Source organism: Desulfarculaceae bacterium, assembly GCA_020444545.1.
Classification (GTDB): Bacteria; Desulfobacterota; Desulfarculia; order Desulfarculales; family Desulfarculaceae; genus Desulfoferula.
On sequence record JAHLKT010000004.1, the window covers coordinates 1 to 54,414 of the forward strand.

The 54,414-nt window shown below is 67.1% G+C and carries 61 protein-coding genes and 1 riboswitch (1 of these 62 only partly in view); of the genes, 33 read left to right on the plus strand and 28 right to left on the minus strand.

The window, feature by feature from the left end; genetic code table 11:
* The 3 genes from KQH53_11820 to KQH53_11830 form a co-directional block, all read right to left on the minus strand.
* Positions 1-335: FAD binding domain-containing protein (locus tag KQH53_11820; protein ID MCB2227356.1), on the minus strand; the 335-nt coding region annotated here is incomplete at its 3' end.
* A gap of 70 nt (positions 336-405) precedes the next feature.
* Positions 406-957 (minus strand): UbiX family flavin prenyltransferase, encoded by a 552-nt coding sequence (locus KQH53_11825; protein MCB2227357.1) that lies wholly within the window; start codon positions 955-957, stop codon positions 406-408.
* A gap of 23 nt (positions 958-980) precedes the next feature.
* A complete protein-coding gene (locus KQH53_11830) occupies positions 981-1,355 on the minus strand; it encodes a hypothetical protein (GenBank protein MCB2227358.1) in 375 nt (124 codons plus the stop codon).
* Positions 1,356-1,520: 165 nt separating this feature from the next.
* On the opposite strand from KQH53_11830, the gene thiS reads away from it, so the two are divergent.
* The 12 genes from thiS to KQH53_11890 all read left to right on the plus strand — a co-directional run bounded on the left by thiS (position 1,521) and on the right by KQH53_11890 (position 12,353).
* Complete coding sequence (gene thiS / locus KQH53_11835) at positions 1,521-1,733, plus strand: sulfur carrier protein ThiS (GenBank protein MCB2227359.1); 213 nt, start codon at positions 1,521-1,523, stop codon at positions 1,731-1,733.
* Position 1,734: 1 nt separating this feature from the next.
* On the plus strand, positions 1,735-2,481 hold the full coding sequence (locus tag KQH53_11840; GenBank protein ID MCB2227360.1) for a HesA/MoeB/ThiF family protein: 747 nt from the start codon (positions 1,735-1,737) through the stop codon (positions 2,479-2,481).
* Between the two features lie 85 nt (positions 2,482-2,566).
* Entirely contained in the window at positions 2,567-4,135 is a 1,569-nt protein-coding gene (locus KQH53_11845) for an FAD-binding protein (GenBank protein ID MCB2227361.1), read from the plus strand.
* Between the two features lie 52 nt (positions 4,136-4,187).
* Positions 4,188-4,373: riboswitch (cobalamin riboswitch) on the plus strand.
* A gap of 149 nt (positions 4,374-4,522) precedes the next feature.
* Complete coding sequence (locus tag KQH53_11850; protein ID MCB2227362.1) at positions 4,523-6,565, plus strand: adenosylcobinamide amidohydrolase; 2,043 nt, start codon at positions 4,523-4,525, stop codon at positions 6,563-6,565.
* A gap of 3 nt (positions 6,566-6,568) precedes the next feature.
* A complete protein-coding gene (locus KQH53_11855; GenBank protein MCB2227363.1) occupies positions 6,569-7,489 on the plus strand; it encodes a cobalamin-binding protein in 921 nt (306 codons plus the stop codon).
* The gene (locus KQH53_11860; protein ID MCB2227364.1) at positions 7,486-8,487 is read left to right on the plus strand and encodes an iron ABC transporter permease; all 1,002 of its coding nucleotides are present in this window, start codon (positions 7,486-7,488) and stop codon (positions 8,485-8,487) included. The genes KQH53_11855 and KQH53_11860 overlap by 4 nt, the downstream gene beginning before the upstream one ends.
* Positions 8,481-9,284 carry an ABC transporter ATP-binding protein gene (locus tag KQH53_11865; protein ID MCB2227365.1) on the plus strand — a complete coding sequence of 268 codons (804 nt, stop codon included), beginning with the start codon at positions 8,481-8,483 and terminating at the stop codon, positions 9,282-9,284. Before KQH53_11860 ends, KQH53_11865 begins: the two co-directional genes overlap by 7 nt.
* A gap of 221 nt (positions 9,285-9,505) precedes the next feature.
* The gene (locus KQH53_11870) at positions 9,506-10,027 is read left to right on the plus strand and encodes a DUF192 domain-containing protein (protein MCB2227366.1); all 522 of its coding nucleotides are present in this window, start codon (positions 9,506-9,508) and stop codon (positions 10,025-10,027) included.
* On the plus strand, positions 10,011-10,364 hold the full coding sequence (locus KQH53_11875; GenBank protein ID MCB2227367.1) for a hypothetical protein: 354 nt from the start codon (positions 10,011-10,013) through the stop codon (positions 10,362-10,364). Before KQH53_11870 ends, KQH53_11875 begins: the two co-directional genes overlap by 17 nt.
* Before the next feature lie 2 nt (positions 10,365-10,366).
* Positions 10,367-11,533, plus strand: a complete 1,167-nt coding sequence (locus tag KQH53_11880; GenBank protein ID MCB2227368.1) for a radical SAM protein — start codon at positions 10,367-10,369, stop codon at positions 11,531-11,533.
* On the plus strand, positions 11,530-11,874 hold the full coding sequence (locus KQH53_11885) for a hypothetical protein (protein ID MCB2227369.1): 345 nt from the start codon (positions 11,530-11,532) through the stop codon (positions 11,872-11,874). The genes KQH53_11880 and KQH53_11885 overlap by 4 nt, the downstream gene beginning before the upstream one ends.
* Before the next feature lie 2 nt (positions 11,875-11,876).
* Positions 11,877-12,353 carry a PaaI family thioesterase gene (locus KQH53_11890; protein MCB2227370.1) on the plus strand — a complete coding sequence of 159 codons (477 nt, stop codon included), beginning with the start codon at positions 11,877-11,879 and terminating at the stop codon, positions 12,351-12,353.
* Positions 12,354-12,723: 370 nt separating this feature from the next.
* Here the strand turns inward: KQH53_11890 and KQH53_11895 are convergent, their stop codons facing one another.
* The 3 genes from KQH53_11895 to KQH53_11905 are packed head-to-tail and all read right to left on the minus strand — an operon-like array spanning position 12,724 to position 14,281.
* Positions 12,724-13,680 (minus strand): SO_0444 family Cu/Zn efflux transporter, encoded by a 957-nt coding sequence (locus KQH53_11895; protein ID MCB2227371.1) that lies wholly within the window; start codon positions 13,678-13,680, stop codon positions 12,724-12,726.
* Between the two features lie 9 nt (positions 13,681-13,689).
* A complete protein-coding gene (locus tag KQH53_11900) occupies positions 13,690-13,887 on the minus strand; it encodes a hypothetical protein (GenBank protein ID MCB2227372.1) in 198 nt (65 codons plus the stop codon).
* Positions 13,888-13,906: 19 nt separating this feature from the next.
* Entirely contained in the window at positions 13,907-14,281 is a 375-nt protein-coding gene (locus KQH53_11905; GenBank protein ID MCB2227373.1) for a metalloregulator ArsR/SmtB family transcription factor, read from the minus strand.
* Between the two features lie 197 nt (positions 14,282-14,478).
* Between KQH53_11905 and KQH53_11910 the strand changes: the two genes are divergently transcribed.
* From KQH53_11910 to KQH53_11925, 4 genes are all read left to right on the plus strand, one after another.
* Positions 14,479-15,030: a diheme cytochrome c gene (locus KQH53_11910; GenBank protein ID MCB2227374.1), complete on the plus strand. Its 552-nt coding sequence runs from the start codon at positions 14,479-14,481 to the stop codon at positions 15,028-15,030.
* 71 nt (positions 15,031-15,101) lie between these two features.
* Complete coding sequence (thrC, locus tag KQH53_11915; GenBank protein MCB2227375.1) at positions 15,102-16,607, plus strand: threonine synthase; 1,506 nt, start codon at positions 15,102-15,104, stop codon at positions 16,605-16,607.
* A complete protein-coding gene (locus tag KQH53_11920) occupies positions 16,604-17,068 on the plus strand; it encodes a PaaI family thioesterase (GenBank protein ID MCB2227376.1) in 465 nt (154 codons plus the stop codon). The genes thrC and KQH53_11920 overlap by 4 nt, the downstream gene beginning before the upstream one ends.
* On the plus strand, positions 17,065-17,538 hold the full coding sequence (locus KQH53_11925) for a 23S rRNA (pseudouridine(1915)-N(3))-methyltransferase RlmH (GenBank protein MCB2227377.1): 474 nt from the start codon (positions 17,065-17,067) through the stop codon (positions 17,536-17,538). The genes KQH53_11920 and KQH53_11925 overlap by 4 nt, the downstream gene beginning before the upstream one ends.
* Before the next feature lie 63 nt (positions 17,539-17,601).
* Here the strand turns inward: KQH53_11925 and KQH53_11930 are convergent, their stop codons facing one another.
* Positions 17,602-18,669, minus strand: coding sequence for a C45 family peptidase (locus KQH53_11930; protein MCB2227378.1), 1,068 nt, complete (start codon positions 18,667-18,669; stop codon positions 17,602-17,604).
* Between the two features lie 178 nt (positions 18,670-18,847).
* On the opposite strand from KQH53_11930, the gene KQH53_11935 reads away from it, so the two are divergent.
* The 5 genes from KQH53_11935 (at position 18,848) to KQH53_11955 (ending at position 24,213) form a co-directional block, all read left to right on the plus strand.
* Positions 18,848-19,474, plus strand: coding sequence for a TetR/AcrR family transcriptional regulator (locus KQH53_11935; GenBank protein ID MCB2227379.1), 627 nt, complete (start codon positions 18,848-18,850; stop codon positions 19,472-19,474).
* A 137-nt stretch (positions 19,475-19,611) separates the two neighbouring features.
* The gene (locus KQH53_11940; GenBank protein MCB2227380.1) at positions 19,612-20,202 is read left to right on the plus strand and encodes a twin-arginine translocation signal domain-containing protein; all 591 of its coding nucleotides are present in this window, start codon (positions 19,612-19,614) and stop codon (positions 20,200-20,202) included.
* Between the two features lie 48 nt (positions 20,203-20,250).
* Positions 20,251-22,662 (plus strand): formate dehydrogenase-N subunit alpha, encoded by a 2,412-nt coding sequence (fdnG, locus tag KQH53_11945; GenBank protein MCB2227381.1) that lies wholly within the window; start codon positions 20,251-20,253, stop codon positions 22,660-22,662.
* 10 nt (positions 22,663-22,672) lie between these two features.
* Positions 22,673-23,314, plus strand: coding sequence for a hypothetical protein (locus tag KQH53_11950; GenBank protein ID MCB2227382.1), 642 nt, complete (start codon positions 22,673-22,675; stop codon positions 23,312-23,314).
* A gap of 8 nt (positions 23,315-23,322) precedes the next feature.
* Positions 23,323-24,213, plus strand: coding sequence for a formate dehydrogenase accessory protein FdhE (locus KQH53_11955; protein MCB2227383.1), 891 nt, complete (start codon positions 23,323-23,325; stop codon positions 24,211-24,213).
* Positions 24,214-24,312: 99 nt separating this feature from the next.
* Here KQH53_11955 and KQH53_11960 read toward each other — a convergent pair whose 3' ends face one another.
* The 3 genes from KQH53_11960 to KQH53_11970 all read right to left on the minus strand — a co-directional run bounded on the left by KQH53_11960 (position 24,313) and on the right by KQH53_11970 (position 26,120).
* Positions 24,313-24,891, minus strand: a complete 579-nt coding sequence (locus tag KQH53_11960; protein ID MCB2227384.1) for an ANTAR domain-containing protein — start codon at positions 24,889-24,891, stop codon at positions 24,313-24,315.
* A gap of 97 nt (positions 24,892-24,988) precedes the next feature.
* Entirely contained in the window at positions 24,989-25,213 is a 225-nt protein-coding gene (locus KQH53_11965; GenBank protein MCB2227385.1) for a NifU family protein, read from the minus strand.
* A 10-nt stretch (positions 25,214-25,223) separates the two neighbouring features.
* Entirely contained in the window at positions 25,224-26,120 is an 897-nt protein-coding gene (locus KQH53_11970; GenBank protein ID MCB2227386.1) for a phosphoribosylaminoimidazolesuccinocarboxamide synthase, read from the minus strand.
* 124 nt (positions 26,121-26,244) lie between these two features.
* On the opposite strand from KQH53_11970, the gene mdh reads away from it, so the two are divergent.
* On the plus strand, positions 26,245-27,180 hold the full coding sequence (mdh, locus tag KQH53_11975) for a malate dehydrogenase (protein MCB2227387.1): 936 nt from the start codon (positions 26,245-26,247) through the stop codon (positions 27,178-27,180).
* A 146-nt stretch (positions 27,181-27,326) separates the two neighbouring features.
* Here mdh and KQH53_11980 read toward each other — a convergent pair whose 3' ends face one another.
* The 9 genes from KQH53_11980 to KQH53_12020 all read right to left on the minus strand — a co-directional run bounded on the left by KQH53_11980 (position 27,327) and on the right by KQH53_12020 (position 35,068).
* On the minus strand, positions 27,327-28,544 hold the full coding sequence (locus KQH53_11980) for an acyltransferase family protein (GenBank protein MCB2227388.1): 1,218 nt from the start codon (positions 28,542-28,544) through the stop codon (positions 27,327-27,329).
* 137 nt (positions 28,545-28,681) lie between these two features.
* Positions 28,682-29,236 carry an HDIG domain-containing protein gene (locus KQH53_11985; protein MCB2227389.1) on the minus strand — a complete coding sequence of 185 codons (555 nt, stop codon included), beginning with the start codon at positions 29,234-29,236 and terminating at the stop codon, positions 28,682-28,684.
* An 8-nt stretch (positions 29,237-29,244) separates the two neighbouring features.
* Entirely contained in the window at positions 29,245-29,538 is a 294-nt protein-coding gene (locus KQH53_11990) for a transcription termination factor Rho (protein ID MCB2227390.1), read from the minus strand.
* Positions 29,539-29,718: 180 nt separating this feature from the next.
* The gene (locus tag KQH53_11995; GenBank protein MCB2227391.1) at positions 29,719-30,510 is read right to left on the minus strand and encodes a slipin family protein; all 792 of its coding nucleotides are present in this window, start codon (positions 30,508-30,510) and stop codon (positions 29,719-29,721) included.
* Positions 30,511-30,785: 275 nt separating this feature from the next.
* The gene (locus tag KQH53_12000; protein MCB2227392.1) at positions 30,786-32,093 is read right to left on the minus strand and encodes a nodulation protein NfeD; all 1,308 of its coding nucleotides are present in this window, start codon (positions 32,091-32,093) and stop codon (positions 30,786-30,788) included.
* Between the two features lie 18 nt (positions 32,094-32,111).
* On the minus strand, positions 32,112-32,708 hold the full coding sequence (locus KQH53_12005) for a uracil-DNA glycosylase (GenBank protein ID MCB2227393.1): 597 nt from the start codon (positions 32,706-32,708) through the stop codon (positions 32,112-32,114).
* A 97-nt stretch (positions 32,709-32,805) separates the two neighbouring features.
* Positions 32,806-34,014: a bifunctional phosphopantothenoylcysteine decarboxylase/phosphopantothenate--cysteine ligase CoaBC gene (gene coaBC, locus KQH53_12010; GenBank protein MCB2227394.1), complete on the minus strand. Its 1,209-nt coding sequence runs from the start codon at positions 34,012-34,014 to the stop codon at positions 32,806-32,808.
* Positions 34,014-34,511, minus strand: coding sequence for a hypothetical protein (locus KQH53_12015; GenBank protein ID MCB2227395.1), 498 nt, complete (start codon positions 34,509-34,511; stop codon positions 34,014-34,016). Before KQH53_12015 ends, coaBC begins: the two co-directional genes overlap by 1 nt.
* A 17-nt stretch (positions 34,512-34,528) precedes the next feature.
* Complete coding sequence (locus tag KQH53_12020) at positions 34,529-35,068, minus strand: nitroreductase (protein ID MCB2227396.1); 540 nt, start codon at positions 35,066-35,068, stop codon at positions 34,529-34,531.
* A gap of 158 nt (positions 35,069-35,226) precedes the next feature.
* Between KQH53_12020 and KQH53_12025 the strand changes: the two genes are divergently transcribed.
* From KQH53_12025 to KQH53_12060, 8 genes are read left to right on the plus strand one after another with little or no spacing between them, the layout of a single operon-like run.
* Positions 35,227-36,822 (plus strand): peptide-binding protein, encoded by a 1,596-nt coding sequence (locus tag KQH53_12025; GenBank protein MCB2227397.1) that lies wholly within the window; start codon positions 35,227-35,229, stop codon positions 36,820-36,822.
* Between the two features lie 4 nt (positions 36,823-36,826).
* The gene (locus tag KQH53_12030; protein ID MCB2227398.1) at positions 36,827-37,801 is read left to right on the plus strand and encodes an ABC transporter permease; all 975 of its coding nucleotides are present in this window, start codon (positions 36,827-36,829) and stop codon (positions 37,799-37,801) included.
* Complete coding sequence (locus KQH53_12035) at positions 37,798-38,655, plus strand: ABC transporter permease (protein ID MCB2227399.1); 858 nt, start codon at positions 37,798-37,800, stop codon at positions 38,653-38,655. Before KQH53_12030 ends, KQH53_12035 begins: the two co-directional genes overlap by 4 nt.
* Positions 38,656-38,687: 32 nt before the next feature.
* Positions 38,688-39,341, plus strand: coding sequence for a hypothetical protein (locus tag KQH53_12040; protein ID MCB2227400.1), 654 nt, complete (start codon positions 38,688-38,690; stop codon positions 39,339-39,341).
* 49 nt (positions 39,342-39,390) lie between these two features.
* Positions 39,391-39,594, plus strand: coding sequence for a 4-oxalocrotonate tautomerase family protein (locus KQH53_12045; protein ID MCB2227401.1), 204 nt, complete (start codon positions 39,391-39,393; stop codon positions 39,592-39,594).
* A 5-nt stretch (positions 39,595-39,599) separates the two neighbouring features.
* Complete coding sequence (locus KQH53_12050) at positions 39,600-40,457, plus strand: GNAT family N-acetyltransferase (protein ID MCB2227402.1); 858 nt, start codon at positions 39,600-39,602, stop codon at positions 40,455-40,457.
* A gap of 11 nt (positions 40,458-40,468) precedes the next feature.
* Positions 40,469-40,816, plus strand: a complete 348-nt coding sequence (locus KQH53_12055) for a cupin domain-containing protein (GenBank protein ID MCB2227403.1) — start codon at positions 40,469-40,471, stop codon at positions 40,814-40,816.
* Positions 40,817-40,873: 57 nt separating this feature from the next.
* The gene (locus tag KQH53_12060; GenBank protein ID MCB2227404.1) at positions 40,874-41,209 is read left to right on the plus strand and encodes a hypothetical protein; all 336 of its coding nucleotides are present in this window, start codon (positions 40,874-40,876) and stop codon (positions 41,207-41,209) included.
* Between the two features lie 291 nt (positions 41,210-41,500).
* Here KQH53_12060 and lexA read toward each other — a convergent pair whose 3' ends face one another.
* Positions 41,501-41,938 carry a transcriptional repressor LexA gene (gene lexA / locus KQH53_12065; protein ID MCB2227405.1) on the minus strand — a complete coding sequence of 146 codons (438 nt, stop codon included), beginning with the start codon at positions 41,936-41,938 and terminating at the stop codon, positions 41,501-41,503.
* 111 nt (positions 41,939-42,049) lie between these two features.
* Here lexA and KQH53_12070 point away from each other — a divergent pair, with 111 nt between their 5' ends.
* Genes KQH53_12070 through KQH53_12080 form a run of 3 tightly spaced genes read left to right on the plus strand, consistent with a single transcriptional unit; the run spans position 42,050 to position 46,767 of the window.
* Positions 42,050-42,883: an amidohydrolase family protein gene (locus KQH53_12070; protein ID MCB2227406.1), complete on the plus strand. Its 834-nt coding sequence runs from the start codon at positions 42,050-42,052 to the stop codon at positions 42,881-42,883.
* Positions 42,884-42,886: 3 nt separating this feature from the next.
* Entirely contained in the window at positions 42,887-44,125 is a 1,239-nt protein-coding gene (locus KQH53_12075; GenBank protein MCB2227407.1) for a DNA repair exonuclease, read from the plus strand.
* Positions 44,122-46,767 (plus strand): AAA family ATPase, encoded by a 2,646-nt coding sequence (locus tag KQH53_12080; protein ID MCB2227408.1) that lies wholly within the window; start codon positions 44,122-44,124, stop codon positions 46,765-46,767. Before KQH53_12075 ends, KQH53_12080 begins: the two co-directional genes overlap by 4 nt.
* 318 nt (positions 46,768-47,085) lie before the next feature.
* On the opposite strand, the gene KQH53_12085 is transcribed toward KQH53_12080, so the two are convergent.
* The 8 genes from KQH53_12085 to KQH53_12120 all read right to left on the minus strand — a co-directional run.
* Positions 47,086-48,018: an MBL fold metallo-hydrolase gene (locus KQH53_12085; GenBank protein MCB2227409.1), complete on the minus strand. Its 933-nt coding sequence runs from the start codon at positions 48,016-48,018 to the stop codon at positions 47,086-47,088.
* Between the two features lie 70 nt (positions 48,019-48,088).
* Positions 48,089-49,963, minus strand: coding sequence for an NADH-quinone oxidoreductase subunit NuoF (gene nuoF / locus KQH53_12090; protein ID MCB2227410.1), 1,875 nt, complete (start codon positions 49,961-49,963; stop codon positions 48,089-48,091).
* A 37-nt stretch (positions 49,964-50,000) separates the two neighbouring features.
* The gene (locus KQH53_12095) at positions 50,001-50,507 is read right to left on the minus strand and encodes an NAD(P)H-dependent oxidoreductase subunit E (protein MCB2227411.1); all 507 of its coding nucleotides are present in this window, start codon (positions 50,505-50,507) and stop codon (positions 50,001-50,003) included.
* Between the two features lie 108 nt (positions 50,508-50,615).
* Positions 50,616-51,353 carry an adenosylcobinamide-GDP ribazoletransferase gene (cobS, locus tag KQH53_12100; GenBank protein MCB2227412.1) on the minus strand — a complete coding sequence of 246 codons (738 nt, stop codon included), beginning with the start codon at positions 51,351-51,353 and terminating at the stop codon, positions 50,616-50,618.
* 2 nt (positions 51,354-51,355) lie between these two features.
* Positions 51,356-52,414, minus strand: coding sequence for a nicotinate-nucleotide--dimethylbenzimidazole phosphoribosyltransferase (cobT, locus tag KQH53_12105; protein MCB2227413.1), 1,059 nt, complete (start codon positions 52,412-52,414; stop codon positions 51,356-51,358).
* Between the two features lie 18 nt (positions 52,415-52,432).
* On the minus strand, positions 52,433-52,975 hold the full coding sequence (gene cobU / locus KQH53_12110) for a bifunctional adenosylcobinamide kinase/adenosylcobinamide-phosphate guanylyltransferase (protein MCB2227414.1): 543 nt from the start codon (positions 52,973-52,975) through the stop codon (positions 52,433-52,435).
* Positions 52,972-53,691 (minus strand): outer membrane lipoprotein carrier protein LolA, encoded by a 720-nt coding sequence (locus KQH53_12115; protein MCB2227415.1) that lies wholly within the window; start codon positions 53,689-53,691, stop codon positions 52,972-52,974. The genes cobU and KQH53_12115 overlap by 4 nt, the downstream gene beginning before the upstream one ends.
* A 240-nt stretch (positions 53,692-53,931) precedes the next feature.
* Positions 53,932-54,414 carry the end of a DNA translocase FtsK 4TM domain-containing protein gene (locus KQH53_12120; protein MCB2227416.1) on the minus strand. Its footprint extends 1,863 nt past the window's final position, so 483 of the gene's 2,346 nt are visible here — the last part of the coding sequence; the start codon falls outside the window, past its right edge; it ends in the stop codon at positions 53,932-53,934.

Below are 54,414 nucleotides of genomic sequence, written 5' to 3' on the forward strand. Positions count from 1 at the left end.
ACCGTGGCCCGGTTGCGCACCTGGGGCGAGCCCACCGCGCCCGCGCCCAGGGCCAACACCTTGGCCGCGCCGCTAAGCTCCGCGCTGGCGGCCAGGGCCGAGGCGGTGAGGCGGGGCCCCACCACCAGGGCGTCGCCCTCCGCCCTCAGCTCCATCAGCTCGGGCAGCGCCTCCAGGCCCACCAGGTGCTTGGGGGAGAGCTTCTTGTGTTTCATGTTGACCAAGAGGTCGGTGCCCCCGGCGATGACCGCGGCCTCGCCGCCGTACTGCGCCAGCACCTCCAGCGCCTCGGCCACGCTGGCCGGCTGGTGATAGCTGAACCTGGGTAGAAGCATGTGTTTGGCCTCCGCTGTGTCCCGGCGGGTTCGCTTTGGGCGCCCGCCTGTTTGCGCTGCCCGCTGGGGGCTACTGGCTGCCCCAGCGCCGGAAGAGGTCGTGTTCCACGCCCATCAAGTCCAGCGCCTTGCCGATGCTCTGATGTATTAGGTCCAGGATGCTTCGGGGCTGATGATAAAAGGCCGGGATGGGAGGCAGGATGGAAGCCCCCAGGCCGGCGGCCTTGCTCATCAGCTCCAGGTGGCCCTGGTGCAGCGGGGTCTCGCGCACCATGAGCACCAGGGGGCGGCGTTCCTTGAGGCAAACGTCGGCCGCGCGGATGAGCAGGTTGTGATCAAAGGAATTGGCTATACCCGAGAGCGTCTTGATGGTGCAGGGAGCCACCAACATGCCCCGGTGGCGGAAGGAGCCGCTGGCCGGGGGAGCGGCCATGTCGTCCACCTCGTAGACCTTGCTTGCCAGGGCCTTGACCTGCTCCACGGTGTAATCCGTCTCGATGGCCAGGTTGCGGGCCCCGGCCTCGCTCAGGATCAGATGGCAGGGCACCTCCAGGGCGGAGAGCGCCTTAAGCGCCTCCACGCCGTAGATGACCCCGCTGGCTCCGGATATGCCCAACAATATGGGTAACGACACCTCGCCCTCCCTCAGAGCAGCTCGGCCAACAGGAGCTCGGTGAGCTTTTCGCTGTTGGCCTGCACCAACTCGATGGCTTCCCGGTCCAGGCCGTCCCAATGGATGCCCGCCGTGAGCACCACCTTGGTCTTCAGCCCGGCCGAAAGCCGCTCGGCCATGTTCTGGGCCAGCCGGTCTTCCTTGTGGCCCACGTAGGTGAACACCGAGGCGGTGGAGCTGGCGCGCGCGGGATCGGCCAGGCTGGGCCGCGGAGTGGCCATGGCCACCGCCCCGATATGAGGGGCCTCGCCGCCCCACACGTAGACCAGAAGGTCCGGTCCGATCCTCACCGCTGCCGCCTCCAAGTTGTAGCGTTCGGCGTCGGTTTTTACTATGACCGTGGTCATGCCTGAATAAATACCTCCTTAGTATTATATTGTTACCCAGAGGGGGCCTGGCGCCGGGTTTTCGGCGGGCGCCGTGGGGGCGCTTGGCCGCCCCGCCCCGGGCAAGGCATAATCAATAGACGGCCTGGCAGGATTATAGCTCAGAAAGTCAGGAGAAGCAGGCACATGGGTGATGGGATGAAAATCGTGGTCAACGGAATGGCCGAAACGGTGCCCCCCGGCAGCACCGTGGCCTCGCTGGTGGAGCTGTTCGAGGAGGCGCACCCCGAGCTGATCACCGAGCTCAACGGCCGTTTCGTACACCCCAAGGACTACGCCTCCACCCAGGTGAGCCCCGGCGACAAGCTGGAGTTCATCAACGCGGCTTTCGGGGGCTAGGGTGGCCTCGCGCTACGAAGTGCAGGAGCGTTTCGCCTCCCTGGGGCCCGGCGGCCAGGCCCATCTGGCCGCAGCCACCGCAGTGGTGGTGGGAGCGGGCGCCCTGGGCGGCCACTCGGCCCAGCTTTTGGCCCGGGCCGGGGTGGGCCGCTTGCGTTTGATAGACCCTGACCGCCCCGCCTTGGACAACCTGCATCGCCAGGTGCTCTACGACGAGACCGACGTGGCCGCCGGGGAGCCCAAGGCCGTGGCCGCGGCCAAGCGTCTAGGCGCGGCCAACTCGGAGATAGTCATCGAGCCGGTGGTGGAGGCCCTGGACCAAGCCAACGCGGCGCGCCTGCTGGCCGGGGCCTCGCTGGTGCTGGACGGCCTGGACAACCCCCAGGCCCGCTACGCCCTGAACCGGGCCTGTGTGTCCCTGGGCATTCCCTGGGTGCACGCCGGGGTGGCGGGCTCTCGCGGCCAGCTTCTGGTGATCCGCCCGGGCCAAGGGCCCTGCCTGCAATGCTGGGCCCCAACCGAGCCCCGGGAGCCCCTGAGGCACAGCGTGGCCAGCGAAGGCATCCTGGGGCCCCTGCCCGCCGTCATGGGCGCGCTCCAGGCCAACGAGGCCATCAAGCTCCTGGCCGGGGCCGAGGGAGCCTTACTGCAAGGCATGCTCCTGGTGGAGCTATGGCCGCCGCGCTTCCGGGAGCTGGCCTGGGCCGGCACCGCCGCACCCTGCCCCGCCTGCGGAGGCAGCTACTAACGCCTTCCGCCCCTTGGCTTATCCGCCGCCAGGCTCTACAATCTTTCCCACGACCTCCATCAATTCAGCAGGCGAGGCGAAGAGCATGCAGCATAGCGACGTGGCGATCATCGGAGCCGGGCTGGCCGGCATTTTGGCCGCGGCCACGGCCGCCGAGGCCGGGGCCTCGGTGCTCCTCATCGACCGGGGCGGCGTGGGCCTGGGCACCAACTCGGCCATGAGCAACGGCTTTTTCTGCGGCCCGGGCGATGACTATTCGGTGGAGCAGTACGTCGCGGACACCATCGACACCGGCCGGGGCCTGAACCGCCGCTCCTACGTGGAGCGGGTGGGCCACGGCGCGCGCCCGGCCATGGAGCACCTGGCCAAGCTGGGGGTGGAGCTGGCCCCCATGCGCCGCATGTACAGCGCCCCCACCCCGCGCCAGGACGTGATCCGGGGCGTGGGGCTCATGGACGCGCTAGCCAAGTCCCTGCGCGGCCGCGCGGGCATAACCGCCCTGACCAACTTCCAGGTGCGCCGTTTGCTGAGGGACGGCAAGCGGGTTGCCGGCCTGGAGGGCCTGGACGCCAAGGGCCAGGTGCGGCGAATGGCGGCCAAGGCGGTGGTCCTGGCCTGCGGCGGGGCGGGCGCGGTCTACGCGGTAAACGACAACATGAAGGCCATCACCGGGCAGGGCTACAGCCTGGCCGCCTCGGCGGGCCTGCCGCTCATGGACCTGGAGTTCGTGCAGTTCTATCCCCTGGTGCTGGTGGAGCCCGGCCTGCCGCCGGTTATGCTCTACCCGCCCTACCCTCCCGGCTCGCGCCTGCTCAACCACGCCGGGCAGGACATCCTGTCGCGCCACGGCCTGGACGACGTCAACCTGGCCATCCAGAGCCTTCGGGACAAGCTCTCCATCATCATCGCCCAGGAGGCCTCGGCCGGGCCGGTGCGCATGGACTTCACCCAGGTGGCCGCCGAGCACTGGGACCGCTATCCCCTGGGCCTGCTCAGCCACATGTCCTTTGACTTCAAGAAGCAGGGCGTGGCGGTGATGCCAGGAGCCCATTTCTGCATGGGCGGGGTGGAGGTGGATTCCCAGGGCGCCACGGCGCTGTCCGGCCTGTTCGCCTGCGGGGAGATGGTCTGGGGCCTTCACGGGGCCAACCGCCGGGGAGGCAACGCGCTCACCGAGTGCCTGGTCTCGGGCCGTTTGGCCGGACGGGGCGCGGCTCAGTATGCCCAGGGCGCGGACGCCCCCCAGCCCGTTGGGGACGAGGCCGCCCCGCCCCGGCTTACGCCCTCGGGCGAGGGCAACCCGTTGCGCCGCTTGCGCGACCGCTTGCGCGAGATCACCTGGCAGCGGGCGGGCATCATGCGCACCGCCGAGGACCTGACCCGGGGCCAGGAGGAGCTGAGCGCCTGGGCCAACGAGCTGGCCCACGCCAAGCCGGCCACCCTGCGTCAGGAGTGGCTGCGCTGGGATCTGGAGTGCGGCGGCCGCTTCGTGGCCGGGGTGCTGGCCGGCAGCCTGGCCCGCCAGGAAAGCCGGGGGGCGCTCTTGCGCCAGGACCACCCCGAGCAGGACGATGAGTCCTGGAAGGTGAACAGCCGCCTGGAGCTGGGCCCGGAAGGCATCTGGTCGGTGAGCCACCGCCCGGTGGAAGGTTAGGTCCGCCGCAGCCCCGCGTTGACACCGGGGCCGGAGCGTGCCAGAATCCATCCAGAAATAGTTAGGAGTGGGCGGCCCATATAAGGGCCAAGAGGGAAGACGGTGTGAATCCGTCGCGGACCCGCCGCTGTAACCGGTACGAAAGCCGCGAAGCCACTGACCCAGCCCGGGTTGGGAAGGCGCGGCCGGTAGGCTCGATCCGGAAGCCAGAAGACCTGCCCACTCCCGGCGCCCCCCAAACGCTGCGAGGTACGGTGAGGCGCCGGCGACCGCCGACGCGGCCGTGCTTGGGGGTCAAGAAGAAAGGGTGCCATCCCCGAGCCCATAGGGCTTGGGGTTTCTTTTTTTTGGCCTGGTAAAAATCCTGGCAGAGAACGGCGCAAAGCAATGCCCTTTCGGCGCACCATAATTAGTCTCATCAGCGCGGCCCTGATTCTGGCCGCCAGCTTGCCCGCCCTGGCCACGGTCACAATCAGCGACCTTACCGGGCGCAAGGCCACCTTTGCCGCTCCGCCGACCCGCATCGTCTCCCTGGTGCCTGCGGTCACCGAGAGCCTCTACGCCCTGGGCGCGGGGGACACGGTCAAAGGCACCTCAATCTTTTTCGACACCCCGTACGGCTACCAGCCCGCCCCGGTGGTGGGCGGTTTCTTCGCGCCCAGCCTGGCCGCGATCCTCGAACAAAAGCCCCAGGTGGTGATCACCGGGCGCATCCACGGCAAGCTGGAACAAAAGCTGCGGGCCAAGGGCATCACCCCCCTGCGCTTGCAGGCCGACCGCCTGGAGGACCTGTACCGGAGCCTGACCATCCTGGGCACACTGCTGGGCAAGGAGCAACAGGCCGCCGCCCTGAACGCCAAGCTGCGCGGCCAGATGAAGGAGATGGCGGCCAAAACCGCCAAGCTGCCCGCATCGGCCAGCCGCCGGGTGACCCGAGTGATGGGGGTGAACCCCAAGAAGAACCTGATCTCCATCCCGGGCGACGACTCTTTTCAGAACGACCTGATCGCCGCGGCCGGGGGCACCCCGCCCCAGGTGGGCAAAAAGGGCGGCTCCGTGCCCCTGACCCTGGCCGAGTGGCAGAAGCTCGACCCCCAGGTGGTCTACTGGTGCGGCGACAAGAAAAAGGTTCGCGAGTTCTTGTCCCAGCCCGGATGGCGCGAGGTGGCCGCGGTCAAAAACCAGCGCCTCTATACCCTGCCCTGCCAGCTGACCTGCCGGGCCTGGGTGCACTCCGGCGAGTTCGTGGCCTGGCTCTCGGCCCTGGCCTACGGCGACTACTACGCCAAGCCCGAGTATCAGCTCTCCCCGCCCAAGGTGATAGGCCGCGAGCCGCTCAAAATCAAGCTGAGCTACGTTGCTCAGGCCGAGGTGGTCAGCGAGCGGCTCATGGACTTCGTGCAAAAGACCCTGGTCATCGAGCTCAAGCAGCTGGGCATGGTGCTGAGCACCCTGGAGGGCCAGCGCGAGGGCGTCTCCTGGGTGGGCAACCACTATCTGCCCCCACCCACTTGGAGGCTGGGCACCCATGGCGGCCTGGCCGACCTGCGGGCCCGGGTGCTGGGGGTGTTGGGCCTGGAGGCGGGCCGGACCAGCCTGCTCTATACCGGGGCCAACATGGACCACTTAGCCATCCAGCGGGCCAGCCAAGGCGAGCGGGTGGCCTATGCCCTGGTCACGGCCGGGGCCCGGGGCAATGCCCTGCGCCTGGCCGTGGAGAACCAGGGCCATCTGGACCCGGGCACCATCAACGTGATCATTATGACCAACCGGAGCCTGAGCCCCCGGGCCATGGCCCGCGCCCTGATCAGCGCCACCGAAGGCAAGACCGCCGCCCTGGAGGATCTGGACCTGCGCTCCAGCTTCAAGCCGCTGAAATACGCGGCCACGGGCACCGGCACGGACAACATCGTGGTGGTGCAGGGGCAGGGCCCGGTTGAGGACCTGACCGGCGGGCACAGCCCCATGGGCGGGCTCATCGCCCGCGCGGTGCACGCCGGGGTCCTGGAGGCCGTGGCCCGCCAGAACCGCCTGCGCCAGGGACGCAACGTATTTCAGCGCCTGCGGGAGCGCAAGGTGAGCCTCCACGCCCTGGCCGGCTACTCCGGCGGCAACTGCCCCCAGGGCGGTGTGTCCTTGGGGCGTTTGGAAGAAGCGTTGCTCAACCCGCGCTACGCCGCCCTGGTGGAAGCGGGCCTGAGCCTGAGCGACGCGGCGGCGCGGGGGCAGGTGCATGATTTGGCCGCGTTCCAGGTATGGTGCGACGCGGTGTCCCGGGAGCTCGCGGGCAAGCGGCCCCTGGCCCCGCCGGTCAAGCTGGGCGGCCCGGAACTGCCTCGGCCCCTGGCCATGGCCCTGGGGGCCATCCTGCGCGGCCTGGCCTCGGAACCCCGGCCCCTGATCCCCATCTCCGGCGGGAGCTGCGGTTAGGCCATGCGGGCGCGAAAATCCATAGCCCTGGTCTTGGCTTTGACGGCCGCGTTGGCCCTGCTGGCGGCGCGCCCCGTGCTGGCCAAGGGCAGCCTGGAGACCGACGAGATGGGCCGTCAGGTGGTGGTGCCTTCGCATCCCCAACGGCTCATCGGCTTGATCCCCTCGCTCACCGAGGTGTTTTTCGCCCTGGGCCTGGGCGACAAGGTGGTGGGCGCCACCACCTGGGCCGACTATCCCCCGGCCGCGCGCCGGCTGCCCAGGGTGGGAGCCTACGTGTCTCCCAACTTGGAGCAGATCGTGGCCCTGAAGCCGGACCTGGTGGTGGCCAACAAGGAGGGCAACCCGCCTTGGGTGGTGCACCGTTTGTCCGGCATGGGCGTGCCGGTGTACGTCACCGTGCCCGTGGCCCCGGAGGAGCTGCCCGCCTCCCTGGCCAAGCTGGGCGCGGTGCTGGGCGCGCCGGAGGCGGGCAACAAGCTGGCCGCCGAGCTGAAAGCCCAGTTCGCCGAGGTGGCCCGCCGCCTGAAGGGGGTCAAGCCCCGCCCCACCCTCTTGGTCATCGGCAGCCGTCCCCTGGTCAGCGCGGGCCGTGACACCATGAACCACCGCCTGCTGGAGCTGGCCGGGGGCATTAATGTGGCCTCGGCCTCGTCCCAGCGCTGGCCGCGCCTCAACCTGGAGTTCGTGGTGGACGCCAAGCCCGAGGTGATCATCGTGAGCACCATGGAGCGGGGGCAGAACCTGGGCCGCGAGCTGGAATATTGGCGGAAGCTCCCCGGCGTAGGCGACCGCCCCGGGGTGCGGGTTGGTTCCATCCAGAGCGACATCATCGACCGCCCCGGCCCCCGCCTGGGCCTGGGGCTCATGAAGCTGGCCGCCCTGATCCATCCCGAGCGCTTCGCCCCGGAGAAGGCCCAATGAGGGCCACGCCCAAAAACCTGCTCTGGGTGTGCCTGGGCCTGTGCGCCCTCATGGTGGCCGCCTTGTTCATCGGCCTTTGGCTGGGCACGGTGAGCATCACGCCGGGCCAGTTCCTGGCCTGGCTGGGCGGCAAGCTGGAGGGCGCCCCGGCCATCATCCTGGGCCAGCTGCGTCTGCCCCGCCTGCTCCTGGCCGGGCTGGTGGGAGCCTGCCTGGGCCTGGCGGGCGCGGTGTTCCAGGCCATGCTCCGCAACCCCCTGGCCGAGCCCTTCATCCTGGGGGTGTCCGGCGGAGCGGCTTGCGGCGCGGTGTTCGCGGTGCTGGTGGGCATCGCCGGGCTCTGGCTCCAGTCGCTTTTGGCCTTTGCCGGGGCCCTGGGCACCGTGGCCCTGGTGCTGGCCATCGCCCGCCGTAGGGGCAGCCTGGAGACCAGCACCCTGATCCTTTCCGGGGTGATGATAAACGCCTTTTTCACCGCCCTGATCATGTTCGTCATCTCCACCACCAGCAACCAGAAGCTGCACGCCATCCTCTTCTGGCTCTACGGCGACCTGGCCGCGGCCAGCCTTCCCAAGGTGTACCTGCTCCTGCCGGTGACTATCCTGGGCGGGGCGGTGGTCATGCTCTACGCCAAGCACCTGAACCTGCTCACCGCTGGAGGCATGGCCGCCGCCGCCCTGGGCGTGGCGGTGGAGCGGGTCAAGCTGACCATGTTCCTGGTGGTCAGCCTGCTGGTGGGGGTCACGGTGAGCCTGTCCGGGCTCATCGGCTTCGTGGGGCTCATGGTGCCGCACCTGGTGCGCATGACCTTGGGGCACGACCACCGCTTGCTCCTGCCCGCCTCCGCCCTGTTCGGGGCCTCCTTCCTCATGCTGGCCGACACGGCGGCGCGCACGGTGATCAGCCCCTCCTCCCTGCCGGTGGGCGTGGTCACGGCTTTCCTGGGCGCGCCCTTCTTCGTGTTGCTCATGGCCAGGCGCGGGAGCCGCTGGTGGTAGGCGAGCGCAATATACTGCTGGCGGGCCAAGGCCTGAGTTTTGCCTATGGCGGCTCGCCGGTGGTGGAGGACATCTCCCTGGGCCTGCCCGCCGGGGAGATGCTGGGCATCATCGGGCCCAACGGCAGCGGCAAGTCCACCCTCCTGGGCCTGCTCTGCGGCCTGCTCAAGCCCAATGCCGGGGCGGTGGAGCTGATGGACAAGCCCCTGGGCAGCTACTCGCGGGCCCAGGTGGCCCGCCGCCTGGGCCTGGTGCCCCAGAACGCCGAGCTGGCCGCCGGCTTCACGGTGCGCGAGACCGTCCTGGCCGGGCGCTTCGCGCTCATGGACGGGCGTATGTTCGAAAACGCCGAGGACCGCGCCGCCGCCGACGAGGCCCTGGAGCTAACCGGCCTGACCAGGCTGCAACACCGGCGGGCCGGGGAGCTATCCGGCGGCGAGCGCCAGCGCCTGGCCCTGGCCCGGGCCCTGGCCGCCGAGCCCCAGGTGGTGCTCCTGGACGAGCCCACCAGCGCCCTGGACCTAAAACACCAGCGCATGGTCATGGAGCTTCTGGAGCGGGCCTGCGCCTGGCGGGGCCTGGCCGTGGGCCTGGTGAGCCACGACCTCAACCTGGCCGGTCTCTATTGCCATCATCTGCTCCTGCTCAGCCAAGGCCGCGCCCAGGCCCAGGGCCCGCCCGGCGAGGTGCTTACCTCCGCGCTCCTTTCCCAAGCCTATGGCGTGGAGGTGGCCGTGGACCAGGAGCCCAGCCGAGGAAGGCCCCGCGTGACCCTGCGTGCTTCCTCTCCTGTATGAGAGCCCTTGACAAGCGGCGTTTGAGACCCAATAATTTTGGGTAACAATAACCGCCCCAAGAAGGGGCCACCAAGGAGGCAGATCATGAAGATCAAGAAAGTCGTGCGGACTCAACGCGGGCTCTGCAAGTGCAAGAGCTCCTGCTAGCTTAAACCTAGCCAAGTCAAGGGAGGCTCCGTAAGGGGCCTCCCTTTTGTTTGCCCAAGGGTGTAGCCTAGGCCATGCTCATCTCCCGCCGCATATCTTGCTTCGCTCTCGCCCTGGCTCTATTGTCGGGCCTGGCGCTGGGGGCCAGCTCGGGCGCTTGGGCCAAGCCCCTGCCCCTGGCCAAGGTGGAGCTGGGCAACCAGGTGGTGCTGGCCGAGGTTCCGGCCACGGCCCTCCAGCGCTACCACGGCCTGGGCGGACGCCGGGCCCTGGCTCCGGGCATGGGCATGCTCTTCTTTTTCTATAAGGGCGGACCGCGCACCATGTGCATGAGGGCCATGAACTTCGGCCTGGACTTCATCTGGCTGGCGGGCGGCAAGGTGAGCGAGATATCCCACAGGGTTCCCCCGGCCGGAGAGGGACTGAGCATCGACCCCGTGGGCCACGCGGACCTGGTGCTGGAGGTGCCCGCCGGCTGGGCCAAGGAAAACAAGGTGCGCCCCGGCGACGCAGTAACCATCACCCCCCTGGGCCGCGATTTCCCGGCGCAGCTTAAGAAGCGCCTGATTATGGAGAGCGATGCACCCCGGCGATGACAACCTGGAACCCCTGCGCCGCATAACCTGCGCCGCGCTCTGCCGCTACTACAAGCCGGGCAAACGCGAGGACCCGGGCTGCGGCGGCATGGAGTGGCTCTCGGCGCGCCCCGGCCTGGCCGCCCGCTTGGGCGAGCTGCCGCCCGCCGAGGGCGACGGCCTCTTCGGCCTGCCCGAAGACGAACCGCGCTTGATCGCGGTGTGCCAGACCTGTGAGTTCCGCGTCGATGGGTGCGACTTCCGCGACCCCGAGGTGGCGCGCTCCGAGTGCTCGCCCTGCGGCGGGCTGCGCGCCCTGGCCGGGCTGCTGGCCCTGGGCCTGGGGCTGGAGGAGTAGCCGTGTCCGACGGGCAGCAATACGTGCGCCTGGCGAACCACGTGTGCCTGCGCCTGCTGGAGGAGCCCTATCTCTACGACCGCCGGGCCGACGAATTATATGAGCTGAACGAGGACGCCTTGGAGGGGCTCAAGCGCTGCCGGGGACATCTCACCCTGGAGCAGGCCAGCCTGGAACCGGAGTTCGCGACCTATTGCCTGGAGGAAGGCCTGCTGGAACTGGCGCCCGACCCCTGGCCCATGCCCCTGGCCCTGGGGCCCGCGCCCTCGCCTTCCCTGCGCTATCTGGAGCTGCAACTCACCTGGCGCTGCAACCTGGCCTGCGCCCACTGTTACCTGGGCCCGGCCGCCAAGATCGACCTGCCCGTGGAGCAGGTGGCCGCCATCCTTAGGGAGTTCGAGGCCATGGGGGGCTTAAGGGTGATGCTCTCGGGCGGCGAGCCTCTGATGCACCCCTGGTGGGACGAGATCAACGCCCTGTTGGCCGCACTGCCGGTGCGCCGGGTGCTCTTAAGCAACGGCCAATTGCTGGGCGTCAAGATTTTGGAGCGCCTCAACTGCGACGAGGTGCAGATCAGCCTGGACGGCCTGGAACCGGGCCACGAGCGCCTGCGGGGCAAGGGCAGCTTTGCCAAGGCCGTGGCCGCCGCCCGGGCGGTGAAGGCCTCGGGCCGCGACCTGTCCATCGCCACCATGGTGCACGCCAACAACCTGGATCAGTTCGAGGAGCTGGGCCGGCTGGTGCGCAGCCTGGGGGCCATCGAGTGGGGCATCGACGCGCCCAGCCTCACCGGCCGCTTGGCGAGCAACCCCGAGCTGGCCGTCAGCCCGGAGCAGGCCGTGGAGGCCATGAGCCATGCCTATGGCGGGGCCTACCACGGCGGGGGCGGGGGCATGGCCTGCGGCCTGCACCTGGCCACCGTGGCCGCGGACGGCAAGGTGGCCCAGTGCGGCTTTTACTTGGACGACCCCCTGGGCTGGGCCGAGGAAGGGCTGTGGACCTGCTGGTCCCGGCGGAGTCCCGTGGCCCTGAGCTCGCTAAAGGGATGCCGCGACTGCGAAGCGGCGGATGACTGCGGCGGCGGATGCCGCTTCCGGGCCGGGGACCCGTTGGGACCGGACCCGGTGATGTGCGCCGCCTACGGCATAACACCCAAGGAGACGACATGATCAAGATATGGGACTTGGAGGGGCGGGTGCTCCGCGAAGGCGGCGAGACGGTGCTGGGGCTCAAGGACCTGCAGACCCACGCCTGCTACATGCTCTACGGCGTGCTGGAGCCCGGCGGCGAGCCCCGGGTGCTCAAGCCCGGCGAAGGCCACGAGGAGATCATCCTGGCCATCAGCGGCGCCATCAACATCAACGGCCCGGACGGCGAACTGACCCTGCGGCCCGGCCAGGCGGTGTACCTGAAAGGCGCGGAGACCTGGCAGGCCACCTGCGCGGGTGAGGCCGAGGCGCGCTACGTGGCCGCCGGCGGCCACACCCCGGGCGAGGAGCACCACCACTAGTCATGGGCGAGCCACGCGAAACACCCCTGGCCAACCCCTACTCGCGCAATGACTGCTTTTTCTGCGGCGTGGAAAACCCAGGCGGTTGCCAGCTGAAGTTCAGCCGGGTGGAGAGCGACCCGCCCGAGCTGGTGTGCCGCTGGAGTCCGCCCCAGCGCTTCAACGGCCTGGGGGAAATCCTGCACGGCGGCATCCAGAGCGGCATCTTCGACGAAATCATGGGCTGGACCGCCCACCAGATGACCGGGCAGCCCTCGGTGACCGGCGAGTTGCACATAGAGTTTATGGGCCCGCTTTACGTGAACCAGCCCCTGGAGGCGCGCTGCCGGATAGAGGGCATCGAGGGCCGCAAGGTGAAGCTCGCCGCCGAGATAACAGGACCGGACGGCAAGGTGGCCAGCCGGGCCAAGGGCTATTACGTGATGGTGAGCCCCGAGCGTTTTGCCCAAGTGACGCGCTCCGAGGAGCCCGCGGAATAGCGGCCAAGGAAATCCGGCTGCAGGTCAGCAAGAGGTTTGAAAGTAAAGAAAAGGCGGCATGGGTTGGGCCTCGCATGGGCCTGACCCGCGCCGCCTTATTTCTGCGAATGACTGGAAAGAGGTTGGGAAGTAAAAAGAGCCGGGGCCGGGCGAGACCGTTTCCGGCCGCGCGCGCCTTGCTAACGCCCGAACCTAACCAGGATCGGCTGCCGTCGCCTCATTTTACCTACCGGACGGCCCTCCGCCGTCATAGCGGCGGGAAAGGAAGGCACGGCCCGCGCTCAAAAATCTTCTACCTTTCCCAACCTCTTTATTATTGTTTCTCCCTGACCTTCTCGCCCCTCTAATCAGCGCCATTCTTAAACCACGCCTAGTGCTTGCCGCAGCCGCACCCCGAGGACCCGCAGCCGCCCGGGGCCAGGGAATCCAGGCTCTGCACCGCCGGAGGCGCGGGCTCGGGCTTGGGGGCCAGCTTGGCCCGGGCCAGCTTGTACAGCGGCCGGATGCTCATGGCCATGAGCACCATTGCCCCGGCCCAACGCAGCCACTCGGGCACCAGCTCCTTGGCTGAGCCCACCACGGCCACGGGGTTGACCTTCAGGAGAGCGTAGACCTGATCCACGGCCAGGCCGCAGAGCACCGCGCCCACCGCGATGCCCGCCAGGTAGAGCGCCGTGCCGCGCTTGCCCAACACGCCCACCAGCACGGTGAGGCTGGTCACGTTGGTGGCCGGTCCGGCCAACAGGAAAACCAGGGCCGCGCCCGGGCTGACCCCCTTGAGGATCAGGGCGGCGGCGATGGGGGTGGAGGCGCTGGCGCAGATGTAGAGCGGGATGCCCACGCACAGCATGATCAGCATGGAGCCGATGCCTCCGCCCAGATAGCGGGTCATTAGCTCGGCAGGCACCAGCGCACCGATGAGCGCGGCCAGGAGCACGCCTAAAAGAAACCAGCCCGCCAGATCGTCCCACAACTCGCCCAGGGCGTAGACCAGGCCGGAGCGCAGCTTTTGCCAGCGGGAGTGGTGCTGCTTGTGCTCCTCGGGCGGGCAGTCCACCCCGTCGCAACAGGCGTCCACCGGGCAGGAGAGGTCCGGGGCCGTGGGCAGGGCCGCGCTCTTTTCGCGGGGCAAGAGGTTCATGCCCAGCCCGGTGGCTATGGCCGTAACCAGGGCGGCCAGGGGCCGGGCGATGGTCATGATGGGGTCCAACAGGGCGTAGGTCACCGCCAGGGAGTCCACCCCGGTTTCGGGGGTGGAGACCAGGAAGGAGGCCGTGGCTCCGCGCCCCGCGCCCTGTCGCCGAAGGGATGCTGCCGCCGGCAGCACACCGCAACTTCAGAGCGGCAGGGGCAGCCCCAGCAGGGCGGCCTTGAACACCGGGGCCACCCGGCCCCGCCCCAGGTTGCGGGCCACGAAATTGGGGTCCATGAAGGCCTTCAAAAGCCCGGCCACCACCAGGCCCAGGAGCATGTACAGCGAGGCCTCGAAGATGATGTGCCAGGCCTCGGTAAGGACGCTTACGACGAAGTGCATGATGTGATCCTCGCGCCGCTTAGTGGTTCAGGTGGTCCAGGCTGCTGGCCAGCAGCTCAGCCACGTGGTGATCGTCCAGGGAATAGTAGAGGATCTGGCCGTCGCGCCGGTTCTTGACCAGGGCCAGGTCCTTGAGCCGCCTAAGGGCGTGGCTCACCGCCGAGTCGCTGATGCCGGTGAGGGCGGCCAGATCGCAGACGCACATCTCGCCGTCACGCAGGGCCAGGAGCATGCGCAGCCGGTTGGGGTCGCCCATGGCCTTGTACAGCGAGGCCAGGCGCTCCATCTGGGGCGGGGCGGGCTCGGCCGCGCGGGCGCGGCGCACCCGGTCCAAATGCACCACCTTTATCTCGCAGCCCTGTTGCTCGATCATCTTGCTCTTGCGCGCTACCATGCGTCATTCCTTTATCTGAACATTTGATCAAATATACCAAGACAGCCAGAGCGCGCAAGTCTGGATTGCGAAAAATTCGGCCCAAGGGGGATTTCGAATGGACAGAGGTGAGGCTTGTTTAGAGCTGCTAATAAATTCATGGACTTTGTCATATTAAATTAATATGATTTGATCGCCAACCCGCCGGGAGAATTATTATGAAAATGCGTCTAGCCATGCTGGCCTGCCTGGCCTTGTTGCTGGCCCCCTTGGCGGCAACGGGCGATGACGACGATCACGGCCGTAAAAAGGAGCGCCACCGTGAGCGCAACCGCTACAGCGAGCACCAGGTCCCCCCGGTGAGCAACCCCCTTTACCGCGAGCAGTGCGGGGCCTGCCATTTCGCCTTCCAGCCCGCCCTGCTCCCGGCCGCCTCTTGGCAAAAGATCGTGGCCGGGCTGGACGACCACTTCGGCGAGCAGCCCGACCTGAGTCCGGGGGAACGCGCGGAAATCCTGGCCTACCTGGAGGCCAACGCGGCCGACCGGCAAGGCAACAAGATCTCGCGCAAGATCATGAAGAGCCTGGGCGGCCAGGCTCCGCTGCGGGTCAGCCGGACTCCCTACATGCTGCACAAGCACGAGGACGACGACATCCCGGCCGGGGCCTTCCAGCGCAAGGCGGTGGGCTCGCGGGCCAACTGCCTGGCCTGCCACCCCACCGCCGAACAGGGCGTGTACGACGAGCACCTGGTGCGCATCCCCCGCTGACCTTCCCGGGTTTGACACCCCCGCCCCTCTGGCTTAAGCTTGCCGCATAAAAACGCCAGGGAGGCTTTAACATGCGGCCCGAAGAATTTTCGCCATCTGATCAGGAACATCTGCTGCCTTCGCCCGGGGGGGACATGGCCTACCGCTGCCTGGACTGCGGGGCCGAGCATCCAATAAATGAGCTGCTCTACACCTGCCCGGAGTGCGGCGAGGTGCTGCTCCTGGTGGACCGCGCTTTTGACCGGCTCAAGGAGATTTCGGGCCCCCAGTGGCGGCGCATCCTGGACCTCAGGCGTATGCTCAACCTGCCCGCCATTAAGGGCATCTTCCGCTACGCCGAGTTCATGGCCCCAGTGATCCCCCTGGACAGCGTGCTCTACCTGGGCGAGGGGCACACCCCCCTGGTGGAGGCCAGCGGCCTGCTCAAAGACGCGGTCAAGGCCGACTTCTGCTTCAAGAACGACGGCCAGAATCCCTCGGCCTCTTTCAAGGACCGGGGCATGGCCGTGGCGCTGAGCTACATCAACTACCTGGTCAAGCACCAAGACGCGGGGCAAATCCTGAGCGTGTGCGCCTCCACCGGCGACACCTCGGCCGCCGCCGCCCTGTACGCCGCCTACCTGGCCCCGGAGGTGAAAAGCGCGGTGCTCCTGCCCCGGGGCAAGGTGACCCCGCAGCAGCTGAGCCAGCCTTTGGGCGCGGGGGCACGGGTCTTCGAGATCCCCGGCGTGTTCGACGACTGCATGAAGGTGGTGGAGCACCTGGCCGACAACTTCCAGGTGGCGCTTCTGAACTCCAAGAACGCTTGGCGCATCCTGGGCCAGGAGTCCTACTCCTACGAGGTGGCTCAGGACCTGGACTGGGATTTGGAAGGCCGGGTGGTGATGGTGCCCATCGGCAACGCGGGCAACATCAGCGCCATCATGAGCGGCTTCATGAAGCTCAAGGAGCTGGGCCTGGTGAGCAGCCTGCCCAAGGTGGTGGGCGTGCAGAGCCACCACGCGGACCCGGTGTTCCGCTACTACTCCGAGAAGGACCCTGGCAAGCGGGTATGGCGGCCGGTGACCGTGCGGGCCTCGGTGGCCCAGGCGGCCATGATCGGCAACCCGGTGTCCATGCCCCGAGTGGTGGAGCTGGCCCGGCGCTACGAGGCCATGGCCGGCGGCGAGCGGGTATATGTGGTGCAGGTGAGCGAGCAAGAGATCATGGACCACATGATCCTGGCCAACCGCCACGGCCACGTGGTCTGCACCCAGGGCGGTGAGTCTTTGGCCGGGCTGCTCAAGGCCATCGACAGTGGCGTGGTGAGCCGGAACGAGCAGGCCATCTGCGACGCCACGGCGCATCATCTGAAGTTCGCCGGGTTCCAGCAGATGTACTTCGAGGACAGCTTCCCGCCGGACTACGGCGTCAAGCCCCGGCCCGAGCTGGTCAACCTGCCCCAGGAGGTGGCGGTGCTCAGCGAGGACAAGCTGCCCGCGCCGGGCAAGCCCCTGGAGCCCGAGGCCTTCGGCGAGTTCGTCGAGGCCACGGGGAACGAGATCGCCGAGCGCCTGGGCCTGGCGCGGCGCTCGTGAACTCTCTGCAAAAACGCCCCCTCACCGGCAGCGGGCACTGCTTTGCCTGTGGGCCCAAGAACGTCTACGGCCTGCGCATGAAGGTGCGCTTCGAGGACGGCCAGGCCCTGTGCAGCCTGGTCTTGGGCCACCAGTACCAGGGCTGGGAGGACATCGCCCACGGCGGCATCGTTTCCACCGTGTTGGACGAGATCACCGCATACGCGGTCATCGGCATGGTGGGCCAGGGCATGACCACCCACATGGAGACCACCTTTCGCAAGCCGGTGCCCCTGGGCCAAGAGATTCTGGCCAGCGCCCGGGTGATCGAACACAAGCGGCGCATGGCCGTTGCCGAGGGGCGCATCGTTCTGGCCGGGGACAACAGCCTGTTGGCCGAGGCCACCTCGCGCTGGCTGCTCAAACTGGGGCCGGACGGCAAGCCCCTGGACGGCAGCGCCTGGTTGCCCGGGACGCTATGAGGCATTTGCTGCTCACCGTGGGCAAGCCCAAGGCCGGTTATCTGGCCGAGGGCATCGACGATTACATGCAGCGCTTGAAGCCCTACGGCGGCGGGGCCCTGGCCACGGTGCGCGCGGCCAAGGCGGGCAAGAACCGCTCCGACGCCGAGGTGATGGCCGAGGAGGGGCAGCGCCTTTTGGGGCGCATGGAGCCCCGTGATTTGGTCTGGGCCCTGGACCGGCGGGGGAAGGCCTGGAGCTCCGAGCAATGGGCCAAGAACCTGAACCAGGCCCGCCTGAGCGGCAAGGGCCGCCTGGTCCTGGTCATCGGCGGAGCCCTGGGCCTGGACCCGGCGGTGCTGGCCCGGGCCGAGGCCAAGGTCTCCTTCGGGCCCCCTACCCTGGCCCACGAGCTGGCCGCCCTGGTGGCCGCCGAGCAGCTTTACCGCGCCTCAACCATATTGGCCGGCCTACCCTATCACCGCGCCTGAGCATGGCTCGCTCAGCCCTTGATCTTTCATTTGCAGCTCGCCTAGCAGGCCAACCCCGACGTCTTACACTTCGTAGCGCGCGTACTCATGGGTGCAGGGGTTGCCTCCGGCCACCAGCATTGCTCCCTCCGAGGGCAGCATGATGAACGAGCCCAGGGATTCGGCCCGCAGGCCCGGCGGCACGGCGGGGTCGGGATGGCGGCAGATGGAGTTGGGGCTCCCTTGGTGATCGGCCAAAGCCGCGCCCAGGGCACCGGGGGTAAGGCGGCCGCGCAGGCCGGCGGCCAGCTCTTCCATGCGGGCGGTGCGGGCCGGGCTGTCCGGGAAGATTAGCTGGTAGCCGTCCACCGCCTGGAAGCGTGGGGTGCGGTAGTTGTTGGCGTGCGCCAGGAAGCCGTCTTGGGGCTCCAGCACTTGGCAATCGTCCAGGGTGCCTTCCACGCAGATCAAGCCGCCGTCCGCGTCGGCCAGGGTGACCGCCACCACCCCCCGGCATGACTCCTCCAGGATGCGGCGCGCCCGGTCCGGGTCGCGCTGGCGCATGGCCTTGGGCAGGTAGGCGGCCAGGGGCAGCTTGGGCCGCAGAGCGGGCTGCATGGCCGCCACGCCGTTGAGGCAGCAACCCAGCCCGGCGGAGTTGAGGGTGTACTCGCCTAGGCCCAGTATGGGCAGCACCAGCTGGCACAGGCCGTCGCTGCGCTGGATATGCACCAGTGCCAGTGGGGTACCGCTGAACCAGTCGATGTTCTGCCCCAGGACCGCCTTGCCGTCGGGCGTGGCCGGGCCGGTGCCAGCCAGGGTGGTGCATCCGGCGCTGAGGTTGCTGTTGAAAAACAATATCTCCAAGCCGCAACGCGCGGCCCAGGTCTCTTCCAGGCTCAGGTCCGCCCCCCGGGCCTGGCCACGCACAAAAGGTTCCAACTCGGGATCGTACTCAATGGCGGCGGGCCACAGCTTCATGGCCAGGGCCAGGCACTCGGCGCGCGAGGTCTGGTGCACCAGGTTCACCACGGACAGGATGCGCTCCAGACCTTGGCGCATGGGATCGGCCAGGCCCCGGCCCCAGCCTTGCCCCACCTCCTCCGGCGTTCCGGACAGCTGCAACAGCGGCAGCCTCTTGTCTTGCTTCATGACCACATCTCCCCGCGCCGGGCGCGCCCCTGGGAACATTCCGACCAGGCCCGCGAGCCGCCGCATGTCGCCTTTTCCCAGGATTTGAGTTTATACTTTCGAGACCAGCCAGGCCTTGCCTTGGCGTCTCTGAGGAGATATATTACATACATACTGTATGTATGTCAAAGAGGTGTCCATGCCCCCACGCAAAAAAGCCGCCCCGCCGGCCCCGGAGGCGGGCAACAAGCAGGAGGCGCGCAGCCGCCGCACCACCGGCCGCCTGCTGGCCGAGGCCCGGCGCCTGTTCAGCGCGCAAGGCTACGCCGCCACCTCGGCCGAGGAGATCGTGGCCGCCGCCGGGGTGACCCGGGGAGCGCTGTATCATCACTACGAAGGGAAAAAGGGGCTGTTCCGGGCGGTGGTGGAGCAGGTGCAGGGCGAGGTGGCCCAGCGGGTGCGGCGGGCGGTGGAGCGCGCCCCTCTTCCCCTGGACAAGCTCATCGCGGGCAACAGCGAGTTTCTGACCGCCTGCCTGTCCCCGGATGTGCGGCGCATATTGTTGATCGACGGCCCGGCGGTGCTGGGCTGGGAACAGTGGCGGGCCATCGACGAGGCCAACGTGTTGGGCCATTACCAGGACTTTTTACGCCTGCTCATGGACCAGGGGGCGCTGCGGCCCCAGCCGGTGGAGGCCCTGGCTCACATTATCTCGGGGGCGGCCAACGAGGCGGCGCTGTGGGCGGCCCAGGCCGAAAACCCCGAGCAGGCCCTGGCCCAGGCTCAGGCGGCCATGGGGGAGTTGATTCGGTCGTTGGGGGTTTGAGGGGACGGCGAATACCCATCGTGACCCGGCCCCGCTTGACAGGAGTCTCCCGCCGGTCTTAGGCTACGGCCAGCCAGCTGAATAACGTCCAAGATTTAGCAGCACAATCCAGATTACCCATACCTAGGGAGGCGGTTTTGTCCGAGATAACTCGACGCCGTTTTCTCGGAGGCGCCGGCGTATTGGCCGGCGGCCTGGCCCTGTCATCCCTGGGGGTGCCCCTGGGCGCGCTGAAGGCCCACGCCGAAGAGCTGAGCAAGGCGGGGCGCATCGAGCGCGCCAAGACCACCATCTCCACCTGCTACTACTGTTCGGTGTCCTGCGGCCTGCTCTGCTCCACGGACCAGAAAACCGGCCGCATCATCAACATCGAGGGCGACCCGGACCACCCCATCAGCGAGGGAGCGCTCTGCGCCAAGGGCGCGGCCATGTTCCAGATGACCGACGCCAATGAGCACCGTTTGGACAAGGTGCTCTACCGCGCGCCCTACGGGGACAAGTGGCAGGTCAAGGACTGGGACTGGGCGGTGAACAAGATCGCGCGCAACATCAAGACGGTGCGCGACAAGGACTTCATGCACAAGAATGCCCGGGGCCAGGTGGTCAACCGCCTGGAAACCATCGGGCACATGGGCTCGTCCAAGGTGGACAACGAGGAATGCTGGTTGATAACTACCATGGCCCGCGCCCTGGGCCTGGTGCACATCGACCATCAAGCCCGGGTCTGACACAGCCCCACGGTAGCGGCTCTGGGAGAGTCGTTCGGACGAGGGGCCATGACCAACCATTGGATCGACCTGGCCAACAGCGACTGCATCCTGATCATGGGCAGCAACGCGGCCGAGAACCACCCCATCAGCTTCCGCTGGGTGCTCCGGGCCCAAAAGAAAAACCGGGCCAAGATCATCCACGTTGACCCGCGCTTCACCCGCACCTCGGCGCGGGCGGATTTTCACGCCGCCCTGCGCTCGGGCACGGACATCGCATTCCTGGGCGGCATGATCAACTACATCCTGGCGCACGACAAGTTTTTCCGCGACTACGTGGCCAACTACACCAACGGCGCGTTCTTGGTGGACCAGGGCTTCGGCTTCGAGGACGGCCTGTTCACCGGCTACGACCCCAAGGCCCGCAAGTACGACAAGGCCACCTGGGCCTTCCAGAAGGACGCCAAGGGCGTGATCCGCAAGGACCCCACCCTCCAGGACCCGCGTTGCGTGCTGCGCCTTATGCAAAAGCACTACGCCCGCTACAACCTGGACAAGGTCGCGGGCATCACCGGCACTCCGGTGGAGGACCTGAAGACGGTGTACGAGGCCTTTGCGGCCACGGGCCGGTCGGACAAGGCGGGCACCATCATGTACGCCCTGGGCTGGACCCAGCACACGGTGGGCACCCAGAACATCCGCACCATGGCCATCATCCAGCTTCTCTTGGGCAACATCGGGGTGTGCGGCGGCGGGGTCAACGCCTTGCGGGGCGAGCCCAACGTGCAGGGCTCCACGGACCACTGCATCCTGTACCACATCCTGCCTGGCTATCTGAAAGCGCCCACCACGGCCATGCCCGACCTGGCGGCCTACTTGAAAACCTGCACCCCGGTGAGCCAGGAACCCCAGTCGGCCAACTGGTGGGGCAATTATCCCAAGTACATGGTGAGCCTGCTCAAGAGCTGGTATGGCGAGGCGGCCAGTAAGGACAACGACTTCTGTTACGGCCATGTGCCCAAGCTGGACGTGGGGCAGAACACCTCCATCATGAACACCTTTGACCTCATGTATGAAGGCAAGATGAAGGGCTACATCTGTCTGGCCCAAAACCCGGCTTGCAGCATGCCCCACGCGGGCAAGGTGCGCACCGCGTTGGGCAAGCTGGACTGGTTGGTGCACGCCAACATCTTTGACAACGAGACGCCTTCCTTCTGGCACGCGCCGGGCATGGACCCGGCCAAGATAAAGACCGAGGTGTTCCTTTTGCCCGCCGCGGCTTCCATAGAAAAGTCGGGCTCCTTGACCAACAGCGGCCGCTGGGTGCAGTGGAAGTACGTGGCCGCCCAGCCGCCTGGCGACGCCATCGCGGTGGGGGACATGGTTTACCGCATCGTGGCCAAACTCAAGGAGCTTTACGCCAAGGAAGGCGGCGCCGCGCCCGAGCCCATCCGCGATTTGTATTGGGACTACGGCGACGGCAAGGGCGGCTTCGATCCCCTGCGCACGGCCAAGGCCATCAACGGCTACTTCCTGGAAGACGTGACCATCAAGGGCAAGGCCTATAAAAAGGGCCAGACCGTGCCCTCCTTCGGCCTGCTGAGCGACGAGGGCAAGACCTCCTCGGGCAACTGGCTCTATAGCGGCATGTTCGACCAGCAGGGCCGCAACCTCTCGGCCCGGCGGGGCAAGCAGGACCCCACCGGCCTGGGGCTGTTCTCGCAATGGGCCTGGTGCTGGCCGGTGAACCGCCGAGTGCTCTACAACCGGGCCTCGGTGGACCCCCAGGGCAAGCCCTACAACCCGGCCCGGCCGGTGATCGCCTGGAAGAACGGCAAGTGGGTGGGCGACGTGCCCGACGGGCCCTGGCCGCCTATGGCCGATGCCCAGGGCAAGCTGCCCTACATCATGAAGCCCCACGGGGTGTCTTCCATCTTCGGGCCCGGCCTGGCCGAGGGGCCCTTCCCCGAGCACTACGAGCCGGTGGAAAGCCCCCTGGCCGTGAACCCCATGTCCAGCCAGCGCATCAACCCGGCGGTGAAGCTCTTCACGGGCGCGGCCGACCGCTACGCCTCGGCGGGCGGCGACTTCCCCATCGTGTGCACCACCTACACCGCCACGGAGCACTGGTGCACCGGGGCCATAACCCGCTGGATGTCCTGGCTCACCGAGGCCATGCCCCAGGCCTACGTGGAGATGAGCCCCGAACTGGCCGAGGCCCGGGGCATCGCCAACGGCGACAAGGTCAAGGTGTGGAGCGAGCGGGGCGCGGTGGAGGCGGTGGCCTTGGTCACGGTGCGCCTACGGCCCTTCACGGTTGAGGGACGCGAGGTGCACCAGGTGGGCATGACCTTCAACTATGGCTGGCGCTACCCGGCCGACGCGGGCGATAGCGCCAACTTGCTCACCCCCACGGTGGGCGACGCCAACACCATGGCGCCGGAGTACAAGGCGTTCCTGGTCCAGGTGGCCAAGCTCTAGGAGGGGCGTCATGCAAGGCAAATCGATAATCGTGGACACCTCGCTGTGCACCGCCTGCCGGGGATGCCAGGTGGCCTGCAAGCAATGGCACGGGCTGCCAGGCACCAAGACCACTCAGCGCGGCACCTACCAGAACCCGCCCGATTTCTCGGGCGCGACCTACAAGGTGGTGCGCTTTGCCGAGGGCCGGGGCCACGACGGCAAGCCCTACTGGCATTTCTTTTCCGACGGCTGCCGCCACTGTATGGACCCAGGCTGCATGACCGCCGACCCGGGCAAGGCCATCGTGCAGGACCCGGCCACCGGGGCGGTGATCTACACCCCGGCCACCAAGAAGCTCAACTACCGCCAGGTGCGCAGCAACTGCCCCTATGACATCCCCCGCCGCAACGCGCAGACCAAGGAGCTGGTCAAGTGCGACCTGTGCCTGGACCGGCTGCGCGGCAACCTAGTGCCCGCCTGCGTGAAGTCCTGCCCCACCGGAGCCATGCACTTCGGCAACCGCAATGAGATGCTGCACAAGGCGGCTATCCGGGTGGCCGAGCTCAAGAAGACCCACCCCAAAGCCAAGGCGCTCAATCCCCAGGACGTGCGGGTGATCTACATCGTGACCGACGATCCGGACAAGTACTTCGAGTTCGCCGAGGCCTGAGAGAGGCAATGCCCGACAAGCCCGATGACGCCGCGCCCGCGCGCGAGCTGCAAAATTATCTGGACGGCCTGGCCCGAGAGACGCCGGGCCTGGCCCCGGTGGTCGCGGCCTTTGGGCCGCTCTTGATCGCCCAGGCCATGGTCAAGGCCGCGCTGCCGCCGCTGAACGCGCCAGAGGCGAAGCCAAAGGACGACGAGCCCCTGGCCACGCCCTGGGAGCTCTTGGCCCTGGGGCCGGAGCTGGGGGCCTATCTGCGCCAGGCGGCCGAGGCCATCCTGCCCGCCATACAAGAGGGCTTCCCTGCCTTGGGGGGCGAGGCCGAAGCCATCGGCGAGGCGCTTAAGCACGGCGCCCTGGACGGAGCGGCCTGCTGCCAGGTCCTGTTCGAGGGGGACGCAGAAGGCCTGGAGCGCTTGGCCCAGGAGGCGGGGCTGGACCCGGCAGCCTTGGGCTTTGCCCTGCTGGCCCTGGCCAAGCCTCGGCTGGAGCAGGCAGCCGAAGCCCTGGCCCCGGCCCTGGAGGGGCGCGAATGGCCGCATGGCTACTGCCCCATCTGCGGGGAGCCGCCGGAGCTGGCCTTTTTGCAAGGCGAGAGCGGGCAGCGCTGGCTGCGCTGCTCCTTGTGCGGCCATCACTGGCGCTTCGCGCGCCTGGCCTGCCCGGCCTGCGGCTGCGAGGACTCGGACCAGCTCGATTACTTCTATGCCGAAGGAGCCGAGCAGGAGCGGGTGGACGCCTGCCGAGCCTGCGGCAAGTACCTGGTCACCCTGGACCTGCGCGAGCGGGACCAGCCGCCCGCCTGGGCCGGGGCGGGCCTGGGCCTGATACACCTGGACCTGCTGGCCCAGGAGCAGGGACTGATCCCCAACGCGTGGTGCGCCTGGAACCGCCTGAGCTGAGGGGGCGGCAATTGGCTACGGCCCCAAGCTAATCTAGCGGACAAAAAGAAAAGGCCGTCCCATGAGGGACGGCCCTGAATATTTAGCTAGGCCTTCGCTTCACCCGCTCAGCAGGTCCGCCGAGCTGATGACCCCCTGCGCCACCTCGCCCAGGGAGAGTCCTTGGCGGCGGGCCTGCTCTTCCAGCACCGCGCGGGCGTCGCTTTCGTCCAGGCCCAGGCGCTGCATGACCAGGCCCTTGGCCCGCTCCACGGCCTTGCGCTCGGCCAGGGCGCGCCTGAGATCGGCCACCTGGCGGCGCAAACGGGCCAGGCGGGCCGAGCTGCTCAGCGCCAAGGCCAAGGCCGGGCCCAGGTTGGCGGGCTCCAGGGGCGGGATAACCAAACCGGCGGCCTCGGGCAGCTGGGCCAGGCGCTCCAGGGCCTGGTCCGCGTCCTCGGCCACCAGCACCACCGGCCAGGGGGCCAGGCCGCGCAGACCCTCCACCGGCAGCCCGGCGGCCAGGAGCACCGCGTCCGGGGCCAGCTCCTGGGCCAGGCGGCAGGCCAAATGACCTTCAGGCGTGCTGGCCACCACCTGGTGGCCCATGGCTTCCAGACAGGCACGCATGGCCGCGGCCTCGTCCGGAGGTGCAGCCAGGAGAACCCTGAGTTGACGGGTAAATTCGCTTTGGGTCATGCCGCGCTCCCCCCACAAAAGCGCCCCCACCGGCGCAAGGCCGGTGGGGACCGGCAATCCTATTAGGTTTCGGGCCCCGGGGCCCGGCGCGAGGGGCCTAGTTGACCGCCTCCACGCTCTTAATCTCGGGCACCGCCTGCTTGACCACCTTTTCGATGCCCATCTTGAGGGTCATCTGGCTCATGGGACAGCCGCCGCAGGCGCCGGTGAGCTTCACCTTTACCACACCGTCGTCGGTGACATCCACCAGTTCCACGTTGCCCCCGTCGCGCATCAGGGCGGGCCGGATCTTATCCAGGGCTTGTTCCACCTGTTCCTTCAAGGCGTCCCTCCTAGGCCAGGCCCTTGCCGGTAAGCTGGGTCAAGGCCTCCAGGTAACGTTCCCGGGTGCCCGCGATGACCTCGGCGGGCAACGCGGGAGCCGGCGGCTTCTTGTCAAAGCCAATGCTCTCCAGATAATCGCGCACGAACTGCTTGTCAAAGCTCTCCTGGCCCCGGCCGGGCGCGTACTTGTCCGCCGGCCAGAAACGGCTGGAGTCCGGGGTGAGCACCTCGTCGATGAGGATCAGTTCGTCGCCCATGGTGCCGAACTCGAACTTGGTGTCCGCGATGATGATGCCCTTGGTGGCGGCGTAGTCCCGCGCCCGGCCGTAGATGGCCAGGGCCCGCTGAGCCACCGCCTGGGCCAGCTCCGCGCCCACGATCTTTTCGGCCTCCTTAAGGTCGATGTTCAAATCGTGCTCGCCCAGCTCGGCCTTGGTGCTGGGGGTGAACAGGGGCTCGGGCAGCTTGTCGCTCTCGGTGAGCCCGGCGGGCAGCTTGTAGCCGCACACCTCGCCGGTGGCCTGGTAGTCCTTCCAGCCGGTGCCCGAGAGATAGCCGCGCACGATGGCCTCGATGGCCAGAGGCTTGGCCTTTTTCACCAGCATGGAGCGGCCCTCCAGCACCTCGGCGTAGGGCTTGAGCTTGGCCGGGAAGTCGCTCACCTCCCAAGCCACCAGGTGGTTGGGGGTGATGTCGGCCATCATCTCGAACCAGAAAAGCGATATCTGAGTGAGCACCTTGCCTTTGTCGGGGATGGGGTCGGGCAAGATCACGTCAAAGGCGCTGAGGCGGTCGGTCGCCACGATCAGCAGGTGCTCGTCCAAGTCGTAGATGTCGCGGACCTTGCCCCTGGCCAGCAGGGGGGCCGCATCAATATTGGTTTGGTGTACGGGGGCGGGGCTCATGGTTCTCCTCGGTTGCTGAGCCGGTTTCATTTCTGGCCACCCGGCGTTGACGGGGGGCTTATGACAGTAGTATGTTTTTGCCGTTCCTTAAAACTAGCACAAAGCTCTATAAGGAGAAAGCAACATGCTTCAGAAGATAACCGTCATCGGAGCTGGGAACGTGGGAGCCACCTGCGCCCAGCGCGCCGCCGAAAAAGAGTTGGCCGATGTGGTCCTGGTGGACGTGGTCGAGGGTATGCCCCAGGGCAAGGGCCTGGACCTGTGCGAAGCCGCTCCCGTGGAAAAGCACGACGCCCTTATCACCGGCACCAACGACTACGACGCCACCGCGGACTCGGACATCATTATCGTGACCGCGGGCATCGCCCGCAAGCCCGGCATGAGCCGCGACGACCTGATCAAGACCAACGCCGGCATCGTGAATACCGTGTGCTCCGAGGCGGCCAAGCGCTCGCCCAACGCGGTTATGATCATCGTTTCCAACCCCTTGGATGCCATGTGCCACGTGGCCCTCAAGGCCTCCGGCTTCCCGTCCGAGCGCGTCATCGGCATGGCCGGCGTGTTGGACTCGGCCCGTTTCCGCTTCTTCATCGCCGAGGCCCTGAACGTGTCGGTGGAGAACACCCACGCCTTCGTGCTGGGCGGCCACGGCGACACCATGGTGCCCCTGCCCCGCTTCTCCACCGTGGCCGGCATCCCCATCACCGAGCTGCTGCCCGAGGATAAGATCGCGGCCATGTGCCAGCGCACCGCCCAGGGCGGCGCGGAGATCGTGAGCCTTTTGAAAACCGGCAGCGCCTACTATGCCCCGGCCTCCTCGGCCGTGGAGATGGCCGAGGCCATCCTCAAGGACAAGAAGAAGGTGCTGCCCTGCGCGGTGTACCTGACCGGCCAGTACGGCTACAACGACCTGTACATCGGCGTGCCGGTGAAGCTGGGCGTGGGCGGGGCCGAAGAGGTCATCGAGATCAAGCTGACCGCCGACGAGAAGGCCGCCCTGGACAAGAGCGCCAATGCGGTGCAAGGCCTGGTGGACCTGCTCAAGGAGATGGGCTACTAAGCCCCCGAAGGCCCCCCCGCAAGGGCGGCCGCTGCTGTAACCCCCCGGCCCGGAGCAAGAAAATTTCCTGCTCCGGGCCGTTTTTTGGCTCTACGCGCACTTAATGTTATTTATTAAGTATCTCGCTATTTATTTGTTTTTACGTTTTATTTAATTGGCTTCATGCCCATAAGCCAACGCAGCACATTGTAGCGCCGAATGAGCAGGTCGTAGATGGCCATGATGCCCGCGAAGGAGAGCACCGCGATGAGCCCGGCCTCCAGCAGGGGGCCCAGCTTCCACTGAATCAGGTAATAGCCCACCGCGTAGATCACCGAGAAGTGGATTATGTAAAAGGGCAGCACCGCCGGGTTGGCGTAGTCCAACACCCGGTTGTCCCGGTTGAGCAGGCGCTCCCCCACCCCCAGCAAGGCCAGCACCCAGCACCAGGCCAGCAGGCCCCGGAAGGCCTGAACCAGTATCCACGCCTGGTGGTCAAAGGGCAGCAGGTTCCCGTCCGCGCGGTGCCGGGTGATCCCGGCGAGCTTCAGGTTGATCCCGAAGTGGGAGTCCAGGTGCAGCCAGCTGAGCACCAGGGCGATGCCCAACAAGACCCAGGCATAACCCCGGATGGCCTCCCGGGTGGCCTCTTGGCAATAGAGCAAGTAGCCGCAGAGAAAGAACACCAGGAAGGTCAGCGGGTCCCAGCCCCCGGCCAGGCGCAGAAAGCCCAGGCCGATCGCCTCCATGAAGGCCGAAGCGGCCGAGATGGGCACGAACAGCAGGAGCATGGCCCAGGGGCGCCGGAACACCCGGCCGGCGCGGGTGAGCAGGCTGGTTTTGCTCGGGCCGAAGTTGATAAACAAGGGCAAGGCGATCAGGGAAAAGGCAAACAGGTAGAGCAGGTACCAGAGATGAGTGCCCACCCCCGGCGGCGCGAAGTTGCCCCCGGCCATGTACAGGCCATGGAAAAAGTTGGGGTACCAGGCCAGGAAGTTTTCCGTGGTCTTGCCCTGGAACAGCCTCTCGAAGTAGACCTGCAAGGGGCCGATGACCAGGGTGCCCACCAGGAGCAGGGGCACCAGGATGCGCAGCACCCGCTCCTTGAGGAAGCCGCCCACTGAGCGCGAGCGCAAGGAATAGAACACCGACGCCCCGGAGATTACGAAGAACAGGGGCATCATCCACAGGAAGTTGAACTCGCGGAAGGCGGACAAGGCCAGGTCGCGCGGTTCATCGTAGATGGTGAAGGTGTGATAGTCGTAGAACTTGGCGCAGTGGTGCAGGAACACCAACAGGATGGCGACGATGCGCAGCCAGTCCAGGTAATAGAGCCGGACGCCAGGCGATGCCGTAGACGCCTTATTGAATGAAGCGTCAGTCATTTCCCCCTCTCAAAAAACCCGCCAACCAGGCCGCCCCGGCCCGCATCGGCGCCTGAATGTTCATCGGCAATCTTTAAGAATAATCAGAGAGGTGGTTTCATGCCGGGCGGCCTTTCCCAGTGGGGCCGCTTGCGAGCCTAGAGGCCCAGGTCGTCGCTGATCTCGCGCATGGCCTCCACGGCCAGGACGGCGAACTCGGGCAGGGGTATGCCCAGCTCTTCGCAGAGCCGGATGTGGTCGCGGTTGACGCTGGCGGCGAAGGCCTTTTCCTTCATGCGCTTGGTCACGCTCTTGGGCTTCACGCTGGCCAGCTTCTTGTCCGGGTAGACCATGGTGGTGGCGGTCACCAGGCCGGTGATGGTCTCGCCGGCGGTGAGGGCCAAGTCCAGGGGCGTGGTGCGCGTCAGCCCCAGGTTCTCGGCATTGTGCGCCTTGATGGAGCTGACCACCTTCGCAGGCAGGTCATAGCCTGCCAACAGCTCGGCGGTGACCAGCCCATGGCGGCCCATGTCGTCCACGGTTTCGGGATAATCAAGGTCGTGCAGCAGCCCGGCCAGGGCCCAGGTCTCCTCGTCGTGGCCCAGGCGTCGGGCCATGGCGCGGAGCACAGCGGCCGAGGCCAGGCTGTGCGCCAGGATCCGCTGGTCAGTGAGGCGGCTCTTGGCCAGCTCCATTCCAGCGGCGAAGTCCATGATGGGCCTTAGCCGGCCGCGGCCAGCTTGCGGGTCTGCTTCTTCAGGCGGCCGATGCGGCGGCGGTACATTTCCACCTGCTTCTTGTCGCCGGCCTCGCGGGCCTTGTCGCGCTCGCCCTTGAACACCTTGATCTGAGCCTTGACCTTGGCGATTTCCTTGGCGAAGAGCTTGCTGCCCGACTCATCGTCGATGCCCAGGGCCTCTTTGATGGCCTTAAGAAGCTCCTCTTTGTTCATGCTGTGCACGCCCATGATGTTGCCCAGCTCCAGGCCGTATTCACGGAGCTCTTTGGCGGTCATCTTTTCCAGAGGCTTTTTGGGCTCCGGAATTTTGGTGGCGGCTTCCGCTTTGGGCGCCTCGGCGGCGGTTTCTTCTTCGGCGGTCTGCAGGGTTTCCTCGTCAGCCATTTTTCTCTCTCAAGTTTCCCGTTTTAGCTAGCTGGGGCGCGATCTTGCATCCGCGCCGCTGAATGGGGGAGTCTACCCGTTGGAGTCGTTATTTTCAACCATTTTCAGAAACGGTTTGAACAGATCGATGGGCAGGGGGAACAAAGTGGTGGAGTTGTTTTCGCTGGCCACCTCCCGGAGAGTCTGCAAATATCGCAGTTGCAGGGCCTGGGGATGGGCCGCGATTATCTCCGCGGCCATGGCCAGCTTTTCGGCCGCCTGGAACTCGCCCTCCGCGTTGATCACCTTGGCCCGCCGCTCGCGCTCGGCCTCGGCCTGCTTGGCCATGGCCCGCTGCATCTCCTGGGGCAGGTCGATGTGCTTTACCTCCACGGTGGACACCTTGATGCCCCAGGCGTCGGTGTGCTGGTCCAGGATCTGCTGCAACTCGCTGTTGATCTTCTCGCGCTCGCTCAAGAGCTCATCCATCTCAATCTGGCCGCACACGCTCCGGAGGGTGGTCTGGGCCAGCTGGCTGGTGGCGAAAAGATAGTCCTCCACCTGCACCACCGCGTTGGTGGGGTCCATGACCCGGAAGTAGACCACCGCGTTCACCTTTACCGACACGTTGTCCCGGGTGATCACGTCCTGGGAGGGCACGTCCATGGCCACGGTGCGCAGGCTGATTTTGGTCATGCGGTCGATGATGGGTATGAGAATGATCAGCCCCGGCCCCTTGGCCGCGACGACCCGGCCCAGGCGGAAGATGACCCCGCGCTCGTACTCCTTGAGCACCCTCAGGGAGACCGCCAGGAACAGGATTAACAGGATCACCACGGGCAGCAGGCCGCCCAGCAAGGCAATCAAGCCGGATACGAATCCCATGTCGCTCTCCTAATTTAGCCCGCAAATTTCATGGATGCCGTGCGCCCGGCCGCGCCAGCCACCGACATACCGTGTTCCTGGCTGCGCTCGGTCCTCGACGTAGCACTACAGGCTACGCCTGCGTCCCTCGCTTGCCAGACGCCTTGTCTGTCGGCGGCTGGCTGTGCCGGAGTTAGAAACGAGCCACCCCCTATCGAAGTGAGCTTTTCTTTCATTTCTAACCCGCAAGAGACAATTCGTTGCCATTTATCGCCCGGCCTCATGAAACATGCGGGCTAGGCATTCTGGCTCTTTCCGCGAAAATCACCAAGGGGAGCCACCTCCACCTCCAGGCCGTGGGCCGCGGTGATCGTGACCTCCTGGCCCGGGGCCAGGCCCGAGGGGCCGCGATAGCGCCACAGCTCGCCCAGCACCCGCACCCGGGTATCGTCCACCACCTCCGCCCGCGCGCCCACCAGGCCCTCCAGGCCGGTGACGCCCTTGGCCAGCTGGGCCTTGCCCGCCAGATAGGCCACCCCGCCGAAGAACAGGATCACGCACAGGGCGGTGGGCACCAGCACGGCCAGGGACACCGCCACCACCGCCTCACCGGTGCGAAAGAGCATGACCGAGCCCAAAACCAGGGACGCCGCCCCGGCCAGGGACAATAGGCCATAGGAGGTGATCTTTATCTCCGCGAAGAACAGGACCACCGCCAGGCCGATGAGGGCCAGGCCCGCGTAGCTCACCGGCAGGGCGCTCATGGCGAAAAAGGCCAGAATCAGGGCCAGGCCGCCCACCACCCCCGGGAAGATGGTGCCCGGATGGCTCAGCTCGAAGTAGATGCCCGCCAGGCCGATCATCAACAGGATGTAGGCCAGGTTGGGGCTGCCCAGCAGGCTCAGCAGCTTTTCGCGCCAGCCGGGCTGCACAAAATGGATGGTCTTGCCCTTGGTGTCGACCACCTTCTCGCCCCCGGCCACGGCCACCTTCCTGCCTTGCAGCATGGCCAGGAGCTCGCCCAGGTCATTGGCGATCACATCAACCAGGCCCAGTTCCTTGGCCTTGGTGGCGTCGAAGCTCACCGACTTAGTGACCATCTCCCCGGCCAGCTTGGGGTCGCGGCCGCGCTGCTTGGCCAGGCTGACGGCCAGGGCCTTGAGGTCGCTCACCGCCTTGTCGCCCATGGCGCCCTTGATCTCCTTGCCGCCCGCGCCCACCGGATGGGCCGCGCCCAGATGAGTGGCCGGGGCCATGGCCGCGATGGGGGCGGAGAGCATGAGGAAGGCGCCCGCGCTGGTGGCCCGCGCCCCGGCCGGGGCGGTGTAGACCACCACCGGCACCGGGCTGGACATGATGGCCTTGACCATCTCGCGCATGGAGGAGACCAGGCCGCCGGGGGTGTCCAGGCGGATCACCACCAGGGCGGCTGAGGCGCCTGCCGCCTCCTTGAGCCCCTCCAGCAGATAATCCGCGCTGCCCGGGTTGATGGTGTCGCTCAGCTCCAGCACCCACACCTGCCCCTGCCCTTCGGGCGCGGCCAGGGCAACCGGGGCGGCCAGGATGAGCGCCGCCAGGATTATGCTCATGATCAAGCGGGGCATGGCCCCTCCGAATGATTGCTAGTGCTCGGGCCCGCGAACCAGGGCCTTTAGATCATTATAGGCCAATCCCTTGGCCTCCGGGGTGCGCAGCAGATAGGCCGGGTGATAGGTGGGCAGCACCGGCACCCCCAGGGCACTGGCCCAGCGGCCCCGCAAACGGCCGATGGGCGCGTCCGTGGCCAGAAGCGCCTGGGCGGCGGGCCGCCCCAGGGCGCAGATGGCCGCTGGCGCGATCTGCTTCACCTGGGCCTCCAGGAAGGGGCGGCAGGCCGCGACCTCGCCCGGCTGGGGGTCGCGGTTGCCCGGGGGGCGGCACTTGACGATGTTGGTGATGTAGACCTGGCTTCTCTGCAAGCCTACCGCCGCCAGCATGGCGTCCAACAGCTTGCCGGCCGGCCCCACGAAGGGCAGGCCTTGCTGGTCTTCCCGCTGGCCCGGCCCCTCGCCGATGAACATGATGCGCGCGTTTTCGGGGCCGGCCCCGAACACGATCTTGTGGCGCGTTTCGCTCAGGGAGCAGCGGGCGCACTCGCCCAGCCAGGCCTGCACGTCCTGCAATGAGCCCAGGCGCGGGGCGGGGCTGGAGGGCATGACCGCGGCCATGAGCTGGTCCATCTCGCCCCGGCTGCCTTCGACCTGGCTGAGGCCCAGGCGGGAGCGGCAGGCCAGGTTGCCGGCCAGGGCCGCGAGCTGGCGGGGATCGGCCACGGGACTAGTCGCGTCCCTTGAGCAGGCGGGCCACCCGGTCCAGCAAACGGTGGGCCACCTCCTGCTTGGTCATCAGCGGCAGGCTTTCCACCTCGCCGTCCGGGGTGAGCAGATGCACCCGGTTGGTTTCCACCGCGAAGCCGGAGTCGCTGGCGGCCACGTCGTTGGCCACCATGAGGTCCAGGTTCTTGGCCCTAAGCTTGGCCCCGGCATGGGCCAGCACTTCTTCGGTCTCGGCCGCGAAGCCCACCAGGACGGCCTCGCCCTTGTCGGCCCCCAGTCCGGCCAGGATGTCCGGGGTGTTCACCAGGGTGCAGACCTCGCCGCCCTGGCCCTTCTTGACCTTCTGGGGGGCGCAGTCCTGGGGCCGGAAGTCGCTCACCGCCGCGGCCTTGATGATCACGCTCTGGGCCTTGGCCCGCGAGTTCACCGCCTCGGCCATCTCCAAGGCGCTGATCACCCGCACCGTGTCCACCCCTTCGGGCGGCTCCAGGTGGGTGGGGCCCAGGACCAGGGTGACCGCCGCGCCCCGGCGGCGGGCCATGCGGGCCACCTCGATGCCCATGCGGCCCGAGGAGGGGTTGGAAAGGTAGCGCACCGGGTCCAGGTGCTCGCGGGTGGGCCCGGCGGTGACCAGGATGGGCACGCCCGCCAGGTCTTGCTCGGAGAGCAGGTCCATGGTCCGGTCCACGATGGCCGCCGGCTCCACCATGCGGCCCGGGCCTTCCTCGCCGCAGGCGGTGCGCCCGGCCTCCGGGCCCACGATGTGCGCCCCCCGCTCGATGAGCGCGGCCAAATTTGCCTGCACCGTGGGGTGGCCATACATGTGGGGGTTCATGGCCGGAGCGATCAACAGCGGCGCGCCCGTGGCCAGCATGAGGGTGGAGAGCAGGTCATCGGCCAGGCCGTGGGCCGCCTTGGCCAGGAAGTTGGCCGTGGCCGGAGCCACCACCACCACCGAGGCCCAGCGGGCCAGGTCGATGTGGCTGATGGCCGACTCCTCGTTGGCCTCGAACCAGTCGCCCGGCACCGGGTTGCTCGTGAGGGCCGCGAAAGTAAGCGGCCCCACGAAGCGCTTGGCCGTGTCGGTCATCACCACCCGCACCGCGCAGCCCTCCTTGACCAGGCGGCTGGCCAGGTCGGCGGCCTTGTAGGCGGCGATGCCCCCGCAGACCCCCAGGAGGACGCGGGGCTTGTCGCTGGCCGCGTCCATCAGTCCACAGCCGGCGCCACCCAGATGGTGACCTCGGTGCTGAAGGTGGACTCCTCGATGTGGATCACCGCGGTCTTGCCCTTCTTGGCGAAGAACAGCACCACCCGGGGGTACTTGTAGGACCCTTGCAGCACCCAGTTGTCGCGCTGCATGGAATCGATGAAGAAGTTGATCAGGCTCTGCACTTCCAGGTTGTCGGTGAACACCAGCACCCCGGCCTTGAACTTGCCGGCCCGGAAGATGAGCGAGCGCTTCTTGTCCAGCTTGAGGGCGTTGGGAACCTGGATATCGTCAAAGTCGTAGTAGCGCCCCACCGCGGCCGGGGCCATGCGCGTCTTGGTAGCGGCGGCAGCCGCGTCGCCGGTCTTGGCCGGAGCGCCCTGGGCGGCGGGAGCTTTCTCCGCGCCTACCGGCTGCGCCGAAAAGATGGAGCAACCGGCCGCCAGCCCCAGGCTGAGGGTCAAGACGGAAGCCAGGGTTAACTTTAAGAACTTCATAAAAGGCAACTCCCCGCTTAGAGGGTGGGTTCCGGCTCGGACAACCGGGCGGGCAGGACCAGCTCGTCCATGGTCAGGCGGTAGGGCTTGCCATGGCTGTCGCCGGCCGGATGGCCCAGGGCCAAAATGGCCATGAGCTCGTATTCTTCGCCCAGGCCCAGCGTCTGGCGCACCTGGGTGGCGTTCTTGAGGATCTCGCCCAGCCACACCGCGCCCAGGCCCAGACCGTGGATCATCAGGAGCATGTTCTGCAAACAGGCGCCGATGCCCTGATAGTCCTTCATTTCATTGTACACGGAAGGCAGGTGCAGGAAGGTACAGATCAGGACGGCGGACTCGCGCACGATGCCGCTGCACTTGGTCATGGGGGCCAGGGCCTCCTTGATCGCCTCTTCCTGAATAACCACGAAGCGCCAGGGCTGGTTGTTCAGGCCGCTGGGAGCCCAGCGCCCCGCCTCCAGGATGGCGTCGAGCATGGCCTGGTCCACGGGCTGGCCGGTGTATTCGCGCACACTGCGCCTGCTGGTGATGAGTTCAAGCAGCTCTGTGGGGTTCATGCGGTCTTCTCCTTATCTCTGCGGCATGTTAACAACGCACCCCGAAGGCGTCAAGCGCCCGGCCTGCCAGGCGAAACACCCTTGCGCCCCTTGGCGGGCGCGGCTAGACTGGCTTGCAGGGGCTGGCGCGTGGGCCCCGCTTTTTGCCTGGAGGTGACATGAGAAGGTTCTGGGGAATATTGCTGCTTTGCCTGGCCTGGGGCGCCCTGCCCTGGCCCGCCCTGGCGGCGGACAACGGCGGCGCGCTGGTCATCGGCACCATCGGCGACGCCACCAGCATGATTCCCATGATCACCAGCGATTCGGCTTCCCACGAGATGAGCGGCCTGGTCTACAACGGCCTGTTGAAATACGACAAGGACCTGAACCTGGTGGGCGACCTGGCCGAGTCCTGGAAGGTCAGCGACGATGGCCTGACCATCACCTTCAGGCTGCGCCACGGGGTGCGCTGGCAAGACGGCAAGCCCTACACCGCTCAGGACGCCCTGTTCAACTGGCGCTTCATGGTGGACCCCAAGACCCCCACCGCCTACTCCGGCGACTACATGAAGGTCAAGGACGCCTCCGCGCCGGATGACCACACCTTCGTGGTGCACTACAAGGAGCCCTTCGCGCCGGGCCTGGCCTCCTGGACCCTGTCCCAGATGCCCCGCCACTTGCTGGAGGGCAAGGACGTGCGCGCCTCGAAGCTCAACCGCCACCCCATCGGCACCGGGCCCTATCGCTTCGTGCGCTGGGACCCGGGCGCGCGGGTGGTGCTGAACTATTACGAAAATTATTTCGAGGGGCGGCCCCACATCAGCCAGGTGACCTATCGGGTCATCCCGGACATGGCCACCATGTTCCTGGAGCTCAAGGCCGGGGGCCTGGACTGGATGAGCCTGAGCGCCTTGCAGTACCGCCGTCAGACCAGCACGGCCTTCTTCAAAAAAAACTTCGTCAAGTACAAGTACCTGGCCTCGGGCTACACCTATCTGGGATACAACCTCAAGGACCCCCGCTTTGCCGACAAGCGGGTGCGCCAGGGCCTTAGCTACGCCATCAACAAAGAGGAGCTGATCAAGGGGGTGCTCCTGGGCCTGGGCCAGGTGTGCACCGGCCCGGTCAAGCCGGGCACCTATTGGTACAACCCCAAGGTCAAGCAGTATCCCTATGACCCGGCCAAGGCCAAGGCCCTGTTGAAGGCCGCCGGCTGGGAGGACCGCGACGGCGACGGAATCCTGGACAAGGACGGACGGCCCTTCGAGTTCACCATCCTGACCAACCAGGGCAACGCCTACCGGGCCAACACCGGGGTGATCATCCAGCAGCGTTTGTCCCAGATCGGGGTGCGGGTGAAGCTCCGCACCGTGGAGTGGGCCGCGTTCATCAAGGAGTTCGTTAACAAGGGCCGCTTCGAGGCGGTGCTCCTGGGCTGGACCATCACCCCGGACCCGGACCAGTTCGACATCTGGCACTCCTCCCGGGCCCAGCCGGGACAGCTCAACTTCACCTATTACAAGAACCCCGAGCTGGACAAGATCCTCGTGGCACAGCGCCGCACCTTTGATCGGGAAGAGCGCCGGGCCCTGTTGTTCAAGATGCAGGAGATCCTGGCCGAGGATGTGCCCTACACCTTCCTCTACGTGCCCGAGGCCCTGCCCATCCTGGCCGCGCGCATCCGGGGCGTGAAGCCAGCGCCCGCGGGCATCTCCTACAACTTCACCGACTGGTGGGTGCCCAAGGCCTTGCAGAAGCCGGCCCTGACGAGGTAATGCCTTGCTAACCTACCTCGCCAAACGCCTGGCCATGATGGTGCCCCTGCTCATAGGCATCACCTTCATCAGCTTCCTCATCATGCACCTGGCGCCGGGCAGCCCCACCGACCTGGCGGCCGACCTGAACCCCAAGATGAGCGAGATCGCCAAGGAGCGCCTGACCAAACTCTACGGTTTGGACAAGCCCCTGCCCGTGCAGTATTGGAACTGGCTCAAGCGCCTGGCCGTGCTGGACTTCGGGCGCTCCTTCGCCCCGGACGGCCAGCCGGTATTGAACAAGATCGCCGACCGCCTGCCCATCACCGTGACCATCAACCTCTTGTCGCTGGCCCTTGTTTTGGTCATAGCCGTGCCCATAGGCATTTACAGCGCCACCCATAGGGGGTCGCTGTTCGACCAGGGCACCACGGTGTTCGTGTTCCTGGGTTTCGCCACGCCCACCTTCTGGCTGGCCCTGTTGTGCATGATCCTGTTCGGGGTGATCCTGGGCTGGCTGCCCATCAGCGGCATCAAAAGTCTGAACCACGACCAGCTCTCGGCCTGGGGCCAGCTCATGGACTACGCGCGCCACCTGGCCCTGCCGGTGATCCTGAGCGCCTTCACCTCCCTGGCGGGCATGAGCCGCTACATGCGGGGCAACATGCTGGAGGTGATCCGCCAGGACTACATAACCACCGCGCGGGCCAAGGGCCTGCCCGAGCGCCTGGTGATCTACAGCCACGCCTTGCGCAACGCGCTCATGCCGGTGATCACCATCCTGGGCCTGTCGGTGCCCGCGCTCATCGGCGGCTCGGTGATCTTCGAGTCCATCTTCGCCATCCCGGGCATGGGCAAGCTGTTCTACGACTCGGTCATGGCCCGGGACTATCCGGTGGTCATGGGCGGCCTGGTCATCGGCGCGGTGCTCACCCTGGTGGGCAACCTGCTGGCCGACCTGGGCTACGCCCTGGCCGACCCCAGGGTGCGCTCCTCATGAGCAAAGGCGGCGAATACCGGGGCCTGTGGGGCCAGTTCACCCACAACCTGAAGGCCAACCGCCTGGCCATGGCCGGGCTGGCCGTGGTGCTGCTATTGCTCTTCACCGCCCTGCTCGCGCCCTGGCTGACCCCCCACGACCCCAACGGGATCGACGTGAGCGCCATCCTGCTGCCCCCCAGCCTTAGCCACCCCTTCGGCACCGACGAGCTGGGGCGCGACGTGTTCTCGCGCATGATCATGGGCTCGCGGGTGAGCCTGGAGGTGGGCCTGGTCTCGGCCGGGGTGGCCACCATCCTGGGGGTGATCCTGGGCGCGCTGGCCGGCTACTACGGCGGCTGGGTGGAGTCGACCATCATGCGCTTCACGGACATGATGCTCTGCTTCCCCACCTTCTTCCTCATCCTGGCGGTGATCGCCCTGCTGGAGCCATCGATCATCAACATCATGGCGGTGATCGGGCTGACATCCTGGATGGGGGTGGCGCGATTGGTGCGCGCCGAGTTTCTCTCGCTCAAGGAGCGGGAGTACGTGGTGGCCGCCAAAAGCCTGGGCGCGGGCGACCTGCGCATCATATTCCGGCACATCCTGCCCAACGCCATGGCCCCGGTGCTGGTGGCCGCCACCCTGGGGGTGGCCGGGGCCATCTTGGTGGAGAGCGGGCTGAGCTTCCTGGGCCTGGGGGTGCAGCCGCCGGCCGCGAGCTGGGGCAACATCCTCAACCAGGGCAAGGCCAACATCGAGATCGCCTGGTGGCTGAGCCTGTTCCCGGGCCTGGCCATCCTGGTCACCGTGTTGGGCTACAACCTCTTGGGCGAGGGCATCCGCGACGCCCTGGACCCGAGGCTGCATTAACGAAACAAATCAATCTTAAAAAGGGGGGAACAATGAAGGCAATCGAGTTGAAGAGTGGCCTAATCATATCAGCTCCAGTTACCAGCCTGCGACAATTCGTTAACGAATGGTACGAAATGTATGACGGAATAAATGTTGAGGACGACAACAATTTGACTGTTCCTGATATAGCACTTTCGATAATGCTAAACTCAAGGATTTCTGGCATTACGGGAGGAAATATCTACTATAAAAAGGCCTCCATAGACAAATATTTAGCCATGATACCCAATGACGTTGATCTATTCTCCCTGAGTCCGACAGAAACAATACCTGGCGAAGACGGCATAAGAGACCTCGTAGGTTGCATGTGCAAAATTTCGAGAGTTGCATTGTCTGTCACCACTAAGGTCATTCACAAAAAGCGACCACTTTTAATACCAATCTTCGACTCATTTGTTGAAGAACAATACTGCAAAAGAATCAAAGGCAGCACCCGAATGCCATGGGGCGATTATTGTGTCAATATGATGAGATTGGTCATAGAAGACATGCAAAACAATAAAAACCAGTTACAAGAACTAGTAGAAATAATGAAAGAAGACGGGACTCCCATGTCTGCCTGTCGCATTCTAAACGCCTTAACTTGGAAGAAAGTCCGCAAGCAAAAGGACCTTTTAGCAGCACAGAAAAATGGGAAAACGTAATTAATTTTTCCCTATCAACGCCATCATCTACTTATATCAGGAGCTAATCATGCCTCACGTCAACGTGCGCGTCACCAAGGGCCCCCTCACCACCGAAGAAAAGCAGCAGATCATCGCTGGCATGACCGAGGTCTTGGTCGATGTCCTGGGCAAGCCCCGCGACAGCGTGTCCGTGGTCATCGAGGAGATCGACACCGACAACTGGGGCAAGGGCGGCGAGAGCTTCACCGTGATCCGCGCCCGCAACAAGTAAGCCCCATGGAGCCCATCGCCACGCCTCCGGGCCTGAGGGTGCGCAACATGAGCCGGGACGAGCTGGCGAACCTGGCCGTGCCCTGGGCCGCATCCGAGGGCTGGAACCCCGGCCCGGGCGACGCGGCGGTGTTCTTCGCCGCCGACCCGGAAGGCTTTTTCGTGGCCGAGCGAGGAGGCGAGGCCGTGGGCTGTATCTCGGCGGTGAACTACGGCGATGCTTACAGCTTTTTGGGCTTTTTCCTGGTGCGTTCCGAGCTGCGCGGCCAGGGCATCGGCTACGCCCTGAGCCAGGCGGCCCTGGCCCACGCCGGGGAGCGCATCATGGGCCTGGACGGGGTGGTGGCCCAGCAAAGCAACTACCGCGCCTCGGGCTTCGAGATGGCCTTCAAGAGCGTGCGCCAAGCCCGCCCCGGCGGCGGCGAGGCCCCCGGCGGCCTGAGCGAGCTGGCCGCCCTGCCCTGGGACACGGTGCTGGCCTACGACACGGCCCACTTCCCTGCCCCGCGGCCGGAGTTTCTGCGCGGCTGGCTGAACATGCCCGGGGCCACCGCCCTGGGCATCATGGCCTGCGGCGGGCTGCAAGGCTACGGGGTCATGCGCCCCTGCCAAGAGGGCTACAAGATCGGGCCCCTGTTCGCGGCCGGGCCGGAGGAGGCCCGGGCGCTTTACCGAGGCCTGGCCGCCCGCGCACCGGGGGCCACGGTATACCTGGACACGCCCCAGAACAACCCGCACGCTGTGGCCCTGGCCCAGGAGCTGGGCATGGAGCCGGTATTCGAAACGGCGCGCATGTACAAGAACGGAACCCCCGCCTGGCCGGACGGGGAGATTTACGGCATCACCAGCTTCGAGCTGGGCTAAGGAGCGAGGACATGCTGGTTCGCGACCTGGAACATCCCGACACCCAAGCAACCAAGTACCGCGCCCACGGCGGCGGGGTGGCCCACATGATTTTGGACGCCAGGCGCCATTTGCAGACCATAATGTTCCTGGCCCACGCCTCGGTTCCTCCGGGCAACAAACTGGAAGGTCATGTTGACCCCATGGAGGAGATATATATAATTCAAAGTGGAACGGGGGAAATGCAGGTGGATGACCAGACTCGCCACGTTACGCCCGGCGATTGCATCCACATTCCCATCGGCAGCTTCCATGAGCTGACCAATACCGGAGCAGAAGAACTGACCATCCTGGTGGTGGCGGGGCTGATCCCCGGCTAACCACACCGCTCGCGACATCCTGCTCGCTAACTTTGCAACACACTTGGGGGGGTGTGCATGCAGAATCATGAGCGCGGTTATCTGAACAGCGGCCTGCCCCAAGGGGTGGCGAGGGCCCTCAAACGAATGCCCGGCAGCCTGCGGCGGGAATTCTTCGTGGAGTTCCGGCAACGGCGGCGGGGTGTGCTGCCCACCCTGATTCTGGCGGTAATTTTTCCGGTACAGCTTTTTCTGCTGGGGCGCTGGCTCTTGGGCGCGGCCTTTTGGGCCACCCTGGGCGGCCTGGGCGTGTGGTGGGTGGTGGAGATATTCCTCACCCCCGGCCGGGTGCGCGACTACAACATGTACCTGGCCCGCTCCATCCTGGACAACATCATCGGGGTGGTCATCTGAGCAGTTCCCGCCAGGGACACCCGCCTGGCTGCGAAGTCTCGGCTCTATTTTGTTTTAAGAAAAAAGTAGTGAATGAAGGAATGCCGCCGCTGGAGTGGGCTGGCGGCTTGCGCCGCTCCCCGCGTGCCCCGGACAAGGACAATGGACGAGGAAAGCGGCCTGCGCCAGATTAAAGCCTGATCTCCGGCAGTCCCGCGTCAGCCAGGCCTCGGACGCTCGAGGCCAGAAGGAAGGGCCGCCCCAGAGGGCGGCCTCTTCACCTTCCAAACTCTTTTATGCTTATTCGCTGACCTAGTGCCGGGTGTAGTGGCGGATCAGCCCCGCCACCACGCCCAACACCCGCACCTGGTCGTGGCGCAGGGTGATCGGCTCCATGGTGGGGTTGGCCGGCTCCAGGCGGATGTGGTCGCGCTCCAAATAGAACTTCTTCAGGGTCACGTCGCTCTCGTTGATCAGCGCCACCACGGTCTGGCCGTTCTCGGCGGTGTGGCGCTCCTCCACCACGATCACGTCGCCCGGGCGGATGTGCTCGTCGATCATGGACTCGCCGCGCACCTCCAGGGCAAAGGTGCGGTAGCGCCCCAGCATGTCGCCGGGGATGGACACGGTGCGGTCCTGGGCTACCGCCTCGATGGGTTGTCCCGCCTGCACCACCCCCAACAGAGGCACCTCCACCTGCTCCAGGTCGATCTCGCAAAAGCCCAAGTCTTTAAGGGTGACGCTGCCCATGGTCGCCTCCTGTTGATATACTTTTGTATTGTATGCTATACAGGTGTGAGGCACGTGTCAAGCCCTTAGCGCGGGCTTTACCCGGTAAAAACCGGTTGCTATAGTGCGGTCATGATCATCGACGTACACACCCACATATTCCCCCCAGAGGTCATGGCGGACCGTGAGCGGTTTTGCCTGGGAGAACCGGCGTTTGCGGCCATTTACCAGAACCCGGACGCGCCCATGGTGGACGCCGGAGGATTGGTGGAGGCCATGGACGGCGAGGGGGTCGACGTGTCCTGGGCGGTGGGCTTTCCCTGGATAAAGGAAGAAAACGCCCGCCTGCATAACGACTACCTAAGCAGCGCGGTGGGCGAGTATCCCGACCGGCTGCGCGGCCTGGCCTGCGTGCACCCGCCGGCCGATTGGGCCGCGCGCGAGGCCGAGCGCTCCCTGGGCCTGGGCCTGCACGGCCTGGGCGAGCTGGCCTTCTACGACACGGACCTGGACACCGACAGCCTGGGGGCCATGTGCGACCTGGCCGCCGAGGCGGACGCGCCGCTTCTGCTGCACACCAACGAGCCGGTGGGGCACCAGTACCCCGGCAAGGCGCCCATGACCCTGGCCGCGCTCTACAAGCTCATCAAGGAGCACCCGCAGACCAAGCTGGTGCTGGCCCACATGGGCGGGGGCATCTTTTTCTACGCCGCCATGAAGCGCGAGGTGCTGGCCGTTTTGGAGAACGTGTGGCTGGACACCGCCGCCGCGCCGTTCCTGTACAAGCCCCGCGCCTACGGCCTGGCCGTGGAGCTGCTGGGCGATGACAAGCTCTTGATGGGCAGCGACTATCCCCTGCTGCCGGTGAGCCGCTACCGCCGCGAGCTGGCCTCTCCCGAGGCGGGTCTGAGCCCCGAGGAACTGGCCCGCGCTCTGGGGAGCAACGCGGCCCGCCTGCTGGCCTAGCCCATGCCCCTGAACATCCTGCACGCGGCTGATTTGCACCTGGGCGGTCCGGTGGCCGCGCCCGACCCGGCCCTGGAGGGTCTGGCGGGCCAGGCCAGGGCCACTTGCCTGGAGCGCCTGGTGGAGCTGGCCAGGCAGCGGGATGTGGGCCTGGTGCTCCTGGCCGGGGACGTGTTCCACGCCGCGGAGCCGCCCCTGGCCGCGGTCTATGCCCTGGAGAAGGCCATCGCCGCCTGGGGTGAGATGGGCGCGCGGGTGGCCATCGCGCCGGGCAACCACGACCCCTGGCTGCCCGGCGGAGTGTGGGAGAGCTGGCAGCCGAGCGAGCATCTGACCATCTTCCCGCCCGCGCCGGGAGGCGTGGCCCTGGGCGAGGGCGGCCCCTGGCTGGCGGGCGCGGCCCATGCCTCCCCGGCCGAGAGCCGCGACCTGGCCTCCACCCTGCCCGCCCCGCCGGGCAGCCGCCCCGGCCTGGCCGTGCTGCACGCCAATGTGGCCTCGGCCAACCCCGAGGGCGCTCACGAGCCCTACGCCCCGGCCAGCCTCTCGCAGATGATAAGCGCGCCTTTTGCCCTGTGGGCCCTGGGGCACATCCACATCGGCCAGGAGCTGAGCGCCCATCCCCGGGTGCTCTACGCGGGCACCCCGCAAGGGGCGCACCTGGGTGAGACCGGACCCAAGGGGGCCTGGCTGCATCGCCTGGAGGGCGCGTCGCTCGCCAGCGAGTTCGTGCCCCTGGCCCCGCTGGAGTTCTTTGACCTCAAGCTGGACAACCTGGCCCGCGCGGCCACCCCAGCCGCCCTGGTGGAGCGGGTGCGGGCCGAGCTGCCCGCGCCGAGCGGGGCCTGGCCCGCGCAGCGCTGCGCCCGCCTGCGCCTGGCCGGGCCTTCGCCCCTGTGGCAGGCGTTCCGGGCCCAGGGCCACGACGCGCTAAGCGGCCTGCTGCGCCGGGAGCTGGACCTGGCCGGCCTGGTGCTGGACGCCCGCGCCCTGGGGCCGATGGTGGACCCGGCCGAGCTGGCCGCGCGAGACGACGTGCTGGGCCGCGCCTTGAGCCTGCTGGCCCAAGCCGAAGGAGACGACGAGTTCCTGGCCTCCCTGGCCGAGGAGCTGGGCAAGGAGCTGCACCCGGAGCAGGCCCGCCTTAGCCGCGAGGAACGCTTGGCTCGCCTGCGCGGCTTGCTGCCCGAGGCGCGCTGGCTCCTGGTGGGCGGCCTGCATGGCGGCGAGGGCAACCAATGAAGCTGGAACGCCTGCACATCGGCGGCTTCGGGCCCTTGCCCCAGAACCGCACCCTGGATTTCGCGCCTGGCCTGAATCTGGTGCTGGCCCCCAACGAGCGCGGCAAGACCACCCTGGGTGAGCTGATCGCCGGGCTGTTCTACGGCTTCGGCAACCGGGTAGGCGGGGTGCATCCCTATGAGCCCTGGTCCGGCGGGGACACCGGCGGCGAGCTGCTCTACCGCCTGGAGGATGGCCAGGCCTTCAGCCTGGCGCGGCACCTGGACAAGCGCGAGACGGTTGGCCTGCGCGACGCGGCCGGGCGGGCCCTGGAGCTTAAGGGCCGCTCGCCGGGCGAGCTGCACCTGGGCCTGGGGCAAGGCGCTTTCCTCACGGTGAGCCGCATCCGCCTGGAAGATTTGCAGCAAGCGCTCTACGCCAGCCCCGGCGAGACCAAGGAGCTGAGGGCCACCCGGCAGTGGCTGGCGGGATATTTCTTTTCCGAGGCGGCCACCCGGGGCGAGGTGTCCAACCCGGTGAGCGTGCTGCAAAGCCTGCGCGAGCAACGCGAGCGGCTGTTCTCCCGCGACCGGCGCAAGGGAGCGGAGAGCAAGCGCCTCTTGGAGGCCGAGAAAACCGCCAGCCAGGGCGAGGCCCTGGCCAAGGAGCGCGAGGCCACGGCCCGCGCCACCCAGGAGCGCCTGCATGAGGCCGAGGCCCAAGCCGCCGCGCTGGACCAGCGCCGCCAGGCTGCCTCCCAGGAGGTGGAGCGGGCGGCCAAGCAGGTGGAGCTGGCCAAGGCCCTGCTGCGGCGAGCGGAGCTGCATAAACAGATTAACGATTTGAGCGAGCAAGGGCTGGCCCCGGCCGAGGCCGAGACCCGCGCCCGCGAGCTGGTGAGCCAGGCCAAGGCCGCCCGCCAGCGCGCCGCCCAAGCCGAGGCCGCCGCCCAGGCCGCACGAGAGAGGGCCAAGAAGCTTTCGCCCTCGGGCGAGCCTGCCGCGCTGGAAGAAAAGCTGCGCGGCCTCAGCGCCCGGCGGGCCGAGTTCAACGCAGCCCACCGCCACCAGGAGAGCGAGGAGCACCGCCTGGCCGCCCGGGCCAAGCCCCTGCGCGAGCAGTGGGGCCTGGAGCCCAGCGGCCTGGCCAACATCGACCCGCAACTGCCCTATCGTTTGGATCGCCTGCGCGCCGAGGCCCGCGAGAGCGAGGCAGCCGAGGCCCAGGCCCGCCAGGCGGTTGAGGCCCTGCCCCCAACGCCAGCCGCGCCGGTGCTCTGGCTGGTGCTGGGCATCATCGGAATCATCGGCGGGGCCAAGCTGGCCTTCTGGACCTACTTGGGCGCCTTGCCCGTGTGGAGCTGGGCCCTGGCCGGGGCCTTGGCGCTGGGAGGCACGGGCTTAGGCGGGCTGTGGATCGCGCGTAAAGGCCGCGCCAAGGAGGCGCTGCAAAAGGCCGAGGCCGCCGAGGCCGCTAACCAGCAGGCCGCAGCCAAGGCGGCTCAATCCCGCGCCGAGTTGGAGGCCGCCCTGGAGGCCCTGCCCACGGATCTGCGCCAGGCCGAGGCCATGGCCCTTAGCGCGGCCATTTCTGACGCCGCGCGCCTGGAGCAAGACCGCCAGGCCCAGGACGCGGAGCGGGCCCGCCTGGAAGAGCAGCGCGCCGCCCTGCTGGCCGAGGCCCAAGAACTGGCCCCAGCTGCCGAGGGTGGCATGGAGGCGGCCCTGGAGGAACTGGCCGCCCGGGTGGAGCAGGCCAAGCAGGCCCTGGCCGAGGCGCGGGGCCAGGCCGAGAGCGCGGCGCGGGAAAAAGCTTACGCCGAGCAGCTGGAGCGCGACCTGGCCGGCCATCTGGCCGCCTTGGGCCTGGCCGATCTAGAGGCCCTGGCCGCCGCCCGCCAGCGCGAGCAGCAGGCCCGCGACCTCAAGGCCAAGCTGGCCGAGCTGGACGCCTCCTTGGGCGAGGCTGCCTCAGGCCTGGCCATTGCCCCCGAAGCGGCCTCGGCCGCCCTGGCCACCGCGCGGGAGCAGGCCATGGCCCTGGAGCGCGAGGCCCGTGAGCTGGCCGCTACGCGGGGGTCGCTGGAGCAAGAGCTGACTCACCTGGGTCAGGCCGAGTCCCTGGCCCAGGCCGAGACGCGCCTAGAGCGCCTGGCCGAGGACAAGGCCCGCCTGGCCGCGGAGCACGACACCCTGCTGGTCGCCGAGGCCCTGCTGGGCCGGGCCATGGAGCAGTTCCGCTTGGAGGCGCAGCCGGGGCTGCTGCAAAAGGCGGGCGAGTATCTGCGTCTGGCCACGGACGGGGCCTACGAGTGGCTGGGCACTGACCTCTTCGCGGGCCAGGGCAAGGCCGAGCCCGAGATCAGCGCCCGGGCCGGGGCCGGAGCGCCGGAGCGCGACAGCGGGGCACTTAGCCGGGGGGCGCGGGACCAGCTCTATCTCTGCCTGCGCCTAGCCCTGGCCGACGAGATCACCGCCCAGGGCGAGCCCCTTCCCCTGATCCTGGACGATCCCCTGGTCAACTTCGACGACCGCCGCATGGCCGCCACCCTGGGGATGCTCTGCAAGGTGGCCGCCTCGCGCCAGGTGCTCCTGCTCACCTGCCACCAGCGCCAGGCCGACCTGCTGGGCGGAATGTGCGAAGTCAACCGCCTGGAGATCTAGGCTCCGCGAAGTTTCAAGATACCCATTTCAGAATGGCCGTCATTGCGAAGCCCACCGCCCAAGAAGGTGGTGGGAATGAAAGCGCCCTCGCAGCGGGCCGCAGCAATCTTCCGTTGTCCCCAGCACCTCGCCCCAAGCGCAGCCGCCCGCCGAATTTCTTGCCGCTCGGCCAAGGCGTCGCGGCCTTGACAACAAGTTGTCGGGGCCAACAAGAAGGCTCTTTATCTATTCAAAAACTATTCTGCTGCCCCCGATAGCTCCGCTATCGGGGTCGCCGAGGCTTGGCGAGGCGACAAGAAACATGCAGGCAGCAAGGCCCTAAGCCGTAAGGGTACAGATCAAGCGTCCTTCCTCGTCTTCTTTAATCAGCCCCTGCCCAGTCAAATACTCCAGGTTCTCCTCAAAGGTGTGCTCCATCTTGCCATCGAAGTAGAGATCCACCGTCTCGGGGAACCAGGGCGAGGTCTTGAGGCGCTCCCACAGCTCGTGGCGATACTCGGGCCCGCGCATCATCAGGGTGTAGAGCATGATCTTGCGCACCTGGTCGCGGCCCATGCGCTTCGGCTCGGCCAAAAAGGCCCCCACCCGAGCCAGGCAGGCCTCGATGGCCGCGGGGCCGTCCTCCAGGATGGGGCCGTGGCCCGGGAAGATGCGCTTCACCTTCAGCCGGGCCAGGCGCTCCAAGGAATCGCGCAGCCTAAAAGGCGCGTCCAGGCCCTCGATGCGGGTGGTGAGCACCCCGAAGTCTCCGCCCCACACGTTGTCCGCGCTGACCAGCCAGCCGGTGTCCAGGCCGTAGAGCACGATCTGGCCCATGCCGTGGCCCGGGGTGTGCATCACCAGAAAGTTCATCTCGCCCAGGGTGATCACCGCGCCGTCGGTGAGGGTGCCGTGGGTGGGGAAGAACTCGGCCTCCTGCTGGTAATAGGCCCACCAGGTGGCCATGGCGTTCTTGTAGTCCACGTTGTAGCGGTCCACCTCGTGCAGGGCCACCTGGCAGCCCGAGCGGCGCTGAAACTCCGCGTTGCCCCCGATGTGGTCGCAGTGGGCATGGGTGGTTACGATCAGCTCCACCTGCTCGATGCCCAGGCCGCATTGGGCGATGAGCGACTCGGTCTCGCTGCGATCGCGGATGTAGGCCGTGTCGATGAGTGTCTTGGGCGCGCCGGTGAACACCAGGTGGTTGGCGTTTAGCCAGCCGCGCTCAATGAAAAACAGCTCGTCGGTGATGGGCGTGATGCGGGGGTCCATGCCTGCCGCTCCCAAAAAGAGGGCCGGCCCCGCGTAGGGCCGGCCCGGGGATTTTATTGAGGCGCTTGGCCTAGAAGATCGCGTCGAACTTGCAGTTCTCGATGCAGGTCTTGCACTTGATGCACTTGTCCAGGTTGATCTTGGCCACTTCCTTCTTCTTCCAGTCGATGGCGTCCACCGGACAGTTCTTAAAGCACATGCCGCACTTCTTGCACTTGTCCTCGTCCACCTGGAACTTGAGCAAGGCTACGCAGGAACGGGCGGGGCAGGTCTTGTCGTGGACGTGGGCCTCGTACTCGTCGCGGAAGTAGCGCAGGGTGCTCAACACCGGGTTGGGGCCGGTCTGGCCCAGGCCGCAGAGGCTGGCCTCCTGGATGGTGGCCGAGAGCTCTTCCAGGGTCTCGATGTCACCCGGCTCGCCCTCGCCCGCGCAAATCTTCTCGAGGATTTGCAACATGCGGCGGGTGCCCTCGCGGCAGGGGGTGCACTTGCCGCAGGATTCCTCCTGCACGAAGTCCATGAAGAAGCGGGCCATGTCCACCATGCAGGTGCTGTCGTCCATGACGATCATGCCGCCCGAACCCATGATGGCCCCGGCCTCCATGATGGCCGCGTACTCGCAGGGGGTGTCGATCTTGTCCTCGGGGATGCAGCCGCCCGAGGGGCCGCCCAGCTGCACCGCCTTGAACTTGCGGTGCTTCTTGGGGATGCCCCCGCCGATGTCGTAGACGATGGTCCTGAGCGGAGTGCCCATGGGCACCTCAACCAGGCCGATGTTGTTCACGTGGCCGGTGAGCGCGAAGACCTTGGTGCCCTTGGAGTCCTCGGTGCCGATGCCGGCGTACCAGTCGCCGCCCTTTTCGATGATCTGGGGGATGTTGGCCCAGGTCTCCACGTTATTGAGGATGGTGGGGCGGTTCCACAGGCCGGCCACCGCCGGGAAGGGCGGACGCGGCCGGGGCATGCCCCGCTTGCCCTCGATGGAGCGCATGAGCGCGGTTTCCTCGCCGCAGACAAAGGCGCCGGCGCCCTGGTAGATGTTCAGCTCGAAGTCGAAGCCGGTGCCCATGATGTTCTCGCCCAGCAGGCCATACTCCTTGGCATGGTCGATGGCCAGCTGGAGACGGTTGACCGCCAGGGGATACTCGGCCCGGCAGTAGACGTAGCCATGATGGGAGCCAATGGCCTTGGCCGCGATGACCATGCCCTCCACCACCGCGTGGGGGTCGGCCTCCAGGATGGAGCGGTCCATGAACGCGCCGGGGTCGCCCTCGTCCGCGTTGCAGAGCACGTACTTGATCTCGCCGGGGCTCTTCTGGCAGAACTCCCACTTCAGGCCGGTGGGGAAGCCCGCCCCGCCGCGGCCGCGCAGGCCCGACTTCTTCACCTCGGCCACGATGTCCTCGGGGCTCATCTCCTTGAGCGCCTTGGCCATGGCCTGGTAGCCGCCCCGCCCGATGTACTCGTCGATGCTCTCGGCGTCCAAGAGGCTGCGGTTCTTGAGCGCGATGAGCTCCTGCAGGGCGAAGAAGGGGATCTCCTTCATGTGGGGGATGAACTTCTTGGAGGAGGGGTCCTTGTAGAACAGGCGCTCCACCGGCTCCCCGTTCTTGCAGTGGCTCTCCACCACCTCGGGGATGTCCTTTTCCTCCAGGTTCACGTAGAAGATGCCCTCGGGATAGGTGACCATCACCGGGCCCAGGGCGCAGAAGCCGTTGCAGCCGGTCTCGATGACCGCCACCTCGCCGGAGAGCCCCTGCTTGTCGATCTCGGCCTTCAGGGCCTCGTAGACCGCGATGCTGCCCGCGGCCTGACAGCCGGTGCCGCCGCAGATCAAAAGATGCATCCGGTGGGCGCCCGTGCCGGTCTGGCCCTGGCGCAGAGCCTGCTCTTTTTCCACCTTCTGCTGAATCTGGCTGAGTTGATCGATCGAAATCTTGGACATCTAAAGCCTCCCAGGCTCGGGGCGCTCGGCAATCGCGCTAGTCGTACTGCTCCACCAGATCCACCACCGCGTCGGCCATGACCTTGCGGTGCGTATCCTGATTCACCACCACCACCGGGGCCACTCCACAGGCCCCCAGGCAGCGCACCTGCTCCAGGGTGAAGCGCCGGTCCTCGGTGGTAGTGTCCACTGGGGTGTTCAGATGGCGCTCCAGCCGATCCAGGGCCTCCTTGCCGCCGCGCACGTAGCAGGCGGTGCCCATGCACACGCGGACCACGTGGCGCCCGCGGGGCTCCATGGAGAAGAAGGAGTAGAAGGTGGTGACTCCGTAGACCTCGTGCCCGGGCACGCCTAGGGCCTTGGCGATGTGTTCCTGCACCGGAACCGGCAGATAGCCCACCACTTCTTGGCATTTCTGCAGAACCGGGATCAATGCTCCCGGCTTGCCCCGATAGGCGGCGCAAATCTCGTCGATGCGCTCCACCATTTCGGGGGTAACGTCTTCGGGCATCTCCTGTGGAGTAAGATCGTAGGCCAGGCTCATGGGCCGCTCCTTGCTTGGCTGCGCGGATAGGTGGGGATATCAGGGGCTTCCGCTCCCCCTATTTCCAGCAGTTTGAATAGCACAGGCCCGCCCCGAGGGCAAGATTTTTCACCCCAAGGAACTCAGGGCAATCAATGCGACCAACTCGGCGGTTTCTATGGACGCGCCCAGGGTGTCGCCGGTAACCCCGCCGATTCTCCGGCGAAACCATAGGCCCAGCACCAGCCCCAGGACCGCCACGGCCAGGGCGGCCACCGCCCCGGCGCGCCCGGCGGCCAGGATGGCGATGAGCAGCGCGCTGGCCCCGGCGGCCAGGCCGGGCCAGAGCTCCCCGCCCTGGGTGATGGCCGCTCCCAGGCCCACCCCCGGCCGGGCGGCGGGCAACAGGCAGGACAACACCGCCTCCAGGCCCCGGGCCAGGGCGGGCGCGGCCATGAGCGATGCGATGAGCACCGGGCCGCTCATGGAGGCCAGGGCCGCGAACTTCAGGATCATCACCGCCGCGATCGCCGCCACGCCAAAGGAGCCCAAGCGGGTGTCCTTCATTATCTCCAGGGCGCGCTCCCGGCTGGTGGTGTGCACCAGGGCGTCGGCCGTGTCGGCCACCCCGTCCAGGTGCAAAAAGCGGGTGAGCCAGCCCCACAGGAGCACCAGCACCCCGGCCAGCACCAGGGGCGGCAGCCACAGGCCCAGCAGCCAAGCCATCAGGGCCAGGGCCAGGCCCAAGAGGCCGCCCACCACCCCGTGCCAGGCCCGGGAGCGCGAAAGCTCGCCCGGCCCCGCCGCCAGGCGGGAGTTCACCGTGGCCACGGTGAGGAATTGCAGGGCCAGGATGAAGCTGGTCACATCTATGCCTCTTTGTCACTCACGCCGGCCGAGGCGAAGGTGGCCATCTCGTTGTAGACGTGCACCGCCGCCCTGACGACGTTCAGGGCCAGGGCCGCGCCGCTGCCCTCGCCCAGGCGAAGCTCCAGGTCCAGGATGGGCTTGAGACCCAGGGCCTCCAGCTGGGCCCGGTGGCCGATCTCCACCGAGCAGTGCCCGGCCAGAAGGTAGTCCTTGGCCTCGGGGCACATCTTGGCCGCCACCAGGGCCCCGCAGGTGGAGATGAAGCCGTCCAGCAACACCGGCACGCCCTGGGCCGCCGCCTCCAAGACAAAGCCGCAGATGGCCGCGATCTCCAGACCGCCCAAGGCGGCCAGGGCCCGCAGGGGGTCGCCGGGGTCCGGGCGGTGCAGGGCGATGGCCCGCTCGATGATGGCCACCTTCTGGGACAGGCCATCGTCGTCCAGGCCCGCGCCCCGCCCGGTCACCTCGCGCACCGGCCGCGCGCAGAGCACGGCGGTGAGCGCCGCGCAGGAAGTGGTGTTGCCGATGCCCATGTCACCGGGGATGAGCAGCTCGGCCCCCTGGTCGATGAGCTCGGCCGCCACCCCCGCGCCCACGGAGATGGCCTGCTCGGCCTGCTCCAGGTTCATGGCCGGTGCCTGGGCCAGGTTGGCCGTACCCTTGGCCACCTTGGCCGCGATGAGCCCTTCCATGGGCTCGAAGTCGTAGTTGACCCCCACGTCCACCACCCGCACCTCGGCCCCGGCCTGACGGGCGAGCACGTTGATCCCCGCTCCGCCGTTCAGAAAGTTCAGCACCATCTGGGGCGTCACCTCGGGCGGATAGGGGCTCACCCCGGATTGGGTCACCCCGTGGTCCGCCGCGAACACGGCCACCGCCGCCGAGGGCTGGTGCAGCTCGGCGCTGCGGTATATCTCGGCCAGGGTGCGGGCCAGCTCTTCCAAACGGCCCAGGGAGCCGCGCGGCTTGGTCAGGTCGTCCAGGTGCTCTTGGGCCTCCGGTCCCGCGCTTCGGTCCAGGGGCTTTATGCGGTCGATGATTTCTTGCAAGGATGGCAAGGCGCTTCTCCGGATCGTTTAAAGGTTGGGCAAGCTGCCCTTGAGGGCCAGGGGCAGCCCGGCGGCCACCAGGACCACCGTGTCGCAGGCCGAGGCCATGCGTTGGTTCAGGCCGCCGGCCAGGTCGCGCCAGCGGCGGGCCAGGGCGTTCTCGGGCACGATGCCCAGGCCCACCTCGTTGGCCACCAAAATTACGCGGGCTTTGAGCTCGGGCAGCATCCCGGCCAGGGCCTCGCCCCGCTCGGCCACCGCCGTGTCGCTGAGGTTGGCCCCCAACACCAAATTGCTCAGCCACAGGGTCAGGCAGTCCACCAGGAGCACCGCGTCCGGCCCGTCGGCCCGGCGCAGGGCCTCCTCCAGGGCCAGGGGCTCCTCCAGGGTAGACCAGGCTTCCCCGCGCTCGGCCTGGTGCCGCGCGATGCGCGCGGTCATCTCGGCGTCGCCGGCTTGGGCCGTGGCCACATACACCAGCCGCCCGCCCCAAGACTCGGCCAGGCGCTGGGCCGTGGAGCTCTTGCCGCTCTTGGCCCCGCCCAGGATGAGCACCTTGGCCGCGCTCATCGGACCTGCTTCCCCTGGCTCAGGGGCAGATGATTGGCCACCCGGTAGTCCACCGGCGGCTCAAAGGCAAAGTCGCTGGCCGGCGGATTCACGTTGATCTCCACCTTGTCCAACTGGTACAGCGTCACGTCGCCCACCAGGTTGTAGATGGCGAAGCCCCGGAGCAGCAGGTCCTCGGGCTGGAACCACAGCACCAGCTCCTTGAGGTCGGCCCGGGCCACCTTGGGAGTCAGCGACACCACCAGGCTGCCCGCCGGGATGCTCGAGGCGCGGGCTGGGGAGGCCACGGCCACCTTGAAGTCCTGGTCCAAACGGGCCAGCCCGCCCAGGGCGTCCAGCAGGGAGGTGAGGCCCCCGGTGAAGCGGTTCAGGGGATACAGGTCGGCCCGCTTGCGCTCGGGGCGCACCCACCAGGCCATGCCTTTGCCGGTGATGATCAACTCGTGACGCGGGGTGGCCTGCTCCAGGCGCAGCTTGAGCGGCCGCGCCCACACCAGGCTCCCCGTGCCCTGCACGTCGCGGCCGCTCTGGGCCCCCAGGGACACGAAGCGGCTGGTGCGGGTGTAGGTGGCGGCCAGGCTGTCGATGGCCTGATAGCGCTTTTGAATGCGCGCGGCCAGGTCGCTGGTCTCGTCGGCCATGGCCGGGGCGGCGGCCAAGGCAAAGAGGAAGACAAGAAAGACAAGAAAAGAGGTTTTGAAGAAAGGAGTGCTCACGAAAGCTCCTAATAAATCCTGCTGTGTGCTGGGGCGCTGTATGTCGGCCCCTAAGTTCTGCCGCCCGTCTAAGTCAAAACCGCGGCGGGCGGTGCCAGGCGGCCTGAGAACGAGGAGGCCCGCCGTCCTTATTCCGTGAGAGCGTCGCCCGGTGGTGTACGGCCGCCCATGGCCCAAGGGACCGGGCCACCAACGCGCCGCTTCCTTACTTACCCGCCCTCTTCTTACCCGCCCTCTTCCCTAATCCCGCATCAATACCTGTCGCGGCTTGGAGCCCTCGCTGGGCCCCACGATTCCGTCGCGCTCCATCTGCTCGATGAGGTTGGCCGCCCGGTTGTAGCCCACCTTGAGGCGGCGCTGCACGTAGCTGATAGAGGCCTGGCCGCTCTCGCGCACCAGGGCCACCGCCTCGGGGTATAGCTCGTCGTCGGCCGAGCCGCCCTCGCCGCCTCCCTCGTCCTCGGTGGCGGCCACCACGCTCTCGTCGTATTCGGGCTTGGCCTGGCTCTTCCAGAAGCCGGTCACCCGGTCTATCTCCTCCTCGCTCACGAACGCGCCGTGCAGGCGGCTCAGGCCGGTGCTGTCCGGCGGCACATAGAGCATGTCGCCGTTGCCCAGCAGATGCTCGGCCCCCTGCTGGTCCAGGATGGTCCGGCTGTCCACCCGGCTGGCCACCTTGAAGGAGATGCGCGAAGGGAAGTTGGCCTTGATCAGGCCGGTGAT

Bases quoted from the DNA above. Each gene is read 5' to 3' on its own strand.
- KQH53_11830 (MCB2227358.1), bottom strand. From the start codon at position 1,355: ATGACCACGGTCATAGTAAAAACCGACGCCGAACGCTACAACTTGGAG.
- thiS (MCB2227359.1), top strand. From the start codon at position 1,521: ATGGGTGATGGGATGAAAATCGTGGTCAACGGAATGGCCGAAACGGTG.
- KQH53_11845 (MCB2227361.1), top strand. From the start codon at position 2,567: ATGCAGCATAGCGACGTGGCGATCATCGGAGCCGGGCTGGCCGGCATT.
- KQH53_11850 (MCB2227362.1), top strand. From the start codon at position 4,523: ATGCCCTTTCGGCGCACCATAATTAGTCTCATCAGCGCGGCCCTGATT.
- KQH53_11855 (MCB2227363.1), top strand. From the start codon at position 6,569: ATGCGGGCGCGAAAATCCATAGCCCTGGTCTTGGCTTTGACGGCCGCG.
- KQH53_11860 (MCB2227364.1), top strand. From the start codon at position 7,486: ATGAGGGCCACGCCCAAAAACCTGCTCTGGGTGTGCCTGGGCCTGTGC.
- KQH53_11870 (MCB2227366.1), top strand. From the start codon at position 9,506: ATGCTCATCTCCCGCCGCATATCTTGCTTCGCTCTCGCCCTGGCTCTA.
- KQH53_11875 (MCB2227367.1), top strand. From the start codon at position 10,011: ATGCACCCCGGCGATGACAACCTGGAACCCCTGCGCCGCATAACCTGC.
- KQH53_11885 (MCB2227369.1), top strand. From the start codon at position 11,530: ATGATCAAGATATGGGACTTGGAGGGGCGGGTGCTCCGCGAAGGCGGC.
- KQH53_11890 (MCB2227370.1), top strand. From the start codon at position 11,877: ATGGGCGAGCCACGCGAAACACCCCTGGCCAACCCCTACTCGCGCAAT.
- KQH53_11900 (MCB2227372.1), bottom strand. From the start codon at position 13,887: ATGCACTTCGTCGTAAGCGTCCTTACCGAGGCCTGGCACATCATCTTC.
- KQH53_11905 (MCB2227373.1), bottom strand. From the start codon at position 14,281: ATGGTAGCGCGCAAGAGCAAGATGATCGAGCAACAGGGCTGCGAGATA.
- KQH53_11910 (MCB2227374.1), top strand. From the start codon at position 14,479: ATGAAAATGCGTCTAGCCATGCTGGCCTGCCTGGCCTTGTTGCTGGCC.
- thrC (MCB2227375.1), top strand. From the start codon at position 15,102: ATGCGGCCCGAAGAATTTTCGCCATCTGATCAGGAACATCTGCTGCCT.
- KQH53_11925 (MCB2227377.1), top strand. From the start codon at position 17,065: ATGAGGCATTTGCTGCTCACCGTGGGCAAGCCCAAGGCCGGTTATCTG.
- KQH53_11930 (MCB2227378.1), bottom strand. From the start codon at position 18,669: ATGAAGCAAGACAAGAGGCTGCCGCTGTTGCAGCTGTCCGGAACGCCG.
- KQH53_11935 (MCB2227379.1), top strand. From the start codon at position 18,848: ATGCCCCCACGCAAAAAAGCCGCCCCGCCGGCCCCGGAGGCGGGCAAC.
- fdnG (MCB2227381.1), top strand. From the start codon at position 20,251: ATGACCAACCATTGGATCGACCTGGCCAACAGCGACTGCATCCTGATC.
- KQH53_11950 (MCB2227382.1), top strand. From the start codon at position 22,673: ATGCAAGGCAAATCGATAATCGTGGACACCTCGCTGTGCACCGCCTGC.
- KQH53_11955 (MCB2227383.1), top strand. From the start codon at position 23,323: ATGCCCGACAAGCCCGATGACGCCGCGCCCGCGCGCGAGCTGCAAAAT.
- KQH53_11960 (MCB2227384.1), bottom strand. From the start codon at position 24,891: ATGACCCAAAGCGAATTTACCCGTCAACTCAGGGTTCTCCTGGCTGCA.
- KQH53_11970 (MCB2227386.1), bottom strand. From the start codon at position 26,120: ATGAGCCCCGCCCCCGTACACCAAACCAATATTGATGCGGCCCCCCTG.
- mdh (MCB2227387.1), top strand. From the start codon at position 26,245: ATGCTTCAGAAGATAACCGTCATCGGAGCTGGGAACGTGGGAGCCACC.
- KQH53_11980 (MCB2227388.1), bottom strand. From the start codon at position 28,544: ATGACTGACGCTTCATTCAATAAGGCGTCTACGGCATCGCCTGGCGTC.
- KQH53_11985 (MCB2227389.1), bottom strand. From the start codon at position 29,236: ATGGACTTCGCCGCTGGAATGGAGCTGGCCAAGAGCCGCCTCACTGAC.
- KQH53_11990 (MCB2227390.1), bottom strand. From the start codon at position 29,538: ATGACCGCCAAAGAGCTCCGTGAATACGGCCTGGAGCTGGGCAACATC.
- KQH53_11995 (MCB2227391.1), bottom strand. From the start codon at position 30,510: ATGGGATTCGTATCCGGCTTGATTGCCTTGCTGGGCGGCCTGCTGCCC.
- KQH53_12000 (MCB2227392.1), bottom strand. From the start codon at position 32,093: ATGCCCCGCTTGATCATGAGCATAATCCTGGCGGCGCTCATCCTGGCC.
- KQH53_12005 (MCB2227393.1), bottom strand. From the start codon at position 32,708: ATGGACCAGCTCATGGCCGCGGTCATGCCCTCCAGCCCCGCCCCGCGC.
- coaBC (MCB2227394.1), bottom strand. From the start codon at position 34,014: ATGGACGCGGCCAGCGACAAGCCCCGCGTCCTCCTGGGGGTCTGCGGG.
- KQH53_12015 (MCB2227395.1), bottom strand. From the start codon at position 34,511: ATGAAGTTCTTAAAGTTAACCCTGGCTTCCGTCTTGACCCTCAGCCTG.
- KQH53_12020 (MCB2227396.1), bottom strand. From the start codon at position 35,068: ATGAACCCCACAGAGCTGCTTGAACTCATCACCAGCAGGCGCAGTGTG.
- KQH53_12025 (MCB2227397.1), top strand. From the start codon at position 35,227: ATGAGAAGGTTCTGGGGAATATTGCTGCTTTGCCTGGCCTGGGGCGCC.
- KQH53_12035 (MCB2227399.1), top strand. From the start codon at position 37,798: ATGAGCAAAGGCGGCGAATACCGGGGCCTGTGGGGCCAGTTCACCCAC.
- KQH53_12040 (MCB2227400.1), top strand. From the start codon at position 38,688: ATGAAGGCAATCGAGTTGAAGAGTGGCCTAATCATATCAGCTCCAGTT.
- KQH53_12045 (MCB2227401.1), top strand. From the start codon at position 39,391: ATGCCTCACGTCAACGTGCGCGTCACCAAGGGCCCCCTCACCACCGAA.
- KQH53_12050 (MCB2227402.1), top strand. From the start codon at position 39,600: ATGGAGCCCATCGCCACGCCTCCGGGCCTGAGGGTGCGCAACATGAGC.
- KQH53_12055 (MCB2227403.1), top strand. From the start codon at position 40,469: ATGCTGGTTCGCGACCTGGAACATCCCGACACCCAAGCAACCAAGTAC.
- KQH53_12060 (MCB2227404.1), top strand. From the start codon at position 40,874: ATGCAGAATCATGAGCGCGGTTATCTGAACAGCGGCCTGCCCCAAGGG.
- lexA (MCB2227405.1), bottom strand. From the start codon at position 41,938: ATGGGCAGCGTCACCCTTAAAGACTTGGGCTTTTGCGAGATCGACCTG.
- KQH53_12070 (MCB2227406.1), top strand. From the start codon at position 42,050: ATGATCATCGACGTACACACCCACATATTCCCCCCAGAGGTCATGGCG.
- KQH53_12075 (MCB2227407.1), top strand. From the start codon at position 42,887: ATGCCCCTGAACATCCTGCACGCGGCTGATTTGCACCTGGGCGGTCCG.
- KQH53_12080 (MCB2227408.1), top strand. From the start codon at position 44,122: ATGAAGCTGGAACGCCTGCACATCGGCGGCTTCGGGCCCTTGCCCCAG.
- KQH53_12085 (MCB2227409.1), bottom strand. From the start codon at position 48,018: ATGGACCCCCGCATCACGCCCATCACCGACGAGCTGTTTTTCATTGAG.
- nuoF (MCB2227410.1), bottom strand. From the start codon at position 49,963: ATGTCCAAGATTTCGATCGATCAACTCAGCCAGATTCAGCAGAAGGTG.
- KQH53_12095 (MCB2227411.1), bottom strand. From the start codon at position 50,507: ATGAGCCTGGCCTACGATCTTACTCCACAGGAGATGCCCGAAGACGTT.
- cobU (MCB2227414.1), bottom strand. From the start codon at position 52,975: ATGAGCGCGGCCAAGGTGCTCATCCTGGGCGGGGCCAAGAGCGGCAAG.